The organism is Nonomuraea sp. NPDC050536, assembly GCF_044457685.1.
Taxonomy (GTDB): domain Bacteria; phylum Actinomycetota; class Actinomycetes; order Streptosporangiales; family Streptosporangiaceae; genus Nonomuraea.
In genome coordinates this window covers 1-57,671 of sequence record NZ_JBITHD010000026.1, presented here as the reverse complement: position 1 = coordinate 57,671, position 57,671 = coordinate 1, and the positions used below count along the sequence as shown (strand labels likewise).

The window sequence follows — 57,671 nt, the reverse complement described above, 5'->3', positions numbered from 1 at the left end:
CAGTCCCCGGGACTGGTGAGCCTGCCGCCGTCACCGCTGCTCCGCAGGGTGCACGCCCTTCCCCCCTTCCCCATGCCGGCGGAGTCCCAGAAAGCGGTCACCGCGGCTGCCGAGCCGTACCAAGCGCAGGAGAGCAACGTGAGCGACATCGTCAGCCTGTTCCGGGAGCAGATCGCACTGCTGCGCTCGGCCGGAGCCGCGATCCCCGCGACCGCACCGCCCGCACCGGAACCGGTGCCCGTGCCCGTGCCGGCGGCCGCGGCCAGGCCCGTGACCCCGCCGGCCGTGGACCGCGTACGGCAGGTCGTGCACGAGCACATCGCCAGGATCGGCGCCTTCCCCGCCGAACAGCTCAGCGGCCCGACGCTGCTGGTCGACGAGCTCGGCTTCGACTCGCTCATGGTCACCGAACTGCGGATCTCCCTGCAGAAGGTGTGGCCCGAGCTGACCAGCCTGCCCAAGCGGCCCAGCATCGACGAGGTCGTCGCCGCGGTCTCCGCCTCCCAGGGCATCACGGTCGCGGTCCCGGCCGCGCCCGAGGCGCCGAAGCGCCGGGTCGCCATGCAGACCACCCCGGGGACCTGGCCCGAGGTGATCGAGCACCGCGAGTTCATGGCGGGCATCGAGCGCAACCCCTACTTCATCGACCACCAGGCCAACATCCGCGACACCACGGTCGTGGACGGCAAGCAGCTCATCAGCTTCTCCAGCTACAACTACCTCGGCCTGTCCGGGCACCCCAAGGTCAACGAGGCGGTGCGCGAGGCCGTGGAGAGGTACGGCACGTCCGTGTCGGCCAGCCGCTTCCTGTCCGGCAACCGCCCGGTCCACCACGAGCTGGAGGCCGAGCTGGCCACCCTGCTCGGCACCGAGGACGCGCTCGTCATGGTCAGCGGCCACGCCACCAACGTCTCGGTCATCGGCCACCTGGTCGGCCCCGACGACCTCATCGTGCACGACGAGCTCTCCCACGACAGCATCATGCAGGGCTGCAGGCTGTCGGGCGCCACCCGGCGCCCCTTCGCCCACAACGACCCGGCCGCGCTGGACGCCGTCCTGACCCGGCATCGCAAGCTGCACCGCCGCGCACTGGTCGTCATCGAGGGCGTCTACAGCATGGACGGCGACCTCGCCGACCTGCCGGCGATCATCGAGGTGAAGAACAGGCACGGCGCCGTCCTGCTCATCGACGAGGCGCACAGCCTCGGCACCGTCGGCAAGTCCGGCGGCGGCGTCGGCGACTTCTTCGGCGTCGACCGCTCCCAGGTCGAGCTCTGGTCCGGGACGCTGTCGAAGGCGGGCGCCAGCTGCGGCGGCTACGTGGCCGGCTCGGCGGAGCTCATCGACTACCTGAAGTACACCGTCCCCGGCTTCGTCTACAGCGTCGGCATGACTCCGTCCAACGCCGCCGCCGCGGTGGCCGCGCTGCGCGTCATGCGCGACGAGCCCGAACGGCTGGAGCGGCTGCGCGCCAACTCCGAGCTGTTCCTCAGGCTCGCCAAGGAGGCCGGCGTCAACACCGGCGTGAGCAAGGACTCCCCCGTCGTGCCGTGCATCGTCGGCGACAACGAGCAGTGCCTCACGCTGGCCAACCGGCTCTTCGACCGCGGTATCAGCGCCAACCCGATCCTCTACCCGGCGGTCCCGGAGGAGCTGGTCCGCCTGCGCTTCTTCGTCACCTCCGAGCACACCACGCAACAGATCGAGCACACCATCGACGTCCTTGCAGAAGAGCTGAAGGGGTTGGCGGGCTGACTGACCCCCGCGCACCCGTATCTGAATGGATTGAGACATTGGACTGGACCACCGGCAAAGTCATAACTCCCACCGCCGCCTACACCTCGATCGAGATCGAAGAGCTCGCCCTGGGCATGGCGGCGATCCTCGCCGAGAACGCGGTCACCCCCGGCTCCCGGGTGGTGGTCTGCGCCGACAACTCCGCGGAGCACATCGCGGCACTGCTGGCCCTGATGCATCTGGACGCCTCGATCGTGCTGATCGACCACCGCGAGACCGCGTCCGAGCGACGACGGATGGCCGCCCTCGCCGGGGCCCGGCTGATCATCGACGACGGCGACGAGGACGGGATCCCCCTGCACTCGCTCGCGGAGCAGAGCAGGCAGCGCGAGCCCAGCGCGGAGTTCCTGTCCTTCACCGCCTGGCACGCCCGCACCGACGCGCTCGTCACCTGGTCCTCCGGCTCGACCGGCTCCCCCAGGGGCGTGGTGCGCTCGGGCCGCAGCTTCCTCAACGACCTGCAGCGCACCCGCGACCGGATGGGCTACCGGCCCAACGACGTGCTGCTGCCGCTGCTGCCGTTCTCCCACTTCTACGGCCTGACGCTGGCCATCCTGCAGTGGACGGTCGGCTGCTCGCTGATCGTCGCGCCGCTTGAGCGCCTCGACATCGCCGTACGGCTGGCCGCCACCGAGGGCGCCACCGTGGTCGACGCCACCCCCGCCACCTATCACGCGCTGCACGCGATGAGCCAGCGCCGCCCGGTCACGGCACGCGACCTGAGCAGCGTGCGCATGTTCTGCTCCGGCGGCGCCCCGCTCCCGCCCACGCTGGCCGAGCGCTTCGCCCGCGCCTTCAACCGCCCGCTGCTCGACGGCTACGGCAGCAACGAGGCCGGCAACATCGCGCTGGCCGACCCGACCAACCCGCATGCCTGTGGCCGCCCGCTGACGGACGTGTGGGTGCGCATCGTGGGCCGCGACGGCGCCCAGGTCGCCATCGGCGAGGTGGGCGAGATCACGGTAACCTCACCCAGCCTGATGGAGGGCTACCTGGCCGCCGACGGCAGCGTCACGCCACTCGGCGAGGGCCCCTACGCCACCGACGACCTCGGCTACTGGACGCCCGACGGCAACCTCGTGGTGATCGGCCGCAAGCACGCCGTCCACCGCATGGGCCACAACCTGTACCTGGAGACGATCGAGCGCAAGGCCGAGTACTGCGGCCGGCCGGTGAAGGTCGTCGGAGTGGACGACGAACGGCAGGGCAGCCAGCTCGTCTTCTTCGTCGAGGACCCCAACGAAGCCGCCGCGTCGCACTGGCGCAGCGCCATCTGCTCGCTGCTGCCCTCCTACGAGCACCCGAACAAGGTCGTGGTCCTGCCCCGGCTGCCCGTCAACGGCACCGGCAAGGTGGACGCCAGGGAGCTGCGCAGGCTGGCCGAGCGCGCGGTGTACCGGCCCATCCGGCGGCGCCCGCCGATGGTTCACGAGGACGCGCCGCTGCCGGCCGACCTGGACCGGATCCCGTTCGCCGACAGGATCGCCGCGTTGCGGGCGGTGGCGCACTTCTTGCGCACCGACCCTGGGGCGATCATGAACGTGCTGGCGGAGATCTCGGACCACAAGTCGGTGGAGGGCGAGATCGAGGCGGCGATCCACACGCTGTCCGGCGCGATCGACGAGGTGATGCGCAACGCGCCGCCGCGCACGGACCGGATGGCCGTCTTCATGTCGTCCAACGTGCTGCTCACCTCCTACGTGCTGTACCTGCTCGTCCCCTCGCTCTACGTGGAGCGGATCACGGCCAGGCCGTCCAGCCAGGTGGCCGCGCAGACGCACCGCCTGCACGAGCTGCTGGCCCCGGTGCACGGCCTGCCGATCGAGATGACCTCGCTGAGCCAGCGCAGGTTCAAGGAGGGCCCGGTCGCCGAGGCGGACGTGGTCGTCTTCACGGGCACCTACCAGAACGCCGAGGCGATCAGGGCGGAGCTCGGCCCCGACCAGATCTTCCTGCTCTTCGGCCAGGGCGCGAACCCCTTCGTCGTCGCCCCCGGCGCCGATCTCGACCTGGCGACCGAGGACGCCCTGCGGATCCGGATGCTGAACTCCGGCCAGGACTGCTTCGGCCCCGACGTGTTCTTCGTCCAGGAGAACGACGTGCCGCGCTTCGTGGAAGCGCTGCTCAAGCGCCTGTCGACGCTGATGTTCGGCGACTACGACGACCCCGAGGCCGACTACGGCCCCATGTGCTACACCGGTGCGATCGCCGACGCCGCCGAGTACCTGCAGGACAACAGCGCGCACATCATCTACGGCGGGCAGATCGACTTCCGCACCCGCCAGATCCAGCCGACGGTGCTGCTGCACGCGATGCGGGACAAGCAGGCCATGGCCGAGATCTTCTCCCCGCTGTTCAACATCGTCTCCTACACCGACCTGGCCCAGGTGCGCGAGCGCCTGACGACCGGCTACTACCAGGACAGGGCCATGGGCGCCATGGTGTACGGCGAGGCCCCCGAGCTGGTGGAGTTCCTCCGCAAGCGCCACATGGTGGCGGTCAACGAGACCCTGCTCGACATCGACGACGGCAACGCCCCCTTCGGCGGCTACGGCATCATGGCCAACTACGTCGCCATCGGCAGGAAGCGGATCGCCAAGCCGCTGCTGATCTCCCAGGTCGTCTCCGAGCACGCGGCGCGCCCGGAGACGGCGGGCGCGCGATGAGCGCCGTCACCTACCCCAGCGCCTGGCACGCGGCGATGGACTTCGCCGTGGCCCACGGGGTCGACACGGTGTTCGGGCTGCCCGACGACGACCTGGTGCCGCTGCGCGCGCTGGAGGGGACCGAGCTGCGCATGGTCCTGTGCCGCGACCAGCGGGCGGCGGCGTTCATGGCCGCCGGGCACGCGCTGGCGGCCGGCCGTACGGCACTGTGCGTCATCGGGAAGGGCCCGGCCGCCGCCAACGTCGTCGGCGGCCTGGTCGAGGCCCGCTGCTCCAGCGCGCCGATGGTGGTGCTCGCCTCGGGCACCGGGGCGAGGACGCGCGGCTCGGGGGCCTTCCAGGAGCTGGACCAGCTGGCCATGATCGCGCCGGTGGTCAAGTGGGCGCACCGGGTCGACCACCCCGACCGTGTGGTGCCGGCGATCGAGCGGGCGTTCCTGGTCGCGGCCAACGGCGCACCCGGGCCCGTCTACCTGGAGCTACCCGCCGACCTGCTGGACGTCGAGGTCGTCAGGGACCGTCCCTGGCGGCAGCCGCGCGCCCAGTACCCCACGCCCGACCTGGAGGCGCTGGCCGGCTCGCTGGTCGAGCTGCGCGCTGCCCGCCGTCCGATCGTCCTGGTCGGCGGCGGCATGCGGCACAGGAACGGCGGCGGCGAGGTGGAACGGCTGGCCGAGCGGCTCGGAGCGCCGATCTTCGCCACCGCCTCCGGGCGGGGCTGCGTCGACGAGACCCACCCGCTGTTCTGCGGGCTGGCCGGGCTGTACTGCGCCGAGGAGATGCTGCCGCTGTGGGCCGACGCCGACCTGGTGGTGGCGCTCGGCAGCAGGCTGGAGGAGACGGCCGTCTACCAGCCCGGGTTCGCCGCGCCGGGCGTCCCGGTCCTGCAGGTCAACCTGGAGCCGGTCGACATCTCGCACGAGCGGCCCGGGCACGCGGTCATCGGCGACGGGCTGGCCACCGTGCGGGCCTGGCTGCTCGACCTGCCCGAACGTGCCGCCCGCCCCGAGTTGCTCGAGCGGGCCGAGGAGCCCGCGCCGACGAGCGAGTGGGCGCAGCGCGCGACGGCGGCCAACCGTGCCGCCCTCGCGCGGGTCGACGCCGAGCGGGAGCGGGTGGCGGAGCTGCCCGGCATCCACATCGCCGACCTGCTGCGGGTGCTGGACGAAGTGCTGCCCGAGCGGCGCGTGTTGGTGCAGGAGAACGGGCTGCAGGACATGTTCCCCTACTTCTACCCGCACTGGCGCGTCGCGGCGGCCGCCGGCTCGATCGTGCCGTCCGAGCAGACCAGCCTCGGGTTCGGCGCGATCGCCGCGGCCGGGGTGAAGCTGGCCGTACCCGGCAGCGCGGTGGTCGCCTTCGTCGGCGACGGCGCCTTCGGCAAGCTCGGCGCCGACCTGGAGGTGCTGGTCGAGCAGGAGCTGGGCGTCCTGTTCGTGGTCCTCGACAACGGCGGCTACGGCTGGCTGCAGGCCCAGCTCGACAAGGCGGGGCCCTCGAGCTACCACTTCGCCGGCCGGCCGCACGGCACCGCGGGCGACCGGCCCGGCGTCCACCACGCGGTGGTGGACGACAAGACCCGGCTGGACAAGGAGCTGCGCCAGGCCGCGGCGGCGTGCGCGGCCGGCCGCATCGCCGTCGTCGAGATCCCGGTACGGCTCGACGACGTGGCCGCCGACCTCACCGAGACCGAAGGAGAACACGCGTGAGAACCCAAAGACGCCGCGTGGTCATCACCGGCATGGGCGCCATCACGCCAGTCGGGCTGAACGTCCAGGACTTCTGGGATTCCCTGCTGGCCGGCCGCAGCGGCGTGGCGCCGATCGAGGCCTTCGACGCCTCGAACCTGCCCGTCAGGATCGCGGGCGAGGTGAAGGGATTCGACCCCACCGACTACCTGCCGCGCACCGTCAGCCGCCGGATCGACAAGTACGCGCAGTTCGCGGTCGCCGCGGCGGCGCAGGCCGTCGAGCACGCCAAGCTCGTCATCGACGACGCCAACACGCACCGCGTCGGCGTCCTGATCGGCTCCGGCTACGGCCCGACGGGGCTCGTCCAGTCGGGCACGCTCACGCTGGAGGGGCGCGGCTACCGCGGCCTCGCGCCGTGGCTGTCGGCGGCCACCTCGATCGACTGCGCCGCCGGCGAGGTCGCCTGCAAGCTGCACGCGACCGGGCCCTCCGGCGCGATCAGCACGGCCTGCGCCTCCGGCACCTCGGCCGTGGGCGAGGCGATGCGGATGATCCAGCGCGGCGACGTGGACGCGATGATCGCCGGCGGCGCCGACAACTCGGTGACCTCCTTCGACATCGGCTCCACCGCGATGTCGCGAGCGCTGTCGACGCGCAACGACGACCCGCGGCGGGCCAGCCGGCCGTTCGACAAGGGGCGGGACGGCTTCGTGATGGCGGCGGGCGCGGGCGCGCTCGTGCTGGAGGACGCCCGCAGCGCCGAACGGCGCGGCGCGGCGATCCTGGCCGAGGTCGTCGGCTACGGCGCCACCAGCGACGCCTACCACCCGACCGCGCCGCACCCCGAGGGGCTCGGCGCGCGGCGGGCCATGCAGCTCGCCCTGGACGACGCGGGCCTGCCCGCCTCGGCCGTGGACCACATCAACGCCCACGGCACCAGCACCACGCTCAACGACAGGACCGAGGCCGCCGCCATCCGCAGGGTGTTCGGCGACCACGCGCCGCGGATCCCGATCACCGGCGTCAAGTCGATGACCGGGCACACGATCGGCGCGGCCGGCGCGGTCGAGCTCGTCGCCACCGTGCAGACGCTGCTCACCGGCATCGTCCCGCCGACGATCAACTGCGACGACCCGGAGGACCCCGACCTCAACTTCGTTCCCCACCTGCCGCAGCGGCACGACGTCGCGGTGGCGATGAGCAACTCCTTCGGCTTCGCCGGACACAACGCGACCCTCGTGGTCCGGCGCTACGAGCAATGACTCCCTCCAACACCCACGCAAGGAGAAGGAAATGAGCAAGCAGGACATCCTGACCGAGTTCGCCGAGATCGTGCGCGAGGTCGTCGGCATCCCCGTGTCCGAGGTGCAGCCCGACGCGCACCTGCGCGACGACCTGGACATCGACTCGCTGTCGCTGGTCGAGATCATGGTCGCCGTCGAGGACAGGTTCGGCGTGGCCACCCCGGACGAGATCGCGGCCGACCTGGAGACCGTGGACGCCGTACTCAACCACATCGCGCAGTACCAGACCGCCGGCGTCGCCTGAGTCCGCCCGTGGGGGCCGGTCCGGCCCCCACGCCTCTGGAAGGAGCAAAGCGTGCAGGACGTGGACCTGCTGATGGAACTCGAGCCGGTCGTCGCCGAGAACATCAACCGCCACCTTCAGGTGGCGCGCGACTGGAATCCGCACGACTACGTGCCGTGGAGCCAGGGACGCGACTACGCCCTCCTCGGCGGCCAGGACTGGGAGCCCGGCGACAGCACCGTCGGACCGGCGGCGCGTGCCTCGCTGATCGTGAACCTGCTGACCGAGGACAACCTGCCCGCCTACCACCACAACCTGCTCACCGCCCTGGGCTCGGGCGGCGCGTGGGGCGAGTGGATCTACCGCTGGACCGCCGAGGAGGCCAGGCACGCGATGACGCTGCGGGACTACCTGGTGGTCACGCGCGCCGTCGACCCGGTCGACCTGGAGCAGCGGCGGATGGCGCTGATGGCGGCCGGGCCCGCCAACGAGCCCGTCGAGATGCTGCCCAACGTCGTCTACACCGCGCTGCAGGAGCTGGCGACCCGGCTCTCGCACCGCAACACCGGCACCGCCACCGGCTGCCAGATCGGCGAGCAGCTGCTGGCCCGGATCGCCGCAGACGAGAACCTGCACATGCTCTTCTACCGCAACCTCGTCGGGGCGGCGCTGGAACTGGCGCCCGACCGGACGATGCGGGCCATCGCCGACGTGGTGCGGGACTTCGAGATGCCGGGCACGGGGCAGCCCGGGTTCCGCCGCATGGCGGCCGAGATCGCCAACAGCGGCATCTACGACCTGCGGCTGCACCACGACCGGGTGCTCATGCCGATCCTGCGCCACTGGGGCGTCTTCGACCGCACGGGCCTCGGCCCCGAGGGCGAGGCGGCCCGCGCGGACCTGTCGGCCTTCCTGCACGTGCTCGACGCGCAGGCCAGCCGGTTCGTCGAGCGCCGCGAGGAGCGCGCGGCCAGGAAGGCGCTCAGCTCTCCCTGATCAGCTCGGCCCTGTTCGACACGCTGAGCTTGCGGTAGATGCTGGTCAGGTGGAGCTCGACGGTCCGCAGCGACACGTAGAGGATCCCGGCGATCTCCCGGTTCTTCTTCCCCTCCACCGCCAGCTCCGCGACCCGGCTCTCGGCCGGCGTCAACGCGTCCCACCCCGTCTGCGCCCGCCTGCGCGGGCGCGCTCCCAGCTTGAGGAGCGCGGCGAGAGCGTGGTCGCCCAGCGCTGTTCCCCCGCAGCGCTGGCCGAGGTCGAGAGCCCTGCGGAGCATCTCCCTGGCTTCCTCGCGCTGGTCGGTCTCGGCCAGCGCGGTGCCGAGGTCGCCGACGGTGTGCCCGAGCTCGAGCGTGGCCGCCGGCGCTTCCTCCAGGACCGCGACCGCCTGGCGCAGCAGCGCCACCCGCTCGGCGGGGTCGGTGGCCAGCACCGCCTGCGCGCGCAGGCTCCGCCCGACGGCGCGTTCCGTCGGCCACAGGTCGGCCGCCTGCCGCTGCTCCGCTGCCAGCCGTACGGCCTTGGCCCGCCTGCCCAGCGCGACCAGCGCCGTGACCGCGTCCACGTGCCACGAGCCGGCGGCCGGGTTGCGCACACCCCAGGTGGCCAGGCGCGCACCGCACTCCAGCAGGTCCGCCAGCCCGGCCCGACGCTGCCCGAGGGCGATCCGCAGCCTGCCTCTGGCGGCGAGCAGGTGGTTGTTGCGCCACTCGGCGGCCGGTTCGCCCGGCACCCGCGCCTGGCGCAGCAGCTCCTCGGCCTGCTCGTGCTCGCCCCGCTCGAGCAGCGCCTCGACCAGCGCCGCCAGGTGGTGGAAGACCACCGGCTCGGGCAGCCCGTCCTCCACGGCGGCGACCGCGGTACGAGCCGCCGCCTCGGCCTGCTCGACGTCTCCCGCGCGCAGCGCCACCTGGGAGCGCAGCACCGCCAGCTCTGGCACCTGTACGGCAGGCGCCCGCTGCTCAGCCTCCTGCAGATACCGCTCGACCGTGTCCAGCCGGTCGGCGTACACCAGCGGCAGCAGCGCGAAGCTCAGCACCAGCGCCCCGCTGTCGACCACCCCCTCCGCGGCCAGCGCCGCCTCGGCCGCCGCCCGGGCTCCGGCGGGATCCCGCCCGGCCCAGGCCAGCCGTACGGCCCTGGCGGCCAGCTCGCCGCCGGCGCCGTCCTGCTCGTCGGGGGCGGGGGCGGCGGACGGGGCGAGGGCGTGCAGGACCTGCCGGTAGCCGCGCAGCCGGGAGCCGAGCGCCGGGTTGGCCTGCGAGACGGGCTCGACGTGCTCGTCCAGGACGCCGATCGCGCCGGCCAGGTCGCCGAGCGCGGCGGTGGCCAGGGCCAGGTGCTGCCCGATCAGCGCGCGCTCGGCGGCGGTGCGGACGCCGGAACCGGCGTTGCGCAGGTACTTGATCGAGACGTGGTGGTCGTAGCCGCTGAGGGCGACGCCCAGCTGCAGCATGAGCCTGATCCGGTGCGCCGGTGACAGCGAGCTCTGGATGGCGCGCTGCGTGCAGGCGGTGGCCTGCTCCAGGTAGCCCAGCGCGGTGAGCCGTACGGCCACGTCGCACAGCAGGTCGGTGACCTCGGGCGAGGCGGTCGGGCCGACGGCGAGCAGGTGCCGCGCCGTCACCGGCGGGTCGGCCTCGCTCGCGGCAAGCAGCCGGGCGGCGCCCAGGTGGTAGCGGTTGCGCTCCTCGGCGCGCATGCAGCGGTAGAGGGCGACGCGGACGATCGGGTGGACGAAGGCGATGGTGGCTCCGGCGCGCAGCAGGCCGAGTTCTGTCAGGCCGAGCACGGTGTTGGCGACCTCGCCGTCCTCGATGCCGGACAGCTCCTTGACCAGCGAGTGGCGAGCGTCGGCGTCCAGCACGGCCAGGGTCTTGGCCACGGTCAGGGAGTGCGCCGAGTGCCTGGCCAGGCGGTCGGTGACGTAGCGGGCGATCCGCGGCGGCGCGAGCGCGGGCAGCTGCCCGGCGGCCTGATCGTCGGTGCCGATCCCCTCCTGGTTGAGCTGCCTGGCCAGCTCGACGAGGAAGCGCGGGTTGCCGCCGGTCAGGCGGCGGCACAGCGAGGCGAACTGCGGGCTGGGCCGGGTGCCGCACGACAGTTCCAGCAGCCGGGCCCCCTCGTCCTCGCCCAGCGGGTCCAGGGAGATCTCGACGTGGTTGACCGTGCTGCGCAGCTCGTCGTAGACCTCGCGCGAGGCGGGCCACTCCCCTACGGGAACAGAGACAACCAGCAGAACCGGCAGACCCGATAACCGGCGCGCCAGGTGGGCCAGCCAGCCGAGGGACTGCCCGTCGATGCGGTGCACGTCGTCCACGACGAGCACCAGCGGGCCCGTGCGCGTGATCTCACGGACGTGGTCGTACAGCGCTGCGAACACATCGTCACTCCCCGACTCCGAAGCGGCCGGCGGCCGGCGCAGGCCGAGCAGTTCCGCAGCCGCGCCGAACTCCGGCTGGCGGCGGCGGGCGCCGGAGGCGAACAGCGCGCTGACGCCCTCGCGCCGCGCGGTGGCGACCACGTGCCTGAGCAGAGCGGTCTTCCCCGTGCCCGCCCCGCCCTCCACGATGATCACGGTGGAGCGCCCGCGGACGGCGTCTCGGACGGCGCGGTCCACTATCCCGGTCTCGACCTTGCGGCCAAGCAGTTCTTGCATGGCCTCCCCCTTTCACACGGCCAGTATGGGCCGCGCCGATGGAAGACCGCTCAACGCCTTTTCAGCGGAATACTTCGGTCTTTCTCTCGGTGGAATTCCGGCGCCTCCGTGCGAATCTGAGAATCCGTTTTCCGAGCTCCGGAGGAGGCGTTTCCATGACGCCCATTGCCCCGCCGCCGGCCCCGCACACACTGCTCCTTCTGCTGCTGCAAATAGGTGTGCTCCTGCTGCTCGCCCTCGTGCTCGGCCGGGTGGCCGTGAAGCTGCGGCTGCCCCCGCTGGTGGGCGAGTTGGGTGCCGGCGTGTTACTCGGCCCCTCGCTGTTCGCCCACGTCGCGCCCGGGCTCGAGTCCTGGCTGCTCCCGCGCCAGGCCGAGCAGTTCCACCTGCTGGACGGCGTCGGGCAACTCGGCGTGCTGCTGCTGGTCGGCATCACCGGCGCCCACCTGGACATCAAGCTGATCCGCCGCCAGGGCGCCACCGCGGCCAAGGTCAGCGGGTTCGGCCTGGTGATCCCGCTCGCCTCCGGCATCGGGATGGGGCTGCTGCTGCCCGCCGCGCTCACCGGCGGGAAGGGCCAGACCGTGTTCGCGCTCTTCCTGGGCGTGGCCATGTGCGTGAGCGCCATCCCGGTGATCGCCAAAATCCTCCTGGACATGAACCTCATGCACCGCAACATCGGGCAGCTCACGCTGACCGCCGGCATGGTCGACGACGTGTTCGGCTGGCTGATGCTGTCGATCGTGTCGGCCATGGCCACCAGCGGGCTGACCGCCGGCTCCGTCGGCCTGTCGCTGGCCTACGTCGCGGGCGTGCTGATCGTGGCGTTCGTGGTGGGCCGCCCGCTGGCCCGCACCGCCTTCCGGCTGGCCTCCCGCTCACGCGAGGAGACCCCGACGATCGCCACCACGGTCGTGCTGATCCTGCTGGCCTCGGCCGGCACGCACGCCCTCGGGCTGGAGTCCGTCTTCGGCGCGTTCGTCATGGGCCTGGTGATCAGCGCGTACGGCCGGCCAGACCGGGCCAAGCTCGCCCCGCTGCGCACGGTCGTCGTCGGGGTGCTCGCCCCGATCTTCTTCGCCACCGCCGGGCTGCGCATGGACCTGACGGCGCTGGCCCGGCCGGATGTGCTGGGCTTCGCCGTACTCATCCTGGCCGTGGCGATCGCCGGCAAGTTCGCCGGCGCCTACCTCGGGGCGCGCACGAGCAAGCTGGGCACCTGGGAGGCGCTGGCGCTCGGCGCGGGCATGAACGCGCGCGGCGTCGTCGAGGTCATCGTCGCCACGGTGGGCCTGCGGCTGGGCGTGATCAGCACCGAGGTGTTCACCATCATCATCCTGGTGGCCGTCGTCACCTCAGTCCTCGCGCCGCCGATCCTGCGGCTGGCGATGGCCAGGCTGGAGACCACCAAGGAGGAGCACGAGCGCAGGGCAGCCCACTTCGAGCCCGCACTGGAGCGGGTGGGATGACGGAGCTGGATCTGCGCCACTGGCTGGGGTGCGCGGTCGACACGGTCGAGGCGTGGGCAGCGGAGTTCGGTCCGTTCGCCGCGCACCCCGCTCATCAAGTCGGCGCGGCGGAGTTCGGTGCCGCCTTCGCCGACCTGGGCAAGCGGCTGCGCGACAACTACCCCTTCTTCCACCCGCGCTACATCGGGCAGATGGTCAAGCCGCCGCACCCCGCCGCGGTGATCGGCTACGTGACCGCGATGCAGCTCAACCCCAACAACCACGCCCGCGAGGGCGGCCCCGCCACCGCCGACCTGGAGCGCGAGGTGATGGAGGCGCTGGCCGCGATGTTCGGGCTCGAGCGCCACCTCGGGCACCTGACCACCAGCGGGACCATGGGCAACCTGGAGGCGCTGTTCGTGGCGCGCGAGATCCACCCGGACCTCGACATCGCCTACAGCGCCGACAGCCACTTCACGCACGCCCGGATGTGCCACGTCCTGGGCGTGCGGGGGCACGCGGTCCCCACCGACGCGCGCGGCCGGATGGACCTGGACGCGCTGGAGGATCTGCTGCGCACCGGGCGCGTCGGCACCGTGGTCGTCACCGCCGGCACCACAGGGACCGGCGCCGTGGACCCCGTCCACGAGGCGCTCGCCATGGCCCGGCGGTACGGCGCGCGGGTCCACGTGGACGCTGCCTACGGCGGTTTCCACGTGCTGCTGGCCGGGGAGGGGCTGTTCGATCCGCGTCCTTGGCGGGCGATCGCCTCCTGCGACTCGGTCGTGGTCGACCCGCACAAGCACGGGCTCCAGCCGTACGGCTGCGGCGCCGTCCTGTTCGCCGACCCGGCAGTGGCACGTCACTTCCTGCACGACTCCCCCTACACCTACTTCACGCCGTCCGACCTGCACCTGGGCGAGATCAGCCTGGAGTGCTCGCGGGCGGGCGCCGCGGCGGCAGCGCTCTGGCTGACCCTGCGGCTGCTGCCTGCGACGCGCGAGGGGCTCGGCCGGGTCCTGCTGCCGGGGGTGCTCGCCGCCCGTGAGTGGGCGGGGATGCTGGAGGCCTCGCCGTACCTGAGCCTGTACCAGGCTCCCGAGCTGGACATCGTCACGTACTTCCCGACCGAGGCGACGCTCGGCGGTGTCGACGCCGCCTCCGCCCAGGTCCTCGCCGACGGCATGGCGGGGCCCGATCCCGTCTACGTCAGCGCCCTGCGCGTCGAGGCCCCTGCGTTCACCGCGCGCCATCCCGCGCTGGCGGCCGACGCCACCGGCGCCCGGATCCTGCGCAGCGTCCTGATCAAACCGGAGACAGGCGACCACCTCGGGCACCTGCACCACCGCCTGGAGGAGCTCGCCGCTGGAAGGACTTCCCGATGACCCTGTCGAGCCTGACCATCCGCCCGGCCACGGCCGCCGACGCGGAGCCCCTGGTCGCGCTGCTGGCCGAGGCGTTCGCCGATGACGCGCTGACCGTGTGGGCCTTCCCCGATCCCGTACGGCGGCGCCAGATCCTGCCCGGCTTCTTCCGCGCCTTCTACGACCTGGCCCTGGCCCAGCGGGGCACCTACACCACCGACGACCGGCAGGCGGTCGTGCTGGCGACCCCGCCGGGCGCCGCCGACCCGGGCGAGGCGTTCGCGCGCCGGCTCGCGGCCGCGGCGGGCGAGTACGCCGACGCGCTGATGACGATAGTCGACCTGCAGGAGCTCTACCACCCGGCCAGCCCGCGCCACCTCTACCTGGGCTTCGGCGCGGTGTCGCCGGAACGGCAGCAGACGGGCCTCGCCAGCGCGGTGATGGCGCACCTGATGGAGGAGTGCGACCGTGACGGGACGCCCGCCTACCTGGAGGCCAGCTCGGCGGGCGGCGCGGCGGTCGCGCGGCGCTTCGGCTTCGAGCCGCACGGGCCGCTGATCCACATCCCCGGCGGGCCGCAGCTGCGGCCGATGTGGCGGGATCCGCGATGACCGCTCCCCAGGTGTGGACGGCGGCGGAGGTGATGGAGCTCGACCACCCCTGGGCTCCCGAGCTGCGGAAGGTCCTGGACTGGAGCCGGGAGTTCCTCACCCAGGGCCATCCCGACCTGGGCCGGCCCGGACCGGTCTGCCCGTTCAGCGCGCCGTCGCTGCGCCGCGGCCTGTTCCGTTTCGCGGTGGAGGAGGGCGAGGTCGCCGACGACACCATCGCGGCTTATCGCGGCCTTTTCCTGGACATGTTGGAATCGCTTTCTCCGGAGCACCGGGAATTACTGACATTTGTCGTGGTGCTGCCGGGCATCGACGGGGACGCGCTGGATTTCCTGCAGCGGCGGTTGAAAGAGGAATATGTGGGCGCCGGGCTGATGATCGGCCAGTTCCATCCCACCTGCGCGGAACCGGGATTGTGGAACGCCGATTTCCGCCCGCTGCGCTCGCCGATCCCGTTGCTGGCCATCCGCACGATGCTCGCCTTCGACCTGCCGTTCCTGTGGGAGGAGGGCCACCTGAGCTCCTACCTGGAGCGCTTCGCGGGCGGCATCCCGGCCAGGATCCGCGGATACCTGGTGGACCGGGTGGCGCCGCGTCAGTCCGGCGAACTTTCGACCCAGTGAGGCGATCTTTCGTCGCGACGCATCGGCGGGCGGCGTTCCCGCCTCTACCTTGAAGCAACGGTTGTCCCGGGTGATCAACGAAAGGGCTGGTCCCGTGTACGGTCGTGTCGCCATCGTGAACCGCGGGGAGGCCGCGATGCGGCTCATCCACGCCGTCCGGGATCTGTCAGCGGAGACGGGGGCGCGGATCGAGACGGTCGCGCTCTACACCGACGCCGATCGCGCGGCGATGTTCGTGCGGGAGGCGGATCTGGCCTACCCGCTGGGGCCTGCTTCCGCGCGGCCGTACCTCGACCATGCGGTGCTGGAGCGCGCGCTGGTCGAGACCAAGGCCGATGCGGCGTGGGTGGGGTGGGGGTTCGTCGCCGAGGATCCGGCGTTCGCGGAGTTGTGCGAGAAGATCGGCGTCACGTTCGTCGGGCCGAGCGCGGAGGCGATGCGCAGGCTGGGTGACAAGATCGGCGCGAAGCTGATCGCCGAGGAGGTCGGCGTCCCGGTGGCGCCGTGGAGCCGGGGTGAGGTCGCCACGCTGGAGGAGGCGCTGCGCGCCGGTGCGGAGATCGGCTACCCGCTGATGCTCAAGGCCACCGCGGGTGGCGGCGGGCGCGGTATTCGCCGCGTCGATTCCGCCGAGGACCTGGCCGAGGCCTACGAGCGCACCAGCCAGGAAGCACTGCGTGCGTTCGGCTCCGGCGTCGTCTTCCTGGAGCGACTGGTCACCGGCGCCCGCCACGTCGAGGTGCAGGTGATCGCCGACGGCCAGGGCACCGCGTGGGCGCTGGGGGTGCGCGATTGTTCGGTGCAGCGCCGCAACCAGAAGATCATCGAGGAGTCCGCGTCGCCGGTGCTCGGCGCCGAGCAGGTCGCGGAGCTGAAGGCGGCGGCCGAACGGCTGGCGGTCGCGGTGGAGTATCGCGGGGCGTGCACGGTGGAGTTCCTCTACCACCCGGGCGAGAAGCTGTTCGCCTTCCTGGAGGTCAACACCCGCCTGCAGGTCGAGCATCCGATCACCGAGATCACCACCGGCACCGACCTGGTCCGCCTGCAGTTGCACGTGGCCGCGGACGGAGTGCTGGAGGGGCCGCAGCCGGGCGAGTCGGGTCATGCCGTCGAGGCCAGGCTCAACGCCGAAGACCCCGACCGCGACTTCGCGCCCGCCCCCGGCCGTATCGCCCGCCTGATCCTGCCCGCAGGCCCCGGCATCCGCGTCGACACCGGGGTCAGCGAGGGCGACACGATCCCGGCCGACTTCGACTCGATGATCGCCAAGATCATCGCCTACGGCCGCGACCGCGACCAGGCGCTCGCCCGGCTGCGCCGCGCCATGTCCGAGACCACGGTAATCATCGAGGGCGGCGCCACCAACAAGAGCTTCGTCCTTGACCTGCTCGACCAGCCCGAGGTGATCGACGCCAGCGCCGACACCGGGTGGATCGACCGCGTACGCGCGCAGGGCCGCCTGGTCAGCCACCGCCACTCCGCGGTCGCGCTGGCCGCCGCCGCCATCGAGGCCTACCGCGACGAGGAGGAGATCAGCCGCCGGCGGCTGCTGTCCACCGCCTATGGTGGCCGGCCGCAGGTGCGGCACGACCCGGGCCGCCCTCTCGACCTGAAGCTGCGTGGCGCCGGCTACCGGGTGAGTGTCGCCCGGGTCGGCCGGCAGCGTTTCCGGGTGAACGTCTCGGGTGCTCCCGCCGACGTCGAGGTGGAGCGCTTCGACGCCCACTCCGGCCAGATCGTGGTCAACGGGCACCGCTACCGGCTGGTGTCGGCCGCGCACGGCCCGATCCACCTGGTCGAGGTGGACGGTGTCACGCATCGGGTGAGCCGGGATGAGGGTGGCGTCGTCCGCTCGCCCGCGCCGGCGCTGGTGGTGGCCGCGCCGCTGTCGGTCGGTGACGAGGTCGAGCCGGGCGCCGCGCTGCTGGTGCTGGAGTCGATGAAGATGGAGACGGTGCTGCGTGCGCCGTTCCGTGCCCGGGTGCGGGAGTGTCCGGTGATGGTCGGCAGCCAGGTCGAGACGGGCGCGCCGCTGGTGCGCCTGGAGCCGCTGGGTGACGAGGCGCAGGAGGAGTCGGGCGGCACGGTCGAGCTCGATCTGCCCACCGAGCGTGACGGCGTGTCGGCTGCCGACCGGGTGGAGCGGGGGTTGCAGGACCTGCGCAGCATCCTGCTCGGCTTCGACGTCGACCCGCACGACCACAAGCGGGTCCTGTCGGACTACCTGGCCGCCCGTGCCGAGCTGGGCGGTCCGCTGCTGGAGGGCGAGCTCGACCTGCTCACCGTCTTCGCCGACCTGTCCGAGCTGAGCCGCAACAGGCAACACGGCGGGCACCTGCACAGCGCCCGCGAATACCTCCACACCTACCTGCAGAGCCTCGACATCGAACGGGCCGACCTGCCGCAGTCCTTCCAGGCCAAGCTCGCCAAGGCGCTCGGCTACTACGGCGTGACCAGCCACGACCGCACCCCGGAGCTCGAGGCCGCGGTGTTCCGGCTCTTCCTGGCCCAGCAGCGCGCCTCCACCGACGCGGGCCTTGTCGCGGCACTGCTGCGCGAGTGGCTCCGCATGGCGCCGCCCGGCCAGGATCTGCGCGAGCGCGCCGGACTCGTCCTGGAGGCGCTGCTGTCGGCCACCCAGATCCGCTTCCCGATCGTGTCCGACCTGGCGCGCGTCGTCGTCTACACCTGGTTCGCGCAGCCGCTGCTGCGCCGCGACCGCGCCCGTGTCTACGCCGACGTCCGCAAGCACCTGCGCCACCTCGACCTCAACCCCGACGCGCCCGACCGCGCCGAACGCATCGCTGAGATGGTCCGCAGCACCGAACCGCTGGTCCGGCTGCTCGGGCAGCGCCTGGTCCGGGACGAGCTGGACAACGCGGTCATGCTGGAAGTACTGACCCGGCGCTACTACGGCAACAAGGCCCTGCTCTCCGTGCGCACAGACCGCGCCGCCGGGTGCACGTTCGTCGTCGCCGAGCGCGCTGGGTCCTGCGTGGCCTCGGCCGCGGTCGGCTTCGACGCGCTCGGCCGTACGCTGGAGGGCTTGGCCGAGGTGGCAGGCGGCGCGCAGGCCGTCGACGCCGACATCTACCTGTCCGGGGAGGGCCAGCCCGCCGACTCTGAGGCGATGGCGGCCGCACTGGGCGAGGTCATCGACGCCCACCCGCTGCCCGGCCAGGTGCGCAGGCTCACCGCCACCGTCGCCGGCCGCGACGGCGCCGTGATGCACCACCATTTCACCTTCCGCCCCTCCGGGAGCGGAATGTCCGAGGACCGGCTGATTCGCGGCCTGCATCCCTACATCGCCCAGCGCATGCAGATCGAACGGCTCAGCAAGTTCGACCTCACCCGGCTGCCCTCCACCGACGAGGAGGTCTACCTCTTCCGTTGCGTCGCCAAGGACAACCCTGCCGACGAGCGCCTGGTGGCCTTCGCCCAGTTACGCGACCTGACCGAGCTGCGCGACCAGGACGGCCGGCTGGTGGCACTGCCCGCGGCCGAGGACGCCGTCACCGCCTGCGTCGACTCCATCCGTCGCCACCCGTCCGACAAGCGGCTGAACGTCAACCGGATCGTCGTCTACGTCTGGCCGCCCTGCCACGTCAGCCGCGAGGAACTGGAGCCGATCGTCCGACGCGTCCTGCCGACGACCCTCGGCGCCGGGCTGGCCGAGACCGAGTTCATCGGCCGCCGGCGCGACCCGGAGACCGGCGAGCTCACCAAGATCGCCGTGCGGATCTCGCTGGGTGCCGCGGGGACGACCGAGCTGACCATCGGCGAGCCGTCCGACGAGCCCATCGAACCGCTGGACGACTACCGGCAGAAGGTGCTGCGCGCCGCCCGCCGCGGCACCCTCTACCCCTACGAGCTGACCGCCATGCTCGGCGACTTCACCGAATACGACCTCGACCAGCACGGCGTACTCGTACCGGTCGACCGATCCAAGGGCAGGAACTCGGCCGCCCTCGTGGCAGGCGTCATCACCACCCGCACCGAACGCCACCCCGAAGGCATCACCCGGGTACTGCTGCTCGGCGACCCCACCAAATCGCTCGGCGCGCTGTCGGAGCCGGAATGCGCACGGGTCATCGCCGCCATCGACCTGGCCGAACGGATGCGGGTCCCGCTGGAATGGTTCGCGCTGTCGGCCGGCGCGCGGATCTCCATGACCTCCGGCACCGAGAACATGGACTGGGTCGCCGCCGCGCTCAAACGGATCGTCACCTTCACCCAGGACGGCGGCGAGATCAACATCGTCGTGGCCGGCATCACCGTCGGCGCCCAGCCCTACTGGAACGCCGAAGCCACCATGCTCATGCACACCAAGGGCATCCTGGTCATGACCCCCGACTCGGCCATGGTTCTGACCGGCAAACAATCCCTCGACTTCTCCGGCGGCGTCTCCGCCGAGGACAACTTCGGCATCGGCGGCTACGACCGCGTCATGGGCCCCAACGGCCAAGCCCAGTACTGGGCGCCCAACCTGCCCGCCGCCCGCGACGTCCTGATGGCCCACTACGACCACACCTACGTCGTCCCCGGCGAACACGCACCCCGCCGCGCCGACACCACCGACCCCACCCAGCGCGACATCTCCGACTACCCGCACGACATCCCCGACAGCGACTTCACCACCGTGGGGGAGATCTTCTCCGCCACCCACAACCCCGACCGCAAGAAGCCGTTCGACATCCGCACCGTGATGCGCGCGGTCTCCGACCAGGACCACCCGGTGCTCGAACGCTGGGCGGGCATGGCCGACGCCGAAACCTCCGCCGTGGCCGACGTCCACATCGGCGGCTGGCCCGTCTGCCTGATCGGCATCGAGTCACGCTCGGTGCCCCGGCGCGGCTTCCCCCCCACCGACGGCCCCGACACCTACACCGCGGGCACCCTGTTCCCCCGCTCGTCGAAGAAGACCGCGCGGGCGATCAACGCGGCGTCCGGCAACCGGCCGCTGGTGGTGCTGGCGAACCTGTCCGGGTTCGACGGCTCCCCGGAGTCGATGCGCAAGCTCCAGCTCGAGTACGGCGCGGAGATCGGCCGGGCGATCGTCAACTTCGACGGGCCGATCGTGTTCTGCGTGATCTCCCGCTACCACGGCGGCGCGTTCGTGGTGTTCTCCAAGGCGCTCAACCCGAACATGACCGTGCTGGCGCTGGAGGGCTCGTTCGCCTCGGTGCTCGGCGGCGCCCCGGCGGCTGCCGTGGTGTTCTCCGGTGAGGTGAACAACCGCACCGCGACCGACCCACGGGTGACCGACCTGCAGGCGCGGCTCTCGGCGGCCGGCGGCGTCGAGCGGGCGGCGCTGAACGCCCAGCTCGCCGAGGTGCAGTCCGCCGTACGGGCGGAGAAGCTCGGTGAGGTCGCCGCGGAGTTCGACCGGGTGCACAGCATCCAGCGCGCGGTCGAGGTCGGCTCGGTCGACGCGATCATCAGGGCCGCCGAGATGCGCCCCCGTATCATCGAGGCCATCGAACGCGGGATGGCAGGCCTGTAGGGCGGTTCTCCGATCGGACTACGCAGCTCGGCGGTACTCGTTGATCGCCCCTCCAAGTATTTCGTGGCTGCGTCTGCCGAATGATCCGCTGTGCTGCTTCGCTTGGCCTACCTGACTGTCACGAACGCCTTCGCCGCGCTGCGGTTGCTGCGCATGAGTGATCAGGACAAAGACGTGGAAATTCTCGTTCTACGTCATCAGATCGCCGTCCTTGAACGCCAACTCGGCGCTGACACGAGAGTGCGATTCGCGCCCGAGGACCGGGCCCTTCTCGCCGCTCTCCTGACCTCACTGCCGCGTGCGGTTCTGCACCGGCTGCGGCTTCTCGTCCGGCCGGACACCGTGCTGCGCTGGCACCGCGACCCGATGAGACGTCGTCACGGCCGTATCTGCCGGCCCAAGCGCCCCGGGCGCCCACCCACAGTCTGCTCCATTCGCGCCCTCATTCTGCGCCTGGTTCGGGAGAACCCGAGCTGCGGCTATCGGCGGGGCCACGGAGAGCTGACCACGCTCGGCATCAAGGTCGCGCCGTCCACCGTCTGGGAGATCCTCAAACAGGCAGGCCTCGACCCGGCACCCGAACGGGCTTCCACCACGTGGGCCGACTTCCTGCGCTCGCAAGCCGACGCCATACTGGCCTGCGACTTCATCGAGACCGTCACTCTCAGCGGGCAACGCCAGTACGTCCTGGCGGCCATCGAGCATGCCACCAGACGCGTCCGCGTGCTCGGCACCACCGCTCACCCGAGCGCGAACTGGGTCACCCAGGCGATCAAGAACCTGGTGATGGACCTGGACGATGCAGGCTGCCGAGCGCGCTTTCTGCTCCGGGATCGGGATGGGAAGTTCCCGGCCATCGTGGACGAGGTCCTCGCCGAGGCCGGCATTACGACGGTGCTCACCGGCATTCGGATACCGCGGATGAACTCCATCATGGAACGGTGGGTGCAGTCCTGCCGCCACGAGCTTCTCGACCGCTGCCTCGTCTGGAACGAACGCCACCTTCGGCATGCCCTGCGCGAGTACGAACGGTTCTACAACCGGCACCGAGCACATCAAGCCCTGAACCATGCGGCTCCACTGCATCCCGTCCCGGACCCGATCATACGCCGACGAGACCGGCTCGGCGGCATCCTTCACGAGTACTCACATGCTGCTTGACCAGCATGGATGGAATTATCGGCAGGCGCAGTGCCGTACCACCAAGTCCTCGCGAGTGAGCATCGCCGGATCGGGCGGGGCATCGCCACCCTCGCGCTCCTGGTGGGAGACTTGTTCGCGGCCGAAGCGGCTTTCGCCTCCTTCTGTCCACCGTCGACGGGATAGCCCGCACCCGCCCAATATGCGCGGGCCGTTCCACCGCCAGGCAGCAACCGCAGCAGTAGCGCGCTCCGACCTTCCCCGGCGTTGACGACGCCCACCCTCATCAAGAGGCGGACCGCCATATTCAGGCTGCGCTGCCGCCATCGACCACCAGATCGGTGCCGACGGCGTAGTCCGCCTCGGGCGAGGCCAGATAGAGCACGGCACCGGCGATCTCCTCCACGGTGCCGACTCGCCCGCTGGGGTTGACCGCTTTGAGCCGCTCAGCCCGGTCCGCCTCCCTCTCCCCCGGCCACCTCGACATCGCAGTGTCGCAGAGCCCAGGACTCACGGCGTTGATCCTGATCCCGTCGCCGATGTACTCCAGCGCCGCCGTCCTGGTCAGCGCGCTCACGGCAGCCTTGGAGGCGATGTAGGCGCCCAAGCCCCGCTGGCGGCGATGAGCGCCGAGGTTGGAGGAGTTGTTCACGATGATCCCGCCGCCCCGCTCGCGCATCCGCGCGATCTCGTACTTCATCGACAGCCACACGCCCGTCAGGTTGACCGCCAGCACCCGGTCCCAGATCTCCCTGTCCATGTCGGCGACGTGGCCGAGGGTGCCGATGCCCGCGTTGTTGAAGGCGATGTCCAACCTGCCGTGCCGCTCGACGACCGTCGCCACCATCCGCTCGGCGTCCGCCTCGTCCGTCACGTCCGCGACCACCAGGCTCGCGTCCCCGCCAACCGATTCGACGGTCTCGGCCAGTGTCTTCTCGGTACGGCCAGCCACCACCACGGTGGCTCCCTCCCTGCCGAACGCTCGCGCCGTGGCCTGCCCGATCCCGGACCCACCCCCAGTCACCAACACCACTCGATCATGAAATCTCATGACGTTCGGGCCGGTCGCTGGAAGACAACGGTGTACCCTCCACCTGGCCGGGGCCCGGCGATCCCCGCGCACTGCCGGCCCGCCTCACCTCGCGCGGCAAGCAGTGCGTCGAAGGCCTTGTCCTGGATATCGCCCATCATGGTCGTCGGCACCTTCTCGGTCTCGATCTCCCACTGCGGCCACTGGAACTGCACTGTGATCTGTTCCCTTTCTGCTCTGCGGTCGGTCTGCCCATCGAGGGCGCCACACCAAGATCATTTACTTCCGGCCCTGTCGAAGCGCATACCGCCTGCCGATACCTGCGGCTCGGCGCCACGCCTGGGGTCTATCCGCTCAGCCGCTCGTGCTGGCCGACCAGGCGTAGTAGCCGTTCGAAATGTTCGTTTTAATTCTTTCGTCGGTGTAGACCGAACCGGCCGATCCCGGCGATGTCCTGGCCTGGGTGCCCCAGTAGGACTCGAGGTAGCCGTAGCCCGAGCCGTCGGTCAGGTAGTCGAAGCGCCACTTCTGGTTTTTGTCGCCCTCGTCGCAGCTGCTCTGCCAGACCGCGTTGGCCTTGGTCGCGCCCGACGCGTAGTCGGTCGTCAGGCAGCGGCCGGTTGCGCTGTTGACCAGCAATTTCAGGTTCCACGAGCTGGAGGAGGCCCAGTGCCACTGCTGCGCACCGTCCGAGGTGCGGCATGGGCCCTCAAAGACGGCGTTCGATGAGGTGCTGGCCGTGAGGCAGCCCCGCTCATAGTTGTCGAACCGCCAGTACGTCGTAGCCGCATGGGCGGGCGACAGGGACGACGACGTCCAGAGCAGGGTGGCACTTAGGCCGGCGAGGAGGGCAGCCCCTCGCCAAGATCGACCGCGGACGCCCGCTTGGGTGCTCACGTATATCCACCTTCCTTTCGCTGCGGAAGAAATGATCAAGCTGATTCGCCCTCTGACAAGTCAGCGATGCGCGGCCGTCGCAACGGCGCGAGGGCGAACGACGTGCAAGACGCGACGAAGCTCGCGCTCGCAGACAGCCGATGGGCGCGTTCATCGAGTGCGTGCCCTACGGCTCAGGCCGGGGATGAGCACCGCGGCGACGACCAGGTGCATCCCAGCCAGTGTCAGCGTGCTCGCTACTCCGACGGCGGCGCCGAGCGGCCCCGTCATCGACAGCACCAGTACCACTACGGCGATGATCGTCCAGGCCCGTCTCGGTTGCTTCAGGGTCCGTTCCAGGACCGCCAGCAGAGCCCAGGCAGCCAGTCCTGCCAGCAGACTCGCCGCGGCGACCGCGCCCGGGCCGACGGACTGAACCGCTCCGCCGGGTCGAACGGTCAGGCTGATGCCTGCCACCAGGGCGGCCAGAGCCCAGACGACGAGTGCGACGGCCGCCGCCGCGGCCACCGTCAGTGCCCGCCTCACGGCGGTACGACCTGCCGGAATGGGGGTGATGCCACTGGACACGCGGTTCCTCTCAAGGATGGAGCTTCACGTCCGACAGCGTGCCGCCGAGGTGTGCGGGGCCGCATCCGGCACGCGGTCGCGGTGGCTCCTTCCGCGGTAGAGACGGGCTCCTACTTTGGTAGGTGCAGGCGCCGCCGGAGCTGGCATTAGCCTGTGGCGCAACCCTTGGGCTGCGCAGCGGTGGCGTACTAGAGCATCTGGTCGTACTGCTGAGCGATCAGCTCCACCAGCGCGGAGCGGGTGACCATGATCTTCGCCGTGCGGGAGGGCTCACCAGCGTTCGACCGTCCAGGCGTGCCGATAGTGCAGCTGGGCGCGCTGACCGAAGAGGCGGGCACGCAGCTGCTCACCGATCACGCGCCGGACCTGCACGTCTCAATACGCCAAGGGATACTGTCCCAGGCGCGGGGGAACCCGCTCACGCTGGTGGAGCCGGCCAGGGCGCTCACCGCCGCCCAGCGGACGGGACCGAGCGGATGGACGAGCACGAGATGAGCCTCATGCCCGCCTCCCGGCGGGTCCAGCGGATCTTCGACGGGCGGATCAGCGCACTGCCGGCGCCGCTCGATCGTGAGGCGGGGGCATTGATGATGTTCGAGGCGATAGCGGCGACGTGGGATGCACCGGCCCCGGATGCTGCCGCCATGGACACAGTCCTCGACCTGCTTCTCCGGCCAGATCACTCCGCGATCTTCGCCACCGCTGTCACCGAAGGAATGGCAGTGGATGGCGAACGCGGCGAAGCCCGCCTGGGCGAAACCGGCGGCATTGGCGATCAAGCCCTCCTTGCCGCCCACGCCGCGGTGTCCCAGCATGATGACCGGGGCGGGGCCGCTGAGGTCGCCGGCGGTGGCCGCGTCCTCGATCGCCTGGCACGCCCCCTGGCCCATGTCCGGCGTGACAGCATGCGCGGCGGCGCCCAGCAGGACGACGCGGCCGTGTACGTACGTGGACAGCGGGTCGAGATCGTTGATTTCAACGTGCGGCACGGCCTCGCCAGGTGTCGCGTCGAGCAATTCTCCGACCTGCTTGTGCCAGCCCTGGACCTCCCGTCTCGAAAGGGCCACGGGGTCGGACTTTGGTAGGTAACGGCTCTGCCCCACCGGCGGCTAGCCTTGGCCGATGAGCGAGATCCGGCCCCCGCGACCTGCCGCCATGGCAGGCGTGATCGCCAGCGTGGGTGTGCTTGCTGCTGTGACGCTATGGGCGCGGGCCAGCACGCACACGTCCATGCTCGGTCTGGACATCGCGGTTGCGGCGGTGAGTCTGGTCGCGGCGCTCGCCCAGTTGTGGTGGCCGGTGGCCGGCGCGCTGGTCGCCACCTTGCTCGCGGTGGTGTCGCCGGTGGCGACCCCGGCAGCGACGTTGGGGGCCCTGCAGGTGGCCCGGCGTCGGCGACTTCCCGCCGCGGCCGCGGTGGCGGCGGCTGGTATCGCGGCGCACCTGGTGCAGGGGCTATGGCGGCCGAACGCCGGCATATCTCTCGGCTGGTGGCTGGTGCTGACCGGTGTGGGATACGGCGCGCTGCTCGGCTGGGGCGCGCTGGCCCAGGCACGCCATGCGCTCCTCATCTCCTTGCGCGAGCGCGCCCACCGCGCGGAAGCTGAGCAGGGCCGGCGGATCGCCGAGGCCAGGATGGCCGAGCGGAACAAACTCGCCCGTGAGATGCACGACGTCCTGGCGCACCGGCTGTCGTTGGTGGCCACCCACGCCGGCGCGATGGAATACCGGCCGGACTCCTCGCCCGAGCAGCTCGCCCGTGCGGCGGGCGTGGTCCGCGCCGGCGTGCATCAGGCGTTGGAAGAACTGCGCCAGGTGATCAGCCTGCTCCGCGACGAGGACGATGGGCACGACGTCGACAAGGCCCAGCAACCCACGCTGGAGGACTTGCCTGGCCTGGTGGTCGAGGCGCGCCAGGCCGGAGACCAGGTCCGGCTGCAAGACGAGGTCGTCGACGCCGACTCCTTGCCTGCCGCCGCAGCCCGGACCGTCTTCCGCCTCGTACAGGAAGGGTTGACCAACGCTCGCAAACATGCCCATGGCCAGCCGGTCGAGGTATTGCTGCACGGCAGTCCCGGGACACGCCTCCTTATCACCGTCCGTAACCCGCTCCCCGAAAAAGGCTCGGCGCCCACTACCCCTGGTAGCGGCACCGGTCTGATCGGGCTGACCGAACGGGTACGCCTGGCGGGCGGGCAACTGGACCACCACGCCGCCGGCGGGGAGTTCCGGCTGCAGGCTTGGCTACCATGGCCAGCGTGATCCGCGTGCTTCTGGTGGACGACGACGCCCTGGTCCGGGCAGGGCTGTCCATGATGCTGGATGGTGCCGGTGACATCAGCGTCGTTGGCGAGGCCGCCGACGGCCAAGAGGCGATCACGGCCACCGACGCGCACGCCCCCGACGTCGTCCTGATGGACCTGCGGATGCCGCACGTGGACGGCATCACCGCTACCCGCCGATTGCGCGCCCGGGCGCACGCGCCGGACGTGATCGTGCTGACCACTTTCGACACCGACGAGAACATCCTGCACGCGCTGCGCGCCGGAGCCAGCGGGTTCCTGCTCAAGGACACCCCGCCCGCACAGATCGTCGAGGCGGTCACCCGGGTCGCGGCCGGAGATCCGATACTGTCGCCGCGGATCACCCGCAGGCTGATGGACCGCACCGTCGCGCAGGCCGGAGCCTATGAACGCGCACGTGCCGTGCTGGGCGGCCTCACTTCGCGGGAACACGAGGTGGCCCTTTCGATCGCACATGGGAAAACCAACGCCGATATCGCCGCGGAGCTCTTCATGAGCGTCACGACCGTCAAGGCACACGTCTCCAGCATCCTCACCAAGCTCAGCCTGGACAACCGCACCCAGATAGCGCTCCTCGCGCACGACGCGGGCCTGGCCTGATCTTTCGTCGTCCGCTACCTGGATGCGGGACGGCCAAGCCCCGTGACCACGGCCGAGCCGACTCGCGAGCTGGGCGTCTCCTGGCCTCGGTCAGTCAGCACTTGGCTTTCGCCTGCTTGACGGCAGTGCGTCCGATATCACTCCCCACGGTTGACCACGCTCGTGGTCACTGCACCTGGCCGCGTGATCTGACCCAGGCGGTGAACGCCTCGATCGCGTCCACGACCTGTGTGAAGCGGAAGGATTGGAACAGATCGAAGGCGTGCTGCGCGCCGGGCAGCTCGGCGTAGACGACCGGATGGGCTGACACGCTGCGTAGCGTGTCGGCGAACTGTCTGGCCTCCTCGACGAAAACGTACGTGTCGTGGTCGCCATGGGCTAGGAAGATCGGCGGGCAGTCCTGGGTCACATAGGAGATCGGTGAGGATTCAGGTCCCTGGCCGTAGTAGTTGCCGTAGTAGCCGTACAGGCTGATCGCAGCCGTGACTGTGGTGTTGACGTGCTCAAAGCCGGGCTGGAATGCCGGGTGATTGGGGGTGAGCGCGCACAGTGTGGCCAGGTGGCCGCCCGAAGAGCTGCCCGCGATGGAGATCGACGAAGGGTCGGCGCCGTATTCCTGGCCGTTCTCGCGCACCCAGGCGATCACCCTTTTGGCGTCGATCAGGTGGTCGGGGAAGGTGGCTGACGGCCGCAGACGGTAGTTGGCGCTGAAGCACACCCAGCCTTGGCTGGCCAGCCGGTATAGCAGGGGCCGTGCCTCCTTGTCCTTCCTACCGGTGAAGTAGCCGCCGCCGTGGAAGTAGACCAGCGTGGGGCCGTCTGGCTTATGAGTGCGGTGGTGGTAGACGTCGAGTGTGTTGCGCCTGCCTGCCGGGCCATAGGAGATGCCGGCGAGCCTGCGCACATCGCGGCGGCGCACGAAGATGGGTCCGAGCAGGATGCGAGCCAGCGGCAGGCGGCGACGGAGCCGTACTGCGAGCACGTCGGCGATGTCACCGTGCCAGCTTTCGCCGAGCGCGTCTGCCATGGCCGCGTCGAGGACCGGCCCGGCGCGCACTCCGCGGACGAACAGCACGGTAAGACCCGCCATTGTCAGTACGGCTACCGCCGCCGTCGCCAGGCCTCCAGGTGTGTCGAGGTCGCCTTGGTGAAATGCCAGCAGCGTGGCGGCCAGCAGTAGGTAGAAGGCGACGTGCGGCACCTCGTTGATCACGATACCGAGGCGAAAGCTGATGGCGGCCAGCAGCGGCGTGCGGCGCGGCGCTACCAGGGCGAACCACATGCACAATGCGACGAGCAGGGTGGGCAGCAGATAGCCGAGAGGCATCTTCACACAGGCAGTGTCGCCGCAGTGCCTGGACGGCCGCATCGGACGCGTGGTCGCACCGGATACGACAGGTGGAGGGCCGCACCCCGACTTTAGTAGGTGCCGGTCTGTGCGGAAGCATGGCGACCTTGAATGCAGTGTCGTGGTAGGCCGGATCGTCCATGTCGTAGCAAGCACAGGCATCGAAGGAGATCCGGCAATGGAAGGGTTCAGAGCGCGGTTCAAGCGCTTCGGGTTCGATGGCGATGAGGTGCCACTGAGCCGGTCGATGTGATCCCACTGCGGACGGCCATCGAGCTGACGGCGGAGTACCTGGTTCTCGTGACGGAGCACCAGCAGCTCAACGTCCTTGGACAGATCAGCGCGGACCAGCACCGTCAACAGGCCGAACAAGCCCCTCACCAACTGATAGACAAGCGACAACAACACCCCGCGATGGTCGCAGCCTCCGCTCTGATCATGCAGCAATACCCCAGCTCACAGCATGAAACCGAGTTTCCGAGCGGTACCGGAGAAGGCGGAAAGGCCCAGTTCCCAGGCCACAACAGCGGGTATCCGGGGAGCCAGAGGCGGTTGGGAACTCAGGGGCTATTTCTTACTCTCGGGCGGCGGACGGGCCTCCACATACCGACCCGCCCACCAAGATCTTCAAGACACTCCTAACGCCGGTTGGTGACCCGGAGCTTGGACTGGCCGTGCGGGAGTTCCTCCCAGTCCGTCATGAACTGTGCGGTCAGGCCGTGCTTCTCGGCGAGGGCGACCAGCGTCTCGGTGCGGTAGTAGAAGTCCTCCCGCAGGACGTGGTGTTCCTCTCCCTCTGTACGGTCGTAGGTGAAGTCGAACCAGCCGCCCGGCACGAGCACTCGGCCGACGCTGGCCAGGCACTCCTCGATGACCGGGAGCGGCGTGTGCGAGAAGACGCTGTGCGCGTGGACGACGTTGAAGTGGGCGTCGGGCAGGAACCGCAGGGTGAGGTCGCGCACGGGCGTCAGCATGGGGAGCCGCTTCTCCAGACCCATCTCCACGATCGTGTCCTGCGCAGCGAAGAGGATGTCCGGCGAGATGTCGATGCCGTAGTAGTGGCCAGGCTCCAGGTGCCGGATGAACCGCCAGCCGCCACGCAGGTTGCCGCACCCGATCTCCAGCATGCGGTGCTCGGGGCGCAGACCATGGCCGAGGAGGTAGTCGAATTGCATCGCGCCGAGGGCCAGCCAGCGCTCCCGGCTGCGGCTGCCGACTGCCGCGTCCGGGTCCGCGCGGGTGTCGGAGCGCATCACAGCGCGGTAGTAGGAGATGTGGTCGGGGTGACGGTAGCGCAGCCAGGCGTCCCGGGTGGTGCGAGCCAGATGGCGGGGTACCCGGGCGGGGTGGCGCAGGGCGTAGGCGAGGCGGTGGCGGAAGGTGGAGCGGTTGGCGGTGAGGTTCTTGGCGGGCATGCGCTTCGGTGCCTTTCCGAGGTGGCCGGATCCTTGCTGACAGCCTCGGGGCGTGGGCGGGGCGTGCGGTTCGGTCAAGTGGAGCGGATTCGGGGGTGGTTCAGGTGACCCCGCTGTCAGCCGATCGGATGATGCGCTCCCGTGTCCGTCACGTTAGACATGGAGGATGGACCGCACCGACCCGGACGAACGCTGGCTGGTCACGACCGTGCACGTCGCGTTCTTCCTGCTGCTCGGCTCCTCGTTCGCCCGCTTCCTGATCCACGGCCAGGGCGGGGCGCCGACCGGCTTGGTGGTCGCACTGTTCGCGGTCTTCTGCCTGCTCTACATCCTCGGGCACTTCCTGGCTCCGGGGCCGCGACCGGGCTCCACGCCCACCGCCAGCCATCTGGCCTGGCTGGCCTGTGTATCCGTCGTCTGGATCGTCCTCGTCGTCCTCGCGCCGAGCGCCACCTGGTGTGCGATGCCTCTGCTGTTCGTCGGTGTGCACGCGCTGCCCTCACGGATCGCGGTGGGGCTGGCCGCCGTACTCACCGCTCTGGTCGTCGCCTCCGAGATACGCGTGGCCGCCGGGACGCTCAACCCCAACATGGTCGTCGCCCCGATCGCCGTCGCAGCGGCCGCCACCGCCGCACTGGTGTATCTCCAGCGGCAGGCGGCCCGGCAGCGCGCGCTGATCGACGATCTGGTTCGCACCCGCCGTGACCTGGCGGCCACGGAGCGGCGGGCGGGTGTCATGGCGGAGCGGCAGCGGCTGTCCACTGAGATCCACGACAGTCTCACGCAGGGCCTGTCCAGCCAGCAGATGCTGCTGCAGGCCGCGGAGCGGGTGTGGCAGACGGCCCCGGACACGGCCCGCGAGCACATCCGTAAGGCGTCCGGGATTACCTCGCGCTGCCTCGCCGAGGCCCGCCGTTTCGTGCATGACCTGGCGCCGGCCGACCTCGCCGAGCTTTCCCTCCCTGCGGCCCTGGGCGCGCTCGCCGAGCGGGAGAGCGGCCCGGGCCTGGCGGTGGAGTTCCGGCTCGACGGCGACCCGCGCCCTCTCCCGGAACTCGCCGAAGCGGCCCTGCTGCGCATCGCCCAAGGCGCGCTGGCCAACGTACGCGAACACGCCGCCGCGACTCGCGCCGCGCTCACCCTGACCTGTCTGGACGACCAGATCTCGCTGGACGTTGCCGACAACGGTCGGGGTTTCGACGTGGCCGCCCTGGCGACCGTGGCCGCAGGCCGGGCACGCGGCCACGGGCTGCCGGCCATGCGCATCCGGGCCAGGCAGTCCGGTGGCACGCTCACGGTGGAGTCCACGCCGGGCGAAGGCACGGTCGTATCGGTCGCAATCCTTCTGGTGCCCGCCCCTCAGAAGGCGCCGGTCGCATGAACACGCCGATCCGTCTCCTCCTCTGCGACGACCACGTTGTCGTACGAGCCGGGCTGCGCGCCCTGCTGTCGAGCGCCGACGGCATCGAGGTGGTGGGCGAGGCTGGCAGCGGCGATGAGGCGCTCGCCATGGCCGCCCGCACCCACCCGGACGTCGTGCTGATGGACCTTCAACTCGGCGACGGAATGGACGGTGTGACGGCCACGAGGAAGCTGACCGCGGGTGAGGGGCCGCGCGTTCTGGTGCTGACCATGTTCGACACGGACGCCGACATCGCGCGCGCGATCGAGGCGGGCGCCACAGGGTATCTCCTGAAGGCGGAACACCCGGACGAGCTCTTCACGGCGATCCACAACGCGGCCTCCGGCCATACGGCCCTGTCGGCCCCGGTGGCCGACCGCCTCCTGGCCCGGATGCGCAGCCCGCGCCCCGCCCTCTCCGAACGCGAGCACGAGATCCTCGGCCAGCTCGCCCGCGGCCTGAGCAACCGCGCGATCGCGCGGGCCTTGTTCATCAGCGAGGCGACGGTGAAGACCCATCTCGGGAGGATCTACGGCAAATTGGGGGTGGAGACACGGGCGGGCGCAGTGGCGGTGGCCAAGGAGCGACGGCTGCTGCCGTGACGCGGGCAACACGGGCCGCCGTGGCCTCGGTTGCTCGCGCCACTCCTTCAACTCGTCCAGCATGCTGCAGCGGCAGACCTCTCGCCCTCGATTGTCCTGGGCGATCGTGCACTGATCTCCGCGCTGGCCCGGTTACTGCCTGCGTGTCGGCGTGCCGGGATTTTCGTTACGCCCGGCACGCGGCTGCGCATACCGGTTCACCCAACTGCCCAGGGTGCTGGGGTTGATCCCGAACTCGCGCGCCACCGACGCGACCGTCCGCTCGCCCTCCAGCACCATGCGGATGGCTTCTTCCTTGAACTCGGGTGAGAACTGCCTGCGACGCCTCGTCACGTACCTACCTCTTCCAGACTTCTGTCAGCTGATGTAGCCGACTGTCCGGAATTTCTAGGGCGCCTCAGCGGCGGCTGTCATGCCGTGTCCCGTTCACGCGAGCAACCGGTGAGCTTTCCATCAGCGGGGTGCCGGCCCTCACGTCGCACCCGCCAGCGCCGTCCAGCGGGAGCGAATCCTACGAAAGTCGTATTCCCCACCCGTACGACCAGCCATTCGTCGTTTCCTGAACCAACCGTTCGACCTGCCGTACAGCACGCCGACTGCTGTGCAATGGGCGCGTGGATGCGAATCCAGGCCATGCACAAGTGATACGGCGTGGGGAAAGCGCCCCGATCCTGCCGTGGGTCGCACGCCACGCCCATGCACGGCTCGCCGGGCAGGGCCTGGACGGATCAATGTCGGAAGGTGGGAGATGGTCGTGGTCGATCGTTCGGGAGCGCAGCCGCCGTACAAGGGGCGGCGATGGGCAGCTTTCACACTGGTCGTCATGGCGCCGGTGTGCGCGGAGTTGACGTTCGGCGCCATGCCCCTGCGCTGGGCGTGGCTGATGTTTCCGCTGTTGGTGCCGATGTACGGGGCGGGCGTGCTGCTGATCAGGGAGGCGGTGCGTCGCGCCGGCGGCGGTTGGCCGAGCCTGCTGCTCCTCGGCGTCGCCTACGAACTCGCCGAGGACGGGATCGCACTACAGGCCCTATCCAGCCCGCACCTCTACGGCGCGGCCACGTGGGGCCCGCGGGTGCTCGGCCTCAACACCACTTACTGGGAATCGCAGATCGGCTACCACCTGGTGTTCAGCGTGATCATTCCCATCGTCCTGACCGACCTGCTCTTTCCCGCCCACCGCGATCGCCCCTACCTGCGGCGAGGCGGGCTCATCGGCGTAGGCGTAGCCGCGGTCCTCGGAGTGGCGATCGTGCGCCTGTCCATCCCGCCCGTCGCGGACCCCGGGTATCAGGCGCCTGTGCCCGTTCTGGTGGGCTTGGTGCTGGGGATCGCGGTACTGGCCCTGCTCGCTCTGCGAGTGCTGCCCGGCCGTACGCCGTCACCCGCCCCGGGACGGACGGCGCCACACCCCGCGGTCGGCGGGGTGCTCACCGCGCTGGCGACCGTCGCCTTCCTGGGCCTGCTGATCCCGTTAAGAACACCGCCCGCCGGCGGCCGCGGCCTGTGGGTGCTGATCCCTATGGTTCTGGCGACCGGCCTCGCTGTCGGCCTGGGGCGGCTGATCTACCGCTGGTCCCCCGGCTTGACCAACCGGCATCGAGCCTGGCTGGTCGGGGGCGCGCTGGTGAGCCACACTCTGATCGGCGCGGCCGTGCTCGCGTCAACCAGTTTTGACCGTGTTGGGCTGATCGTCCTGGCCCTCCTCACGGTGGTTTTGCTGGCCTGGGCATCGCACGCCGCGCCAGGGGCGGGAGAACGTGCTGGTACAGCGGGAGGTCCCAGGCCATCGCGTAGATAGCCCAAGCACGCTGATGCCGGCCTCGCCGATCGGGTCCGCGCCATGCGGGAGATCTGGACCACCGAGGAGGCCGAGTACCACGGCGAGTAGCCCGGTCAGCTCGACGCGTACGCCGCCGCGAGTGCCGACCGCAGCCTGTGAAACGTTGCCTTCTTTCGGGGACCGTGTCTACGGTCAACTGTCCGAGGCTCGATGATTGGTCCCCTCTTGTCCTCCGGGAGAAAGGCGGTCTCGTGACGCAGCTTGTCATCGAAGGCCATGGCGTATCCGTGACCCTAGATCCGGGCCGTTCGTACCAGCTGGGCCGCGACCCGAGGTCGGATGTCGTCGTCAGCACCGATCGGGTCTCGCGTACGCACGCTGTGCTGCGGTTCGAGGCCGGCCAGTGGATCTTGGAAGACGCGGGCAGCCGCAACGGCACGTTCGAGAACGGCCACCGCATCCAGCGGGTTGTCGTCAGCCCAGGAACCAGAATCAACCTCGGTGACCCGAAAGAGGGCGAACTCATCACCTTCCGCGGGGTTCCGTACCAAGCCTCGGCACCCACGCAGGGAGCCGCGCCCTACGTGCAGGCACCTCCTTTACGCGCAGGCGGCGCGTCGGAGATGCCGGCGACGCCTACGGTCCGCTTCCCGCGCGTCGGGCAGTGGCGTGAGCCAGCCGCCGTCAGGAGTCTCAGCGGCGCGCAGGTCGTGCGTATAGGCCGGGCGCCTGAAAACGACATGGTCGTCACCGATCTTAGGGTGTCCCGGCGACATGCCGAGCTCCGGATCACCGGCGGCGTCCACGAGATCGTCGACGTGGGCAGTCGCATGGGCACGTACGTCAACGGCCGTCGCGTGCAGCAGGCCTCCATCTCCCCGAACGATCTCATCGGCATCGGGCCCTCGACGTTCCAGCTCGTGGGCGACACGCTCATGGAGTACGCCGACACGGGCGAGGTCTGCCTCCAGGCGCACGACCTCACCGTCACCGTGGGCGGCGGCAAGGTGCTCCTGGACCACGTGACCTTCCCGGTCGGCGAGAAGTGCCTGCTGGCGATCGTCGGCCCCAGCGGTTCGGGCAAGTCCACCCTGCTGCGCGCACTCACCGGGCTGCGCCCGGCCGACCAGGGCGTCGTCACGTACGACGGGCGCGATCTCTATCGCGACTACGCCGAACTGCGCTCGCGGGTCGGGCTCGTGCCGCAGGACGACATCCTGCACAGCCAGCTCACCGTACGGCGCGCCCTCATCTACGCCGCGGAGCTGCGCTTCCCCGACGACACCAGGCAGCACGAGCGCAAGGCGCGCGTCGACGAGGTTCTCCAGCAGCTCGGGCTCGAGAACCGCAAGGACAACCGCATCTCCTCGCTGTCGGGCGGCCAGCGCAAGCGCGTCAGCGTCGCCCTCGAACTGCTGACCAAGCCCTCACTGCTCTTCCTCGACGAGCCGACGTCCGGCCTGGATCCGGGGCTGGACAAGTCGGTGATGCAGATGCTGCGGGGCCTGGCCGATGACGGCCGTACGGTCGCCGTCGTCACCCACAGCGTCGCCAATCTGGACGTCTGCGACCGGCTCCTGGTGATGGCGCCGGGAGGGAAGATCGCCTACTTCGGCCCGCCGGAAGAGGCGCTGCCGTTCCTCGGCTTCACCGACTGGGCGGACGTGTTCCTGGCCTTCGACGACCCGAACAGAGACTGGGCCGGCGAATACGCGCGATCTTCACCGCATCAGAAGTACATCGCGGCCGACATGATCGCGCCGGTCGCGATGAGACCCCCCGTACAACGAGAGATCCCGCCGAAACAGCAGAGCTGGCCGGAGCAGCTCAGTACGCTGGTGCGCCGTTACTGCCGTGGCATCGTGGCGGACCGGTTGTTCCTCGGCCTCACCGTCGCCCTGCCGATCGTGATGGGGCTGCTCGCTCGCGTCGTCCCGACCGGCAACCTGATGGGACCGCCGAACAGCAACGGCAACTCGGCGAATCTGCTGCTGATTCTGTGCATCGGCGGCTGCCTGACCGGCGCGGCGAACGCGGTGCGCGAACTGGTCAAGGAACGCGCCATCTATCAACGAGAACGGGCGGTCGGGCTGTCCAGATCGGCCTATCTCTGCTCCAAGCTGCTCGTGCTCGGCCTGATCACCGTGGCACAGGGCATCGTACTGACCTACGTGGCGATGCTGAATGTCAAGACGTACGACAAGGGCGTGTTCACGGCGCCGCTAACCGAGCTCTCGCTCGCCGTCGCGCTGTTGTCGTTCACCGCCATGACCGTGGGCCTGCTCATCTCCGCGCTGGCCAAGACCAGCGAGATGACCATGCCGCTGCTCGTGCTCGTCACCCTGATCCAGCTGGTCTTCTGCGGGGCGCTGGTACATCTGGACGGCAAGCCCGTGATGGAGCAGATCTCCTGGCTCGTACCGGCTCGCTGGGCGTTGGCCGCGTTGGCGGGCACTCTCAACGTGGGTCAGCTCATTCCGCACGTCCAGGATCCGCCGGACCCCTTGTGGAGCCAGGACTTCGGCACCTGGTTCCTGGACATGAGCGCCCTGGCCGTGCTCGCGGTCGTCTGCGCATTCCTGGTGGCTCGCATGCTGCGCCGCCACGAACCGGCGGTGATGCGCGGCAAGTGACCGACGAAGGTGTTGGCGCTGCAGTAGCCGTATCACCGGCCTTTCGCGCGAGGTGTGACGAGTCCTGACTCGTAGGCGAGCGCGACCACCTGAGCCCGGCTCGAGAGGCAGAGCCTGCCATTGTGCCTGCCGAAAATTGCATCCATGCAGTTCAAGCGGCATGTGAGTACTCGTGGAGGACTCCGCCGAGTCGATCGCGTCGGCGTATATTCAGGTCGGCGATGCCGCAGGTGGCCTTCGTTCCAGAGCAGGCACCTTTCCAAGAGCTCACGGCGGCACGACTGCACCCACCGCTCCATGACCGCGTTCATCCGCGGCATCCGGACACCGGTGAGCACGGTCTGGATGCCGGTGCCGACAAGGATCTCCTCCATGCGGACTGGAACCGGTGGCGAATCAGATGTCGCGCTCGGCAGCCGGCGTCCTCCAGGTCCATCACGAGATTCTTGATCGCTTGGATGACCCAGGTGGCGGCCGGATGGGCGGTGGTGCCCAGTACCCGGACCCGCCTGGTGGCGCGCTCGATGACGGCCAGGATGTACCGGCGCCGCCCGTTGAGGGTGACGGTCCCGATGAAGTCGCAGGCCAGTAGCGCGTCGCCTTGGGAGCGCAGGAAGTCTGCCCACGTCACAGATGCCCGCTCAGGGGACGGATCCATGCCTTCCTGCTCGAGGATCTCCCAGACGGTGGAAGGCGCGACCTTGATGCCGAGGGTGGCGAGCCCGCCGTGCACGCACCGGCAAACCCCACCAGAGGTTCTCTCAGACCAGCCGCAGAAATGAACGCACCGCGCTGCCGTTCAAGAACGGTGATCTGGTGACGCAAGGCAAGAATCTCGATCCCCCAGCGGTAACAACCGCAGCACAGCGAAGGCGTTCGTGACGGCCGGATAAGCCAGGCGGAGAATCACAAGCGATCATCTTGCCGCGACTCTGTCCCTTCCGAGAGCAGCGCCGGCGCACGAAGAGATCAGTCAGACAAGCGGAATGACCTGCATGGATGGCACTATCGGCAGGGACAGTGTTACCGTCCCCACGGAGGTTCGTAGTGCCTGCCCCGGACGAGATGTGCGCCGTACCCGGCCCGCCAAGACGACGCACTCAAGGAGACGTCATGGGTGCCCGCACCTGCCTGATCGACTTCACCGGAGCGACCCCCCGACCTCGTGCGCTGGACGTCCGGTGGATCCACGGCTCGCCATCGGCCAAGCACAACACCGACCCGGACATCCAGGTCCACGCCTACGACGAGCACACGTTCATCCTCCGGCAGAACATGGCGATCGACTACGAGGCGCCGTTCCTGTTCCTGCTCTTCGGCAACGCCCGGGCGGTGCTGATCGACACCGGAGCCACCGCATCCGCCGAGTTCTTCCCTCTTCGCCAGGTGGTCGACGAGCTCATCGAGTCCTGGCTCGCCCGTCACCCCCGGCACGGGTACCAACTGCTGGTGCTGCATACCCATCCGCATGGTGACCACATCGCCGGCGACGGCCAGTTCACCGATCGTCCCGACACCACCGTGATCGGCGCGGAGCTCGCCACCGCCTGGCCCTACTTCGGATTCGCCGACCACCCCGATGCCCTGGCGCAGATCGACCTCGGAAGCCGGGCGCTGGAGTGTCTGGCCACCCCAGGCCACCACGAAGCGGCTGTCACGTTCTACGACCCATGGACCGGGTTCCTCCTCACCGGCGACACGGTCTACCCCGGCCGCCTCTACATCACGGACTGGCAGGCATTCATCCGGACGATCGATCGCTTGATCGACTTCTGCGACCACCGGAAGGTCACCCACGTACTCGGCTGCCACATCGAGATGACCCGGCAACCGGGCGTGGACTATCCGATCCGCACCGTCTACCAGCCCGACGAGCCCCCACTGCAGATGACCACCGGCCACCTGCGCGACATCCGCGCAGCGCTGAAGGAGATCGGCAACCACCCCAGCCGCCGCGCCTTCCCACTGTTCGTCCTGTGCCCCAGCGCGTGAGCAGCACGAACAAGACCGGGTCCCGCCCCAGTTTCCCAGCCGCGAGGGCCGCAAGCCGACGAGTGGTGCTGCCGGGCGAGATCCGTGTCATTCGCGGCTCGGCCTTCCTCGACCCCCGCGATCCGAACAACGGGCTGGGCAACCTGCGGGTGCCGATTAATCATCCGGCCAGGTCAAGCCACATGTCGGTACTCCTTCAGGACTGCGCCTGCCGAAAAGTCCATCCACGCATTTCAAGCTGCATGTGAGTACTCGTGGAGAACTCCGCCGAGTCGATCCCTTCGGCGTATGTTCAGGTCGGTGATTCGCTCTGTATCCGTGATCGGATTCGGAACGGAGCGTAGCGGCGCCGCTTGAGCCAGGGCGTAGCGCGCTCGGTGCTGGTTGTAGAACCCGTTCGTACTCGCGCAGGGCGTGGCGCAGATGGTGTTCCTTCCACAGCAGACAGCGGTCGAGAAGTTTGCGGCGGCAGAACTGCACCCACCGCTCCATCATGGAGTTCATCCACGGCATCCGGATACCAGTGAACACGGTCTGGATACCGGCCCCGGCGAGGATCTCACCCATCAGGGCCGGGAACTTCCCGTCTCGGTCTCGGATCAGGAAGCGCGCCCGGCAGCCCCCATCTTCCACGTCCATCACGAGATTCTTGATCGCCTGAATGACCCAGGTGGCGGTCGGGTGGGCCGTGGTGCCCAGCACGCGTACGCGCCTGGCGGCATGCTCGATGACCGCCAGGATGTACTGGCGCTGCCCGTTCAGGGTGACGGCCTCGATGACATCGCAGGCCAGCAGCGCGCCGGCTTGCGAGCGCAGGAAGTCCGCCCACGTCACCGACGACGTTCAGGGGACGGATCTACGCCTTCCTGCTGGAGGATCTCCCACACGGTGGAGGGCGCGACCTTGATGCCGAGGGTGGCCAGCTCGCCGTGCACGCGCCGGTAACCCCACGAGGGGTTCTCCCGGACCAGACGCAGAATGAGCACGCGGATGGACCGGACGGTGGGCGGGCGACCAGGCCGTCTCCTCTGACAAGTGCGAGCGTGACGCCGCTTCAACTGATCACGGTGCCAGCGCAGGATGGTGTCCAGACGCACCAGGAGCCGCAGCCGGCACAGGACCTCGCGGGGCAGCGATGTCAGGAGCGCGGCGAGGAAGGCGCGATCCTCGGGAGCGAACTTCACTTTGGTGTCCGTGCCGAGCTGCCGTTCAAGAACGGTGATCTGGTGGCGCAGGGCAAGGATCTTGGCGTCCTTGTCTCGATCCCCCATCGGCAGCAGCCGCAGCGCGGCAAAGGCGTTCGTGACCGTGAGGTAGGCAAGGCGGAGAAGCACGAGCGATCATTTTGCCGCGATTCGGCCCCTTTCGAGAGCCAGAGCGGACGCACCTCAGGAGTCGCGGGACAAGCCATATGACCTGCACGGATGACATTATCGGCAGGCGCAGTCCCCGCGGGCACACTGCTCGGCACCGCAATGGGGTGGCGGGCCACGTTCTGGGCCATCGCGCTGCTGTGCGTTCCCGCAGCAGTCGGCATCCTCACCGGGATCCGCCTCCCCACGGAGCCAGGGTCCGACGGTGGCAAATCACTGGCCCTCGAACTGGCCCAGCTCCGAGCGCCCCGTTTGCTCATGGCGATGCTCCTCGGAGCGCTGGTCAACGGCGGCACCTTCGCCGCATTCACCTTCCTCGCACCCGTTGTGACCGAGACCGCTGGATTGGATGAGGTGTGGGTGCCGCTTGCCCTTGTGCTGTTCGGCATTGGATCTTTCGTCGGAGTGACTGCCGCCGGGCATCTCTCCGACCGGCACCCCTGGGTGACTCTCGGGGTGGCCGCTCCCGTCCTGCTACTGGGGTGGCTGGCTCTCGCACTGCTCGCGGCGCACCCCGTACCGCTACTGATCTTGGTCTTCGTCCAGGGGGCCTTGGCGTTCGCAGTGGGAAGCACTCTGATCGCACGGGTCCTCTACACGGCGTCCGAAGCGCCCACAATGGGGGGTTCCTATGCAACCGCCGCGCTCAACATCGGGGCCGCGGCGGGTCCGGCAGTCGGGGCGGTGGCTCTGTCGGATTCCGGTGATCTGGGGCCGGTGTGGGTGGCCGCTGCCCTGACCGGATTCGCTTTGCTCATGTTGCTGCCCTCGCTGCGCCTGATCGCACCGCGGGACCGGAGTGTCGAGGTCGTCAGGTGACTCATGCGAATGCTCCGCTGAGTGTCGAAGGCCGTCGTCGGCTCATCAACCGGTGCCGAACTCGGCCGATCGCTCACGTCGCCGCAGAGATGGGCATCTCGCGTGCCTGTGGTTCGAAGTGGGTCAACCGATGGCGACGGCACGGTGAGGCCGGGCTCCTCGACCGTGTGGGTGCCAAGAACTCGGCCGCCCTATGCGACCTGCGCGTATTCGTGGATCAGCCCGCCGAGGCGGTCACGTCGGATGACCCTGATGTCATCCTCGACCGGGTCGGGAAGGGCTCGCAGCGGGGCGGCCTGCCCCAGGGAGCGATGTGGGCGATGCTCATTGAAGTAGGTCTCGTAGGCAGCCAGCACGCGTCGTAAATGGCGGGCGTTGACGATAAGGATCCGATCGAGGAGTTCTCGGCGCAGGCCGCCGATCCAACGTTCGGCGAACGCGTTGGCGGAGCCCGAGGTGGACTCTTGAGAATGCGGATGCCTGCGGCCGTGAAGACTTCGTCGAACATCGCGGTGAACTTGGTATCCCGATCGCGGATGAGGAACCTGAACCCCTCCGCCCTGTCTCTCAGTTCGATCATCAGGTTCCTGGCCTGCTGCGCAAGCCACGGCCCGGTCGGATGCCCGGTGACACCGAGGACGTGCACCCGGCGGCTGCCGATCTCCATGACGACCAGGCAATACAGGCGTTGGAACAGCACAGTGTCGCAGTGGAAGAAGTCACATGCCAAGATCCCTTCGGCCTGAGCACGCAGGAACTCACTCCAGGTTGGTCCCGCGCGTCGCGGCGCCGGGTCGATGCCTTCCTTCTTCAAGATCAGCCACACCGTGGAGGCCCCCACCCGGCAGCCCAGAGAGGCGAGCTCCCCAGCGATCCGCCGGTAACCCCACAGCGGATTCTCCCGAGCCAAACGAAGTACCAAGGCCCGGACGGAGGCGCGGATGGGAGATCGGCCCTGGCTGCCGCGCTTGAAGGTCCAGCGCCGCCGCACCAGATCCGCGTGCCAGCGCAGCAGCGTGCCCGGCGTCACGAACAACTGCCGACGACCGGCTGGAGATAGCAGACGCGCCAACGCGCTGATCACCGCCCGATCGGCCCACGACGGCAGAGGCCTTGCCACCTGCCGACGCAACACCGCGAGTTGATGACGAAGGACCAGAATCTCCGCATCCTTCAACCTCTGCGAGCGACCCAGCAGCACCACCCAACCCCGCGAGCCGAACCAAGATCAGATAAACCAGCTGCAACGCCATGAACAGCGATCATGCCCACCAGCGCGGAAACGCCAAACCCCAGATCAGCCCGCCGGCCGAGTTTCGGGCACCCACAAGCGTCGGGACTTTTCCGGAGACTTCACCCAAAGTGGGGTGCCGTGAACGTTCACGGCTCGTGCACAATGACCAGGCGGCAACAGTGCCGTCCAGGTGGACTTTCGGCATCGGTGCCGACCGTGACCGCGGCGATAAAGGAGACCTCATGCTGGTGGATCGATGGCGAACGCAGGCGCAGACCGACGAATCCCAGGCCGCACGGGCCACCTTCTCCAAGATCCACGTGGTCTTCAAGACTCACCTCGACGTCGGGTTCACCGACCTTGAAGTGAACGTGCTCCGGCGGTATCGCGACGAGTTCATTCCCGGCGCCATCCGTCTTGCGAACGACCTTGCCGACCGCTTCGGCCGCCCGGAGTTCGTCTGGACGACCGGGGCTTGGCTGATCACGCACGCGCTGCGTGACGGCACTGCGGCGCAGCGCGCCGAACTCGACCGAGCCATCCGTGACGGGCTCGTGTCGTGGCACGCCTATCCGGTCACGACCCAGACCGAGCTGATGTCGCGCAGCCTGCTCGACCACTGTATGACCTATTCCGCCCGGCTCGACGCCGAGTACGGCCGCGTCACGACGTCCGCGAAGATGACGGATGTCCCGGGCCACACGATCGGCTTGGTGCCGGCGCTCGTGGCCGCCGGCGTGAACTACCTGCACATCGGCGTGAACGGGGCCTCGCCGGTGCCGGATGTGCCGGAGCACGCGGTCTGGCGGGCACCCGACGGCAGCGAGGTCGTGCTCTCGTACGACCCCGAGTACGGCTCAGACCCCGAGCTCGCGACGGTGCGGCCGGTACCCGGCTCCACCGAAGGGCTGTTCTTCTCGTTCACCAACGACAACCACGGGCCGCCGCGCGAAGATGAGGTGCTGACGCTGCTCGCGCGCCTGCGCGAGCGGTACCCCGAGGCCGAGGTCGTGGCATCCGACCTGAACGGATTCGGCCAGGCCGCCTGGGCGGCACGCGCCAACCTGCCGGTCATCACGCAGGAGATCGGCGACTCGTGGATCTACGGTATGGCGGCCGACCCGATCACGACGGGCGCGCTGAAGCGCCTCGGCCGGCTCCGCGAGGGATGGCTCGCCGACGGCAGACTGAAGCTCGGCAGCGCGCCCGAGCGCGCCCTCGCCGAGCAGCTGATGCTCGTCGCCGAGCACACCTGCGGGTACGACCACAAGCACTACATGCCCGACTACGTGTCGTACGACAAGCAGGTGTTCCGCCAGCAGCGCGAGCGCGATGTGATCGTGCTCGACGAGACGATCCCGCTGACACTCGGCTACACACGGTGGATGAGTCCCGTTCTCGATGAGCCCTACCGGTACTCTGGCGCGATCGCCGCGTTCGACGAGAAGCGCGCCAACGCGCTCGACTCGGTGCGGGCGCTGCCCGAGCCGCTGCGCGCGGTGGCCGCGTCCGAGCTCGACCAGTCGGTGCCCGCCGCCCCTGCCGGCGCCGTGGCAGCGGATGGCACGGTCGGCGCCGGCCGGGTGCGAGCCCAGCTCGGAGGCGACGGGTCGCTCGTCAGCCTCGTGCTCGACGGGCGGGAGGTGCTCGCCGACACGGGTGCCGCGGAGGGGGCATCACGCACGTTGGGTGCCTACGAGTACTGGACGTACGGCGCTGCCGACGTGCAGCGCTGGCTGGACGACTACGTGCGTGACCCGTATCGCAACGGCATCTGGGCGTTCCCCGATATGGGCAAGCCCGGATTGGACTTGCTCCGGCCGGTGCCGACGACGCGCCGGTTCCTGCCGAGCGTCGTCGACACGGTCACGTGGCAGGGCTCGGGGGCGCTGCACGTCCGCAGCCGACTGCGGCTGGCCGACGAGGCATCCGAGCACGCGGGCGCCCCGCGCCAGATCACCCTGGAGCACGCGATCACCCCGCTAGACGAGCCGCGCGCGGTGACCGTGCGCACGACGCTCTGGATCGGCGACAAGGACGCGTTCTATGCCCCGGAGTCGTCGTGGCTCCGGTTCGATCCCGCCGCCCGCACGCCGAGCCGGTGGCGGCTGCAGAAGGCGGGCGTGCCGGTCGACCCCGCCGATGTCGTCTGGAACGGCGGGCGCACCTGGCACGCCATCGAGCTCGCCCGGTACGCCGACGCGTCGGACGAGATCACGATCGAACCGATGGATGCCCCGGTGGTGAGCCTCGGGCGCCCACGCATGTACGAGTTCGACAACGACCCGGGCGACACCGCCACCGGGTTCGCGTTCACGCTGCACAACAACGCGTGGGGCACGAACTTCCGCCCGTGGTTCGAGGACGATGCCCGGTTCGAGTTCGTGACGGTGCTGCGTCGATCCTGACGACCGCGGTTCGGCCGGTACGCTGCTCGTGTGCCCAGCAGAAACGTCACGATCAACGATGTCGCCGCTGCGGCCGGGGTGTCGCGGCAGACGGTGACGCGCGCCATGAACGAGATGGCCGACATCGCGCCGGAGACGCGGAAGCGGGTGCTCAACGCGGCCGAACAGCTCGGCTACCGGCCGAGCCGGTTCGCGAGCAACCTCGCGCGGCAGAAGCACCGCTCGATCGGCATCGTGGTCGAGTCGCTGCGCAATCCGTACTACACGGACCTGGCGGCCGACATCATGGATGTCGCGACCGAGCGAGGCTGGCAGTCCACGATCGCGACGACGATCGGGCAGGACGTGGACGAGGTCGTGCGTGGGCTCGCGATGCACGTCGACGCGATCGTCGGCTACCTGCCGGTGCCGGACGAGCTGCTGCAGGCCGCGGCGCCCGGGCTGCCGATCGTGCGGATCGATGCCGACCCGTCGACCAGGTACATGCACGCGATCGACCTCGACTTCGCCGAGGGCTTGCGGAAGTTGATCGGCGAAGCGCGGGTGCGCGGCTCGAGGCGGTTCGCCATGATCGACAGTGTTGCGCCCGGGACGGCCCGGAGCTCGCCGCGTCGTGGCCTGCTGAACGAGATCGTCGACCTGGAGCACGTCGAGAACAGCGGGTTGACGATCGAGGATGGCGCGCGGGCGCTGATCCGGCTCCGGGAGGCGGCGCCCGAGGCCGACACGGTGATCGCGTTCAACGACCTGATCGGGATCGGTGCGATCGTCGGGGCGCACCGGATCGGGTTGGCGGTCCCCGGCGACATCCGGATCATCGGCATCGACGGGCTGTCGCTCGGCGAGATCATGGATCCGCCGCTGTCGACGCTCGCGATCGACCGCCCGGCGATCGCGCGGGCGGTCGCCGAACTGATCGCTGCCGACTTCGGCGGCACCGGTGGTGGCGTTCGGCGGGTGTCGATCGTGCCGCGGCCGGTGTGGCGGACTTCTGCCTGATCACCGCCCTGCCCCGTCATCGACACTGACCGCGGGATCGGGTCCGGGATACGTTTCCGTGAACGTTCACGGCCCGCGAGCGGCCACCAGGGAACGATGTCGATCATCCAGCCCATTGAGGCCTCCGTGCGGGAGCTCTGGTCGAGCCTCAATACCTCGAGGCGGTCGAACCGGCCGAGGGCACTGCGCCTGCCGAAAATTACGTCCATGCACGTCAAGCAGGCCTTGCCTCGCATCCGCGATCGACTGCGATTCATCCACCATAATGATCAACACTGGAATAACCCCAGCTCACCGTGTGCGGACGAATTTTCGGCACTTACAGGCTGGCCGGGAGTTGGAGGTCGCCAGGTTTGCCCGTCACCTACCTCAACGGATCGCTCCTGGCGGAGCGCAAGACCATGTGGGCCACCAGGCTCACCCCCGAGTCCGCGGCCGGGACCGGCTCGTACCTCGTGGTCGTGGTGGAGGACGCGATCCTGCACGGGGTCGCCTACCGCTCCTGCAGCCTGACGGCCGGATCCTGCCGGACAACCCTGCACGTGCTCCCCGCCCGCAAACGGTCGGGCATCGGCCGTCAGCTCATGCGGCACGCCTTCACCTGGGCGGCCACGCATCACCCAGGCAAGGCCGTCTACCTGGAGGTGCTGCGCGACAACGCGCCGGCCGTCGCGTTCTACGAGCGAAACGGCGGCCGGCTCACCCGGGAGTTCATGGAACGCTTTCCCGCGGGCTTTGAGTTGCCCGTCGTCGAGTACGCCTGGGCCCCAGACGCCATCCGAGTGGAGCCTGGCGGCGGCTGAACGCGGGCGACCGGGGCGGGCGGCGTCCTCCACCGGCCCACCCCGGCCTCCAAACACGAGCGAGAGACGGTCAGGTGGGCTACGCGGGTACGACGTGGAAGAAGTGGGTCGGCAGGTGGACCGCGACGCCTTCGTAGATCTCCGCGCAGACCGCCACGCCAGGGGCGGCGAAGGTGCCCGCCGGGGGCTCTGCCACCTTGATGACCGAGCGCCCCGCGTCCAGGAGCTGGGCGGCGACCGCGAAGTCGCCGACCAGGGCGCAACCCGGCTCGACCATGCGGGTCCGGCTGATCACGGTGCCGTTGCGGGCCAGATCTTCCAGCAGGCTGCCCGCGCCGACCATGTGGGTGTAGTAGTCGCGGGGGTTGACCACCATGGCGTGCGCCGTGGCGCCCGTCTGCTCGATCTCGTCGCAGGCCGCGAGCACGCCGTCGACGTAGGTGTGCCGGTAGGGCAGCTTGGCCACCTCGGGGTGGCTGAGCACGCCCTTCTCGCCGATGGTCAGCGCCTGGTTCTCGGCGGTCGCGAGCCGTACCAGCAGGCGGTAGTCGAGGAAGCGGGCCAGGCCCTCCTCGTCGTCGGCCAGCTCGTCGGGAATCTGCACCCAGCCCCTGATCGGAGCGACGCCGAACTCGGCCATACCGAACTTGAAGGCGGCCTCGCGGCGCAGCCCGGACTCGTGGACCTGAGCCGCCTCGTCGGGGGTGGAACGCGACTCGCACCAGATCCTCACGGTGTCCGTGTCGATCAGGCGCTTCTTGAACAGGTTGCGCACCGTCACCCGAGGCCGGTCCTGGGTGGGCTTGAAGGCGTCGGTGATGGTGAAGTCGAACTGCACCTCCGCGCTGTCCCGCTCCTTGAGGTAGGCGCGGGCGAAGAGCTCTCCGGGCGAGAGCTCGGGCTCGGTGTGCTGTGCCGTGTCCGTCATGGCGGTCCCTTCAGACAAGAGCGTGCTCGACCAGGCGGTCGTAGTAGGGGCGGTGGTGGTCGTAGTAGGAGCGCAGCCGCTCGTCGTTGTCGACGGTGGCCGTGTACTCCTTGGCCGGTGCGCTGAATCCCGAGCTGCTGATCGCGTCCAGGTGCCAGCGCCGGGTCCTGTGCCATTCGGTGCGGTCCTCGGGCACCCACTCCAGCGCGTCCGGCAGGTACGGCAGGCCGACGGCCTCGCAGTAGGCGGCGACCGTCTCGGCAGGCCGGGCCAGCAGGCTCTCGGCCCGGATGACGACGGGACGGTCTCCGGTCGCCTGCCAGGCCAGCTCGAACAGGTCGGACTGGTGCTCGTAGCCGATCTCGTGGCAGGCGACCTCGGGCTTGATCAGGTAGTGCGAGGCGATGGCCTTGGCCGGGTCGCGGACGATGAAGGTGTGCCGGAACCCGGCGATCTCCTCGGGGTGGTCGAACAGGTACTGGTGGCGGTATTCGAGGGTGTCCTTGAAGAACACCGGGCGGTCCGCCCCCAGCTTGGCGAGGTGCGCGAGGACCCCTGACGGGCTGTGCAGCGTGACGGCGTCGCCGTCGAGCCCCGGGATCTGCACCTCGTTCCAGTCGGTGAGCGTGACCAGTGGCTCGTGGACCACGGTGACGTCACCGCGTTCGATCATCATCCGCAGGAAGGCGGTGGAGACCGCCCGCGGATGCGCCCACATCGCGATCACGGTCACATCGACCACCAGGTCGGCTCACGGTCCCAGCGGTGCGCCCGCAGTTCCTGGAGCAGCTGGGGGTCGAGCGGCGTCCCGTCCGAGACCGCCACGTTGGCCCGCACGTGCTCCGGCCTCCGCATGCCGGGGATGACGGTGCTGACCGCCGGGTGGTGCAGGATGAACCGCAGCGCCAGCTCGGGCATGGTCATGCCGTCGGGGACCACCTTGGCCAGCCGCTCCGCCCTGTCCACGGTCGGGCCGAGGTTCTCCGGCCCGAAGTAGGTGGCCCGCCAGTCCCCCTCGGGGAAGACGGTGTCGGCGGTGAGCTTGCCGGTGAGGCCGCCCTCGTCGAAGGGCACCCTGGCGATGATGGCGATGTCGTCGCGCAGGGCCCGTTCGAACAGCTCGTCCTCGGGCGCCTGGTCGAAGATGTTGTAGATGACCTGGATGACGTCCACGAGCCCGGTGTCGATGGCGCTCAGGCAGTTGGCCGGCTCCCAGCGGTTGACGCTCAGGCCGAACGCCTCGATCAGGCCCTCGTCCTTCAGCTCCGCGACCACCTGCTGCCACCGCTCGTCAGCGGTCCACCTGTCCTCCCAAACGTGGAACTGCAGCAGGTCGATACGGTCGACGCCGAGGTTCTCCAGGCTGAGCTGGACGTACTCCCTGACGTGGTCGGCGGGGAAGACGTCGTCGAGGGTGTCGGTCGGGCGGGGCGGCCACTCCCTGTTCTTGGGCGGGACCTTGGTGGCGATCTTCAGCCCGGCGCCCGGGTGGTCCTTGAGCAGGCGGCCGAGCAGTTGCTCGCTGACGCCTCTGCCGTACACCCAGGCCGTGTCGAAGAAGGTGCAGCCCAGCTCGACCGCCAGGTCCAGGCATCGGGGCGCGACGTCGTAGTCCCATCCGGTGAACCCGCCGGGACCACCGCCGATGCCCCACATTCCATAGCCGATCTCACTGACCTGCCAGCCAAGGCGGCCCATCTTCCGGTATTGCATGTCAATTTCCCTTCAGCGAAGTCTTCAGTGAAGTGAGGTAGGCATCGATCGCGGCGTCGAGCGGTCCCTCGTCGAGAGCGGAATCGCGGACGAACAGGGCAGGGTTGTCGACCAGCAGGTCCGCCAGGTCGGTGCCCGTCAGCATCGCGCGCAACGTGTGGAGCTCGGGGTCGCCTTCCAGGGCCGCCATGAACTCGGCGGCGGGCACCTCCCGCACCGGCAGCAGGCCGGCGAGGTCCACGCTTTCCTGGCGGAACACGTGGAAGGTGCCGGTCGGTCCGGTCAGGCCTGCCACCAGCCGGGCGGCCACCTCGTCCACCGGCGAGTAGTCAGTGAGCATCGGCACGTCCGGGCGGGTGCCCAGCCGTTGGAAGGCCGTGAGCAGCAGGTGGGTGAGGGCACGCGGGTTGGGCACGCCGTTGTCGGCGGCCGGCATCACCTCGCCGAGCCGGTAGACGGTGATGGCCGCGCCCTGGTCCCTGGCCTCCCAGAGCATGCGTTCGGCCACCCACTTGGAGCGGCTGTAGCCGCTGCGCGGGGGGATGGCCTCGCTCGGGTCGAAGTCCTCGGGGAGGGGCAGGCCGACGGCCGCCGCGTGCCGGTCGAGTACACCCAGGGTGGAGACGTGGTGCAGCGGCTTGGCCGTGCCGTGGGCGGCGAAGCGTAGCACCTCATGCGTCCCCAGCACGTTGGCAGGGCGGTGGGCGCGGTAGTCGAACAGGAAGTTCACCAGGGCGCCGATGTGCATCACCGCGTCGCACCTGGCCGCCAGTGCCTCCCACTCCTGGATGTCCAGGCCGAACCAGGGCTTGGACAGGTCACCGGCCATCGCGTCCAGCCGCTCGTCGATCCCGGGATCCCATAACCGCTGGCCACCGAGCGCGTCTATCACCCGGTGCCGAGCATGCTCGTGGTCCGCGGCCCTGGTCAGGCAGATCACCCGCAGGTCGGTGGCCGACAGCAGCTGGTGGACGACCCGGGCGCCGACGAATCCGGTGGCGCCGGTGACCAGGACGGCGCGCAGGGGCCCGGGGGTGGCGGCGTTGATCTCGATGTCCGCGGGCAGCCGGGAGTCGCGGTCCATCAGCTCGGCCTCGTCGAGCTCGTCGAGCTCCGCGGACCCGGCCTGCTCCGCCATGTCGCGCACCCGTCTGGCGAGCGCGGCCGGGGTTCTGAGCTCGTAGAGGTCCTGCACACCCACCCGCACGTCCACGACCCCGCGCAGCCCGAGCACCGCGGTCAGCGCGGTCAGCGAATCGCCTCCGCTGGCCAGGAAGTCGTCATGGACGCCGAAGTCGGCCAGGCCGAGCACGCTCCGCAGGACTTCGGCGATCCGTTCGTCGACGGCCCCGCCCGCCGTCGGCAGCGTGCCGCTGTCGAGCTGCTCTTCCACCAGCGTCTGGATCGCGCGGAGGTCGACCTTGCCGTTGTCGTTGAGCGGCAGGTCCGGCAGTACAACACAGTGGTGCGGCATGCTGGTCCGCGGCAGCTGGGTGGCCAGGTGCTCGCGAAGCGCCGCCGGGGTCACCTCGGCGCTGGCCGCGGCGGCCAGGACGAGCCGGGTGCGGGTGCCCTGCCGTACGGCGACGGCCTTGGCCTGCCTGACTCCCGGATAGCCGGCCGCGGCCGCCTCGACCTCGCCCAGCTCGATGCGCACCCCGTCGACCTTGACCTGCCTGTCGGCCCTGCCGGAGAAGCGCAGCAGGTCCGCCTCGTCGTACCAGCCCAGGTCGCCCGTCAGATACAGCTTGTCGCCGGGGATCTCGGCGAACGGGTTGTCGACGAACACCGTGTCGGTCCGCTCGCGATCCCCCAGGTAGCCGATGCCCAGGCAGGCACCGCCGATGACGATCTCACCGATCTCGCCGGGTGGCAGCAGGCCCAGTTCCTTGTCGACCACGATCGCGTAGCAGTTGTCGATGGGCCGCCCGAGCGGGATATGGTCGCCGTCGGCGAAGTCGATGGGGTGGAAGACCATGCCGATCGAGGCCTCCGACGGGCCGTACCCGTTGGAGACCCGCAGACCGGGGATGAGGGTCCTGAGCCGGTGTACGGCATGCGGGCCGACTTCCTCACCGCCCACGACCAGGTGCCGCAGCGAGGTGACCTTGGCTACGGCCTCGGGCTCGCTGTCCAGCAGGGCCACCATCATGGCGAGCGTGGCGGGCACGAAGTCGGTGATGGTCACCCGGTGCTCGGCGATGGTGGCGACTGTGCGCTCCAGGTCCAGGAACTCGCCCTGTTCGGGGACGACGGCGTGTCCGCCGGTGGTCAGCGGCCACAGCAGCTGCCAGATGGCCGAGTCGAAGGTGTGCCTGCTGTTCTGCAGCACCACCTCTTCCCCGTCGGCGTGGAAGTAGCGCGACATGAACCTGAACCGGTTGGTCAGACCGCGGTGGATGTTGAGCGCGCACTTGGGGGTCCCGGTCGTGCCGGAGGTGAAGACCCCGTAGGCCACCTCGTCCGGTCCGGGCTCGATCGCCACGCGGTGGGGCGAGGGCATCACGCGGTCCGCCGCGACGGGATGGTGGCCGTCGCCGAGGACCAGCCGGGGGGAGATCACGGCCAGCGCGGCCCGCGTCCGCTCGGCGGGCCAGGCCGGGTCGCAGGGCACGAAGGCGGCGCCGAGCTTGAGCAGCGCCAGCATGGACAGCGGCAGTTCCAGGCTGTTGACCAGCAGCAGCGGGATGACGTCGCCGCGCCGGACACCGGCCTCGGCGAGCTCCGCGGCCAGACCGTTGGCCAGGTCGTCCAGCTCGCGGTAGCTGAGTGTGGTCGCTCGATAGGACAGGGCCGGACGGTCGGGAGTGCGATCAACCTGCTCCTCGAAGAGCCTCGTCACGGGGCGGTAGCGGCCGTGGTCGACCTGGTTGCCCGCCAGGCCGTTGAGCACCCGGGTGCGGGTGATTTTGTCCAGATTTGGAAGGGTCCACATGATTTCCGACATGCTTGTCCGATCTCTTGGCCCCATGGGGTTAGTGGGGCGACTTCGGCACCGGCTTTACCGGTGCCCGCTGGATCAGGAGGTCCTGACGGGTGATGCGGGGACGAGCGCCGGAGCGCAGGCCGCGAGTTCCCGCGGCGGCGCGCCGGTGACCAGCGCGGACAGCAGCTGTCCGGCCGCCGGGGCGACCTGGATGCCGTATCCGCTGAGAGCGGCGAGCCAGAAGAAACCCGGGTCGTCGGGCGCCTCGCCGATTATGGGCACGTCATGGGCGACCGAGCTGCGCAGCCCGGCCCAGCGATGGGTGATACGTGTCACCTTGATGGTGGTTGCTTCCTCGAATCTGGCGATGGCGAGCGCGACGTCCAGGTCGTCGGGGCGGGGGTCGCCCGGGGGCATCGGCGTGGCGTCTGCGGGTGAGAGCAGCAGCCCGCCCGACTCCGGCTTGGCGTAGAAGGTCCCGGCCACGTCGGTGACCATCGGCCACGACGCCACCGCCGCCGCGTCGTGGCCGGCCGGCGCGGGAACCAGCGCTGCCGTACGGCGCAGCGACCGGAGACCGATCGGGGCGATCCCGGCCAGGTCCGCGACCTCGTCGGCCCACGCCCCGGCGGCGTTCACCACGTAGGGAGTGGTGAAGTCGTCGGCGGCCGTCTCGACACGCCAGCCACCGGGAACCCGCTCGATCGCCCGCACCTGCGCACCGGTCACGACCCGGCCGCCGCGCCGCCGGATCCCGGCCAGGAATCCCTGGTGGGCCGCCGCCACGTCCAGGTCGCAGGCCCGCGGCCTGAGCAGCGCCCGGTCGTGGTATCCCGGCCGCAGCACTGGGCACATCGCCTGCGACTCGGCCGTGCTCACCTCGACGGCGCCCTCGGCCACCGCCTGGTCGAACTCCTCGTCCGCCCCGGGTGGCACCAGCACGAGCGCGCCACGCGGGCTCAGCAGGGGGGCGTCCCCGAATCCCGGGGGCGGGGTCTCGTAGAAGTCCCGGCTGGCCGCGGTCAGCGCGCGTACCTCGGGGCCTCCGTAGTACTCGGAGAACCAGGCGGCGGAGCGTCCCGTCGCGTGGATCCCGGGGATCGGCTCGCCTTCGAGCACGGTGACCCGGCCGTGCTGGGCGAGGAAGTAGCCGGCGGACGCTCCGGCGATGCCACCCCCGATGACGACGAACTCGTTCATGATCTCCCACGCGGTAAGGTCAGCGCCGCGACGAGCAGCGCGAGCAGCACGATTCCCGCCGCGACGGCGAACCCGCGCCCCGCGCCCACGGCTAGCGCGTGGTCGGCGAGCGAGCGGCTGGCCGGTTTGGGACCTGTGATCGCGGACGCCGCCGCCCAGGCCACGGTTCCCAGGACCGCCAGGCCGGTGGCGCCGCCGACCTGCCTGGCCGCACTGAAGACCCCCGAGGCGGTGCCCGAGTCCTCGGCCGGCACCCGCGACATGGCCGACAGGGTGAGCGGCACCCCCGTGAGCCCGAGCCCCGCGTAGGTGAGGACCGTGGGGACGAGCATCCCGGTGAGGTAGCCGCTGGAGTCACCGATCTGCGACAGCCAGGCCATGCCGGCCGCCGCGCTCAGCAGGCCGCCGATCACCAGGTTGCGCACCCCCGTCTTGGCGACCAGCCGTGAGCTGAGCCGCGCGCCGTACACCAGCAGGCCGGTCAGCGGCACGTAGACCACCGCGGTCTGCAGCGGGGTGTAGCCCCAGACCTGCTGCAGGAAGAGCGTGAGGAAGAAGAAGATGCCGAACATGGCGGTGCTGCTGAGGATCTGCACGATGTAGGTGCCGGCCCTGACCCGGTCGATGAAGATCCTTAAGGGGACCAGCGCGTGCGGGTTGCGCCGCTCGCTTGCCACGAAGGCGGCGATCAGCAGCACCGCCGCCCCCAGCGTGACCAGCACGTCGGTGTCGGCCCAGTGGGTGGTGCCTGTCTGGTCGGTGGCCGCGTTGATCAGGCCGTACACCAGCAGGGTGACCCCGGCGGTGCCGGTGAGGGCGCCCGCCAGGTCGAACCGGCCGCGCACGCGCTCGGTCTCGGTCAGCACCCGCATCGCGGCGATGACGATGAACACCCCGAAGGGGACGTTCACGAACATCACCCAGCGCCACGACAGGTACGTGGTGATCACGCCGCCCGCGAGCAGCCCCACCCCGCCACCGGCCGTGGCCACCGCCGAGTAGATCCCGACCGCGCGATCCCGCTCGGGCCCTTCAGGGAACGTGGTCGCGATCAGCGACAGCGCCGCGGGCGAGGCCGCCGCGGCCCCCACTCCCTGTACGGCACGGCAGACCAGCAGCCACCAAGGCGTGGTCGCCAGCCCGCCGAGCAGGGACGCGACGGTGAACAGGGCGAGACCGGCGACGAACATCCGCCTGCGGCCCAGGATGTCACCGGCGCGCCCGCCCAGCAGCAGGAGTCCGCCGAAGGCGAGCGAGTAGCCGGTGACCACCCACTCCAGGCCTGAGCCTGAGAACCCGAGGGACCCCTTGATGCTGGGCAGGGCCACGTTCACGACGGTCGCGTCCAGCAGGAACATGAGCTGGGCGATCGATATGGTCCACAGGGCGAGGGTGCGTGAGCGCCGTCCCTCCGCGAGGTCCTGGGTCATTATCGGGGCGAGGCAGCGATCTCGAGCCGCTCGCGCAGCGGCTGCCGCAGGACCTTGCCCAGTGAGTTCTTGGGCAGTTGCCAGACGAACTGGAGGCGGTCGGGCCACAGCACCTTGGCCATCTTCTCGGCGGCCAGGTGCTCGCGTAGGTCCTCCAGGCTGGGCGGCGGGCCGTCGGACACCACCACGGCGCAGACCAGGTCGGCACCGGGCACGGCGGGGTCCGGATAGCCGACCAGGACGACCTCGGAGACCGCCAGGTGGCGCAGCAGGACCGCCTCGACCTCCAGCGTGGAGACCTTCTGGCCGCTGGCCCTGGTGATGAGGTCGACCCTGCGCCCGGTGATCCGGATGCCGCCGCGGCCGTCCTCCCTGGCCAGGTCGCCCGTGTCGAACCAGCCCTCGGCGTCCAGGCAGTTCTCGTACAGCTCGCGCTGGCCCAGGTAGCCCAGGCACTGGGAGGCGCCGCGGACCAGGAGCTTGCCCGCCCCTTCCTCGGCCTCGGCGTCGGGGACGACCTTGATCTCCATCCACGGCATGGAACGCCCGTCGCTGTGCGCGGCCCAGCCCTCGGGGTCGTCCGGCCTGGTGACGGTGACGCCGCCGTTCTCGGTCATGCCCCACAGGGCGTGCAGCGGGATGTCGAACACCTCGCGGACGTCGCTGATCAGCTGCGGCTGGATCGGCGCCGAGCCCGACACGATCCGGTTGAGGCTGGCGGCGTCCCGCGGGTTCTTGCGCTGGCCGGCCAGGAGTTTCACCAGGTAGCCAGGCGCGCAGTAGGCCCAGCTGATCCGGTGGGCGGCGATCAGGTCGAGCAGCAGCTCCATGTCGGTGTTGGTGTCCTGCATCACGCAGGTGCCGCCCAGGTGCAGCGGCATGTAGACCGCGTAGCTCATCCCCGCCATGTGGGTCAGGTAGTTGGGGATCGAGATGACGTCGTCCTCGGTCAGCCCGTACGGCTCGGACACCGCCCTGACCGCCGCGTAGACGGTGTTCTGGCTGTGCACGACGGCCTTCATCGTGCCCGTGGTGCCCGAGGTGTACAGCAGCAGCGCCGGGTCGTCGGGGCCGAGCGGCACCACGTCGCCGGGGTCGCCGGGGTCGCGGTCGGTGCGGACGAAGAACTCTTCGAAGTCGATGGCGCCGGTGGCCGCGGCGTCGCCCACCACGACTCGGTGCTCAAGGGTCTCCGGTGCGGCCTCCACCAGGCGGCCCGCGAAGTCGACGCCGTCGAAGGAGTCGATGGTCACGGCGACCTTGGCGGAGCTGGCCCGCAGGACGTGGGCGAGTTCGCGCCCGCCGAGCACCGGGATGACCGGCGAGCTCACCGCACCGATCCGGTTGCAGGCGAGGTAGAGCGGGGTGAGCATCCACAGGTTCGGCAGATAGAGCACGACCACGTCACCGGGCCCGACACCGAGTTCGCGCAGTGCTCCCGCGAAGCGCGCAACGGTGTCCGCCAGCTCGGCGTAGGTCAGGGTCTTGGCCGGTTCCCCACCCTCATAACTGATGATCGCCGGATGGTTCGGACGCCGCTCCGCGGCACCGGCGAGATCATCGAGAAACGTGGACTCCCGCCACCAGCCAGCCGCGCGGTAACGGGCTGCGGTTTGCGGGTCAGGGGTCGCCAAAGTCTCCCAGATGGGCATTTTGCACGCATCTTCCGGTCTAGATCATTCTCGACGACCGAAACCTAGTCCTAAACCCGGCCAAGAAGACATCTCTTGACATTTCCGTTATGTGCAGTCAGTGACTGCCTAAATAACCCGGTTTGACATGTAACGGCCGGGGGTCCACGCTCGTCGATCACACACCTGTCACGGACTGCTCGGGGAAGGGTCATCGTGAAGATCGGCGTGCTCGGCTGGGACTACGGGGAGATGGATCCAGACGCTCCAGCCCTGGTGGAGACCGGCAAGGAGCGAGGGCACGAGATGTCCCTGTTCACGCTGGAAGAGCTCGCCTTCACCCCGGGAACAACGGGTGGCCTGAACGTCACGGTGGGTGATCAGCCGGCCGAATCCTTCGACGCCATCATCTCCAGGGCCAAGCTTTATGGCGAGGACTGGCAGGACCGCGTGGAGCGGTTGACCGTACTGAGTAATGTCCCTGGCCTGCGTATGTTCGACCCCGCTGACGTGTGGGTACGCGGATACAGCAAATTCCTCACCGCGCAGAAACTGGCCGAGGCCGGCCTGCCGACCCCGCCTGTCCGCTCGGCCGACACCGCCGCCGATATCGAAAGAGCATGGGAGGAATGGGGCGACATCATCGTCAAACCATCCTTCGGCTACCGCGGCGTCGACGTCGAGCGCATCACCGATTTCCGCACGCAGACGGACGTGGCCAACGACCTGCTCGCCAGGTACGGCAGGCTCGTGTGCCAGCCGTTCTACCCGACCCAGTACGGCGAATACCGCATCACCGTCGCCGGTGAGGTCGCGCCCATCAACATGCTGAAGTTGCCCGCCGCCGGGTCGTGGCGATGCAAGACCCTGGAGGGGGCGAGCTTCGAGTCCTTCGACGCGCCGCCCGAGCTCATGGAGCTGGCGCTGCGGGCGAGCAGGGTCATGGGGATCACGCTGGCGGGCCTCGACGTCCTGCCGACAGCGGACGGCTACATGATCCTCGAGGTCAACCCGATCCCGGGGTTTCTCAACATCTTCGGCGCCGAGCGGCACAAGCAGACGCTCAACGGCGTCTTCGACTGGGTGGAGAAGCAGGTCTCCCAGTCGTAAACCTGCGTCAACCTGCTTCGGCGGCTGATGGCGCCCGGACGGAACGTGCAGCCGGGCGCTTTCCCGCGTGTCAGCCGAGGCGGGCGATCGACTTGTGTTCCACGTACGCCTCCAAGCCCTCGCGGCCGAGGCCGCTGGCCTTGAAACCGCCGAACGGGGCGTTGAGCTCGCTGTTGTAGTAGTTCACGCCCAGCGTTCCGGTGCGGATGCGGCTCGCGACCTCGACGCCGTGGTCGACGTCGGCGGTCCAGACACTGCCCGCGAGGCCGTAGTCGCTGTCGTTGGCGATGCGGATCGCCTCCTCCTCGTCGTCGAACGGGATCACGCCGATGACCGGGCCGAAGATCTCCTCGCGGGCGATGCGCATGGAGTTGTCCATCCCGACGAAGACCGTCGGCTCTACGTACCTGTAGGACTCTGCTGGTTAACTCGGATGGGTGGCTCCGGTTCATGATCTGATGGTGCCTGTCCTGATCATGAACGGTGTGGCAGCAGTCGTC

Annotated in this window: 43 protein-coding genes, 3 pseudogenes and 1 riboswitch (1 of these 47 running past the window's edge); of the genes and pseudogenes, 25 read left to right on the top strand and 21 right to left on the bottom strand. The window is 69.7% G+C overall.

All coding sequences use genetic code 11. The features are described 5' to 3' along the window. The 6 genes in view from ACIBHX_RS45125 to ACIBHX_RS45100 are tightly spaced (at most 51 nt apart) and all read left to right on the top strand, a layout consistent with a single transcriptional unit that may run on beyond the window. On the top strand, positions 1–1,755 hold the final stretch of the coding sequence (locus ACIBHX_RS45125; protein WP_397074254.1) for a type I polyketide synthase. It extends 2,562 nt beyond the left edge of the window; the window shows 1,755 of its 4,317 coding nt (coding positions 2,563–4,317); its start codon lies off the left edge, out of view; its stop codon occupies positions 1,753–1,755. A gap of 38 nt (positions 1,756–1,793) precedes the next feature. Then, positions 1,794–4,463: an aldehyde dehydrogenase family protein gene (locus ACIBHX_RS45120; RefSeq protein WP_397074253.1), complete on the top strand. Its 2,670-nt coding sequence runs from the start codon at positions 1,794–1,796 to the stop codon at positions 4,461–4,463. Beyond that, positions 4,460–6,172 carry a thiamine pyrophosphate-binding protein gene (locus ACIBHX_RS45115; RefSeq protein ID WP_397074252.1) on the top strand — a complete coding sequence of 571 codons (1,713 nt, stop codon included), beginning with the start codon at positions 4,460–4,462 and terminating at the stop codon, positions 6,170–6,172. Before ACIBHX_RS45120 ends, ACIBHX_RS45115 begins: the two co-directional genes overlap by 4 nt. After that, entirely contained in the window at positions 6,169–7,416 is a 1,248-nt protein-coding gene (fabF, locus tag ACIBHX_RS45110; protein ID WP_397074251.1) for a beta-ketoacyl-ACP synthase II, read from the top strand. The genes ACIBHX_RS45115 and fabF overlap by 4 nt, the downstream gene beginning before the upstream one ends. Positions 7,417–7,447: 31 nt before the next feature. After that, positions 7,448–7,702: an acyl carrier protein gene (locus tag ACIBHX_RS45105; protein ID WP_397074249.1), complete on the top strand. Its 255-nt coding sequence runs from the start codon at positions 7,448–7,450 to the stop codon at positions 7,700–7,702. 51 nt (positions 7,703–7,753) lie between these two features. Next, a complete protein-coding gene (locus ACIBHX_RS45100; RefSeq protein WP_397074248.1) occupies positions 7,754–8,677 on the top strand; it encodes an acyl-ACP desaturase in 924 nt (307 codons plus the stop codon). On the opposite strand, the gene ACIBHX_RS45095 is transcribed toward ACIBHX_RS45100, so the two are convergent. Next, the gene (locus ACIBHX_RS45095; protein ID WP_397074246.1) at positions 8,664–11,339 is read right to left on the bottom strand and encodes a LuxR C-terminal-related transcriptional regulator; all 2,676 of its coding nucleotides are present in this window, start codon (positions 11,337–11,339) and stop codon (positions 8,664–8,666) included. The two genes, ACIBHX_RS45100 and ACIBHX_RS45095, sit on opposite strands and share 14 nt — an antisense overlap. Before the next feature lie 155 nt (positions 11,340–11,494). On the opposite strand from ACIBHX_RS45095, the gene ACIBHX_RS45090 reads away from it, so the two are divergent. From ACIBHX_RS45090 to ACIBHX_RS45065, 6 genes are all read left to right on the top strand, one after another. Continuing rightward, a complete protein-coding gene (locus tag ACIBHX_RS45090; RefSeq protein ID WP_397074244.1) occupies positions 11,495–12,808 on the top strand; it encodes a cation:proton antiporter in 1,314 nt (437 codons plus the stop codon). Further along, positions 12,805–14,172, top strand: a complete 1,368-nt coding sequence (locus ACIBHX_RS45085; protein WP_397074243.1) for a pyridoxal phosphate-dependent decarboxylase family protein — start codon at positions 12,805–12,807, stop codon at positions 14,170–14,172. The genes ACIBHX_RS45090 and ACIBHX_RS45085 overlap by 4 nt, the downstream gene beginning before the upstream one ends. After that, the gene (locus ACIBHX_RS45080; protein WP_397074241.1) at positions 14,169–14,762 is read left to right on the top strand and encodes a GNAT family N-acetyltransferase; all 594 of its coding nucleotides are present in this window, start codon (positions 14,169–14,171) and stop codon (positions 14,760–14,762) included. The genes ACIBHX_RS45085 and ACIBHX_RS45080 overlap by 4 nt, the downstream gene beginning before the upstream one ends. Next, positions 14,759–15,385 (top strand): DUF6875 domain-containing protein, encoded by a 627-nt coding sequence (locus ACIBHX_RS45075; protein WP_397074239.1) that lies wholly within the window; start codon positions 14,759–14,761, stop codon positions 15,383–15,385. The genes ACIBHX_RS45080 and ACIBHX_RS45075 overlap by 4 nt, the downstream gene beginning before the upstream one ends. A 94-nt stretch (positions 15,386–15,479) precedes the next feature. Then, positions 15,480–20,888 (top strand): carboxyl transferase domain-containing protein, encoded by a 5,409-nt coding sequence (locus ACIBHX_RS45070; protein WP_397074237.1) that lies wholly within the window; start codon positions 15,480–15,482, stop codon positions 20,886–20,888. Positions 20,889–20,978: 90 nt separating this feature from the next. After that, positions 20,979–22,049, top strand: a complete 1,071-nt coding sequence (locus ACIBHX_RS45065) for an integrase core domain-containing protein (RefSeq protein WP_397074235.1) — start codon at positions 20,979–20,981, stop codon at positions 22,047–22,049. 286 nt (positions 22,050–22,335) lie between these two features. Here ACIBHX_RS45065 and ACIBHX_RS45060 read toward each other — a convergent pair whose 3' ends face one another. The 5 genes from ACIBHX_RS45060 to ACIBHX_RS45040 form a co-directional block, all read right to left on the bottom strand. Continuing rightward, positions 22,336–23,079, bottom strand: a complete 744-nt coding sequence (locus ACIBHX_RS45060) for an SDR family NAD(P)-dependent oxidoreductase (RefSeq protein ID WP_397074234.1) — start codon at positions 23,077–23,079, stop codon at positions 22,336–22,338. 333 nt (positions 23,080–23,412) lie between these two features. Further along, positions 23,413–23,955, bottom strand: coding sequence for a ricin-type beta-trefoil lectin domain protein (locus ACIBHX_RS45055; RefSeq protein ID WP_397074232.1), 543 nt, complete (start codon positions 23,953–23,955; stop codon positions 23,413–23,415). Between the two features lie 150 nt (positions 23,956–24,105). After that, positions 24,106–24,480 carry a DUF6069 family protein gene (locus ACIBHX_RS45050; RefSeq protein ID WP_397074230.1) on the bottom strand — a complete coding sequence of 125 codons (375 nt, stop codon included), beginning with the start codon at positions 24,478–24,480 and terminating at the stop codon, positions 24,106–24,108. A gap of 230 nt (positions 24,481–24,710) precedes the next feature. Then, the gene (locus ACIBHX_RS45045) at positions 24,711–24,860 is read right to left on the bottom strand and encodes a hypothetical protein (RefSeq protein WP_397074228.1); all 150 of its coding nucleotides are present in this window, start codon (positions 24,858–24,860) and stop codon (positions 24,711–24,713) included. A 15-nt stretch (positions 24,861–24,875) separates the two neighbouring features. Next, entirely contained in the window at positions 24,876–25,589 is a 714-nt protein-coding gene (locus tag ACIBHX_RS45040) for an FAD-dependent monooxygenase (RefSeq protein ID WP_397074226.1), read from the bottom strand. A gap of 55 nt (positions 25,590–25,644) precedes the next feature. On the opposite strand from ACIBHX_RS45040, the gene ACIBHX_RS45035 reads away from it, so the two are divergent. Both ACIBHX_RS45035 and ACIBHX_RS45030 read left to right on the top strand, forming a co-directional pair. Beyond that, on the top strand, positions 25,645–26,784 hold the full coding sequence (locus tag ACIBHX_RS45035) for a sensor histidine kinase (protein WP_397074225.1): 1,140 nt from the start codon (positions 25,645–25,647) through the stop codon (positions 26,782–26,784). Further along, on the top strand, positions 26,772–27,425 hold the full coding sequence (locus ACIBHX_RS45030) for a response regulator (protein ID WP_397074224.1): 654 nt from the start codon (positions 26,772–26,774) through the stop codon (positions 27,423–27,425). The genes ACIBHX_RS45035 and ACIBHX_RS45030 overlap by 13 nt, the downstream gene beginning before the upstream one ends. A 166-nt stretch (positions 27,426–27,591) precedes the next feature. Here ACIBHX_RS45030 and ACIBHX_RS45025 read toward each other — a convergent pair whose 3' ends face one another. Together ACIBHX_RS45025 and ACIBHX_RS45020 are read right to left on the bottom strand one after the other, a co-directional pair. Continuing rightward, the gene (locus ACIBHX_RS45025; RefSeq protein ID WP_397074353.1) at positions 27,592–28,752 is read right to left on the bottom strand and encodes an alpha/beta hydrolase; all 1,161 of its coding nucleotides are present in this window, start codon (positions 28,750–28,752) and stop codon (positions 27,592–27,594) included. Positions 28,753–29,411: 659 nt separating this feature from the next. After that, on the bottom strand, positions 29,412–30,188 hold the full coding sequence (locus ACIBHX_RS45020) for a class I SAM-dependent methyltransferase (RefSeq protein WP_397074222.1): 777 nt from the start codon (positions 30,186–30,188) through the stop codon (positions 29,412–29,414). Positions 30,189–30,354: 166 nt separating this feature from the next. On the opposite strand from ACIBHX_RS45020, the gene ACIBHX_RS45015 reads away from it, so the two are divergent. Further along, positions 30,355–31,569: a sensor histidine kinase gene (locus tag ACIBHX_RS45015; protein ID WP_397074221.1), complete on the top strand. Its 1,215-nt coding sequence runs from the start codon at positions 30,355–30,357 to the stop codon at positions 31,567–31,569. Continuing rightward, positions 31,566–32,192, top strand: coding sequence for a response regulator (locus ACIBHX_RS45010; protein ID WP_397074219.1), 627 nt, complete (start codon positions 31,566–31,568; stop codon positions 32,190–32,192). The genes ACIBHX_RS45015 and ACIBHX_RS45010 overlap by 4 nt, the downstream gene beginning before the upstream one ends. Before the next feature lie 132 nt (positions 32,193–32,324). Here the strand turns inward: ACIBHX_RS45010 and ACIBHX_RS45005 are convergent, their stop codons facing one another. Beyond that, positions 32,325–32,525 (bottom strand): transposase, encoded by a 201-nt coding sequence (locus tag ACIBHX_RS45005; RefSeq protein ID WP_397074218.1) that lies wholly within the window; start codon positions 32,523–32,525, stop codon positions 32,325–32,327. 415 nt (positions 32,526–32,940) lie between these two features. On the opposite strand from ACIBHX_RS45005, the gene ACIBHX_RS45000 reads away from it, so the two are divergent. After that, on the top strand, positions 32,941–33,990 hold the full coding sequence (locus ACIBHX_RS45000) for a hypothetical protein (protein WP_397074216.1): 1,050 nt from the start codon (positions 32,941–32,943) through the stop codon (positions 33,988–33,990). A gap of 269 nt (positions 33,991–34,259) precedes the next feature. After that, the gene (locus ACIBHX_RS44995) at positions 34,260–36,605 is read left to right on the top strand and encodes an FHA domain-containing protein (RefSeq protein WP_397074215.1); all 2,346 of its coding nucleotides are present in this window, start codon (positions 34,260–34,262) and stop codon (positions 36,603–36,605) included. A gap of 307 nt (positions 36,606–36,912) precedes the next feature. Here the strand turns inward: ACIBHX_RS44995 and ACIBHX_RS44990 are convergent, their stop codons facing one another. Further along, positions 36,913–37,338: a hypothetical protein gene (locus ACIBHX_RS44990; RefSeq protein ID WP_397074214.1), complete on the bottom strand. Its 426-nt coding sequence runs from the start codon at positions 37,336–37,338 to the stop codon at positions 36,913–36,915. 301 nt (positions 37,339–37,639) lie between these two features. After that, positions 37,640–37,706: riboswitch (guanidine-III (ykkC-III) riboswitch) on the top strand. Between the two features lie 12 nt (positions 37,707–37,718). Between ACIBHX_RS44990 and ACIBHX_RS44985 the strand changes: the two genes are divergently transcribed. After that, positions 37,719–38,597, top strand: coding sequence for an MBL fold metallo-hydrolase (locus tag ACIBHX_RS44985; RefSeq protein WP_397074212.1), 879 nt, complete (start codon positions 37,719–37,721; stop codon positions 38,595–38,597). Positions 38,598–38,753: 156 nt separating this feature from the next. Here the strand turns inward: ACIBHX_RS44985 and ACIBHX_RS44980 are convergent, their stop codons facing one another. Both ACIBHX_RS44980 and ACIBHX_RS44975 read right to left on the bottom strand, forming a co-directional pair. After that, entirely contained in the window at positions 38,754–39,431 is a 678-nt protein-coding gene (locus tag ACIBHX_RS44980) for a hypothetical protein (protein ID WP_397074211.1), read from the bottom strand. Then, positions 39,428–39,931: a hypothetical protein gene (locus ACIBHX_RS44975; protein WP_397074210.1), complete on the bottom strand. Its 504-nt coding sequence runs from the start codon at positions 39,929–39,931 to the stop codon at positions 39,428–39,430. The genes ACIBHX_RS44980 and ACIBHX_RS44975 overlap by 4 nt, the downstream gene beginning before the upstream one ends. A 111-nt stretch (positions 39,932–40,042) precedes the next feature. Between ACIBHX_RS44975 and ACIBHX_RS44970 the strand changes: the two are divergent. After that, positions 40,043–40,789, top strand: a pseudogene (locus tag ACIBHX_RS44970) (MFS transporter); the annotation flags it as partial. Next, a pseudogene (locus ACIBHX_RS44965) lies at positions 40,786–40,956 on the top strand (helix-turn-helix domain-containing protein); the annotation flags it as partial. The pseudogenes ACIBHX_RS44970 and ACIBHX_RS44965, both read left to right, overlap by 4 nt. 24 nt (positions 40,957–40,980) lie before the next feature. Here the strand turns inward: ACIBHX_RS44965 and ACIBHX_RS44960 are convergent. Beyond that, positions 40,981–41,397, bottom strand: coding sequence for an integrase core domain-containing protein (locus tag ACIBHX_RS44960; protein WP_397074208.1), 417 nt, complete (start codon positions 41,395–41,397; stop codon positions 40,981–40,983). Positions 41,398–42,265: 868 nt separating this feature from the next. Between ACIBHX_RS44960 and ACIBHX_RS44955 the strand changes: the two genes are divergently transcribed. The 3 genes from ACIBHX_RS44955 (at position 42,266) to ACIBHX_RS44945 (ending at position 46,233) form a co-directional block, all read left to right on the top strand. Beyond that, positions 42,266–44,431 carry a DUF5054 domain-containing protein gene (locus tag ACIBHX_RS44955; RefSeq protein WP_397074206.1) on the top strand — a complete coding sequence of 722 codons (2,166 nt, stop codon included), beginning with the start codon at positions 42,266–42,268 and terminating at the stop codon, positions 44,429–44,431. 30 nt (positions 44,432–44,461) lie between these two features. Continuing rightward, complete coding sequence (locus ACIBHX_RS44950) at positions 44,462–45,430, top strand: LacI family DNA-binding transcriptional regulator (RefSeq protein WP_397074205.1); 969 nt, start codon at positions 44,462–44,464, stop codon at positions 45,428–45,430. Between the two features lie 353 nt (positions 45,431–45,783). Further along, positions 45,784–46,233: a GNAT family N-acetyltransferase gene (locus ACIBHX_RS44945; RefSeq protein WP_397074203.1), complete on the top strand. Its 450-nt coding sequence runs from the start codon at positions 45,784–45,786 to the stop codon at positions 46,231–46,233. Positions 46,234–46,312: 79 nt separating this feature from the next. Here ACIBHX_RS44945 and ACIBHX_RS44940 read toward each other — a convergent pair whose 3' ends face one another. The 7 genes from ACIBHX_RS44940 to ACIBHX_RS44910 form a co-directional block, all read right to left on the bottom strand. Beyond that, on the bottom strand, positions 46,313–47,161 hold the full coding sequence (locus ACIBHX_RS44940; RefSeq protein ID WP_214327476.1) for a family 3 encapsulin nanocompartment shell protein: 849 nt from the start codon (positions 47,159–47,161) through the stop codon (positions 46,313–46,315). A 10-nt stretch (positions 47,162–47,171) separates the two neighbouring features. After that, complete coding sequence (locus ACIBHX_RS44935) at positions 47,172–47,894, bottom strand: hypothetical protein (protein WP_397074201.1); 723 nt, start codon at positions 47,892–47,894, stop codon at positions 47,172–47,174. After that, the gene (locus ACIBHX_RS44930; protein ID WP_214327474.1) at positions 47,891–48,874 is read right to left on the bottom strand and encodes an aldo/keto reductase; all 984 of its coding nucleotides are present in this window, start codon (positions 48,872–48,874) and stop codon (positions 47,891–47,893) included. Before ACIBHX_RS44930 ends, ACIBHX_RS44935 begins: the two co-directional genes overlap by 4 nt. A gap of 1 nt (position 48,875) precedes the next feature. Further along, on the bottom strand, positions 48,876–51,809 hold the full coding sequence (locus ACIBHX_RS44925; RefSeq protein ID WP_397074199.1) for an amino acid adenylation domain-containing protein: 2,934 nt from the start codon (positions 51,807–51,809) through the stop codon (positions 48,876–48,878). A gap of 84 nt (positions 51,810–51,893) precedes the next feature. Then, positions 51,894–53,000, bottom strand: coding sequence for an NAD(P)/FAD-dependent oxidoreductase (locus tag ACIBHX_RS44920; protein ID WP_397074197.1), 1,107 nt, complete (start codon positions 52,998–53,000; stop codon positions 51,894–51,896). Further along, on the bottom strand, positions 52,997–54,430 hold the full coding sequence (locus tag ACIBHX_RS44915; RefSeq protein ID WP_397074195.1) for an MFS transporter: 1,434 nt from the start codon (positions 54,428–54,430) through the stop codon (positions 52,997–52,999). Before ACIBHX_RS44915 ends, ACIBHX_RS44920 begins: the two co-directional genes overlap by 4 nt. Then, positions 54,430–56,082, bottom strand: a complete 1,653-nt coding sequence (locus ACIBHX_RS44910) for an AMP-binding protein (protein WP_397074193.1) — start codon at positions 56,080–56,082, stop codon at positions 54,430–54,432. Before ACIBHX_RS44910 ends, ACIBHX_RS44915 begins: the two co-directional genes overlap by 1 nt. Before the next feature lie 195 nt (positions 56,083–56,277). Between ACIBHX_RS44910 and ACIBHX_RS44905 the strand changes: the two genes are divergently transcribed. Continuing rightward, entirely contained in the window at positions 56,278–57,171 is an 894-nt protein-coding gene (locus ACIBHX_RS44905; RefSeq protein ID WP_397074191.1) for a RimK family alpha-L-glutamate ligase, read from the top strand. A gap of 70 nt (positions 57,172–57,241) precedes the next feature. Here ACIBHX_RS44905 and ACIBHX_RS44900 read toward each other — a convergent pair. Continuing rightward, positions 57,242–57,577 (bottom strand): annotated as a pseudogene (locus ACIBHX_RS44900) (aldehyde dehydrogenase family protein); the annotation flags it as partial. Between the last annotated feature and the right edge of the window lie 94 nt (positions 57,578–57,671).

Coding starts and splice junctions, on each gene's coding strand:
- ACIBHX_RS45095 (WP_397074246.1), bottom strand. CDS start 11,339: ATGCAAGAACTGCTTGGCCGCAAGGTCGAGACCGGGATAGTGGACCGC.
- ACIBHX_RS44940 (WP_214327476.1), bottom strand. CDS start 47,161: ATGACGGACACGGCACAGCACACCGAGCCCGAGCTCTCGCCCGGAGAG.
- ACIBHX_RS44915 (WP_397074195.1), bottom strand. CDS start 54,430: ATGACCCAGGACCTCGCGGAGGGACGGCGCTCACGCACCCTCGCCCTG.
- ACIBHX_RS45020 (WP_397074222.1), bottom strand. CDS start 30,188: ATGCCCGCCAAGAACCTCACCGCCAACCGCTCCACCTTCCGCCACCGC.
- ACIBHX_RS45030 (WP_397074224.1), top strand. CDS start 26,772: ATGGCCAGCGTGATCCGCGTGCTTCTGGTGGACGACGACGCCCTGGTC.
- ACIBHX_RS45085 (WP_397074243.1), top strand. CDS start 12,805: ATGACGGAGCTGGATCTGCGCCACTGGCTGGGGTGCGCGGTCGACACG.
- ACIBHX_RS44985 (WP_397074212.1), top strand. CDS start 37,719: ATGGGTGCCCGCACCTGCCTGATCGACTTCACCGGAGCGACCCCCCGA.
- ACIBHX_RS44920 (WP_397074197.1), bottom strand. CDS start 53,000: ATGAACGAGTTCGTCGTCATCGGGGGTGGCATCGCCGGAGCGTCCGCC.
- ACIBHX_RS45060 (WP_397074234.1), bottom strand. CDS start 23,079: ATGAGATTTCATGATCGAGTGGTGTTGGTGACTGGGGGTGGGTCCGGG.
- ACIBHX_RS45000 (WP_397074216.1), top strand. CDS start 32,941: ATGGTCGTGGTCGATCGTTCGGGAGCGCAGCCGCCGTACAAGGGGCGG.
- ACIBHX_RS45105 (WP_397074249.1), top strand. CDS start 7,448: ATGAGCAAGCAGGACATCCTGACCGAGTTCGCCGAGATCGTGCGCGAG.
- ACIBHX_RS45015 (WP_397074221.1), top strand. CDS start 30,355: ATGGACCGCACCGACCCGGACGAACGCTGGCTGGTCACGACCGTGCAC.
- ACIBHX_RS45010 (WP_397074219.1), top strand. CDS start 31,566: ATGAACACGCCGATCCGTCTCCTCCTCTGCGACGACCACGTTGTCGTA.
- ACIBHX_RS45025 (WP_397074353.1), bottom strand. CDS start 28,752: ATGCCTCTCGGCTATCTGCTGCCCACCCTGCTCGTCGCATTGTGCATG.
- ACIBHX_RS45090 (WP_397074244.1), top strand. CDS start 11,495: ATGACGCCCATTGCCCCGCCGCCGGCCCCGCACACACTGCTCCTTCTG.
- ACIBHX_RS45080 (WP_397074241.1), top strand. CDS start 14,169: ATGACCCTGTCGAGCCTGACCATCCGCCCGGCCACGGCCGCCGACGCG.
- ACIBHX_RS44925 (WP_397074199.1), bottom strand. CDS start 51,809: ATGTGGACCCTTCCAAATCTGGACAAAATCACCCGCACCCGGGTGCTC.
- ACIBHX_RS44955 (WP_397074206.1), top strand. CDS start 42,266: ATGCTGGTGGATCGATGGCGAACGCAGGCGCAGACCGACGAATCCCAG.
- ACIBHX_RS45035 (WP_397074225.1), top strand. CDS start 25,645: ATGAGCGAGATCCGGCCCCCGCGACCTGCCGCCATGGCAGGCGTGATC.
- ACIBHX_RS45115 (WP_397074252.1), top strand. CDS start 4,460: ATGAGCGCCGTCACCTACCCCAGCGCCTGGCACGCGGCGATGGACTTC.
- ACIBHX_RS44930 (WP_214327474.1), bottom strand. CDS start 48,874: ATGCAATACCGGAAGATGGGCCGCCTTGGCTGGCAGGTCAGTGAGATC.
- ACIBHX_RS45075 (WP_397074239.1), top strand. CDS start 14,759: ATGACCGCTCCCCAGGTGTGGACGGCGGCGGAGGTGATGGAGCTCGAC.
- ACIBHX_RS44910 (WP_397074193.1), bottom strand. CDS start 56,082: ATGCCCATCTGGGAGACTTTGGCGACCCCTGACCCGCAAACCGCAGCC.